General features: G+C 37.1%; 60 protein-coding genes and 3 pseudogenes (2 of these 63 cut by a window edge). 12 read left to right on the top strand and 51 right to left on the bottom strand.

Translation table 11 applies throughout. From position 1 onward, the window contains the following. From K6959_RS01445 to K6959_RS01430, 4 genes are all read right to left on the bottom strand, one after another. Positions 1-265, bottom strand: partial view of a ribonuclease H1 domain-containing protein gene (locus K6959_RS01445; protein WP_223087432.1) — the 5' end (the start) only. The gene continues 275 nt to the left of window position 1, outside the view; only the first 265 of its 540 coding nucleotides appear in the window; its start codon is at positions 263-265; the stop codon falls past the left edge of the window. 254 nt (positions 266-519) lie between these two features. Further along, positions 520-2,106 (bottom strand): terminase large subunit, encoded by a 1,587-nt coding sequence (locus tag K6959_RS01440; protein WP_374058377.1) that lies wholly within the window; start codon positions 2,104-2,106, stop codon positions 520-522. Further along, complete coding sequence (locus K6959_RS01435) at positions 2,057-2,539, bottom strand: phage terminase small subunit P27 family (protein WP_163243229.1); 483 nt, start codon at positions 2,537-2,539, stop codon at positions 2,057-2,059. Before K6959_RS01435 ends, K6959_RS01440 begins: the two co-directional genes overlap by 50 nt. A gap of 39 nt (positions 2,540-2,578) precedes the next feature. Further along, positions 2,579-2,854 (bottom strand): hypothetical protein, encoded by a 276-nt coding sequence (locus tag K6959_RS01430; RefSeq protein ID WP_163243228.1) that lies wholly within the window; start codon positions 2,852-2,854, stop codon positions 2,579-2,581. 42 nt (positions 2,855-2,896) lie between these two features. Here K6959_RS01430 and K6959_RS01425 point away from each other — a divergent pair, with 42 nt between their 5' ends. Then, the gene (locus K6959_RS01425) at positions 2,897-3,853 is read left to right on the top strand and encodes an Abi family protein (protein ID WP_163243227.1); all 957 of its coding nucleotides are present in this window, start codon (positions 2,897-2,899) and stop codon (positions 3,851-3,853) included. A gap of 816 nt (positions 3,854-4,669) precedes the next feature. Here K6959_RS01425 and K6959_RS01420 read toward each other — a convergent pair. From K6959_RS01420 to K6959_RS01410, 3 genes are all read right to left on the bottom strand, one after another. Next, positions 4,670-5,416 (bottom strand): virulence-related protein, encoded by a 747-nt coding sequence (locus K6959_RS01420; RefSeq protein WP_163243225.1) that lies wholly within the window; start codon positions 5,414-5,416, stop codon positions 4,670-4,672. Between the two features lie 123 nt (positions 5,417-5,539). Further along, positions 5,540-6,796, bottom strand: coding sequence for a site-specific DNA-methyltransferase (locus tag K6959_RS01415; RefSeq protein WP_223088272.1), 1,257 nt, complete (start codon positions 6,794-6,796; stop codon positions 5,540-5,542). 776 nt (positions 6,797-7,572) lie between these two features. After that, positions 7,573-7,926 (bottom strand): HNH endonuclease, encoded by a 354-nt coding sequence (locus tag K6959_RS01410; protein WP_163243224.1) that lies wholly within the window; start codon positions 7,924-7,926, stop codon positions 7,573-7,575. Positions 7,927-8,380: 454 nt separating this feature from the next. On the opposite strand from K6959_RS01410, the gene K6959_RS01405 reads away from it, so the two are divergent. Continuing rightward, positions 8,381-9,799, top strand: a complete 1,419-nt coding sequence (locus tag K6959_RS01405; RefSeq protein ID WP_163243223.1) for an ApeA N-terminal domain 1-containing protein — start codon at positions 8,381-8,383, stop codon at positions 9,797-9,799. Between the two features lie 150 nt (positions 9,800-9,949). Here K6959_RS01405 and K6959_RS01400 read toward each other — a convergent pair whose 3' ends face one another. From K6959_RS01400 to K6959_RS01360, 9 genes and pseudogenes are all read right to left on the bottom strand, one after another. Continuing rightward, positions 9,950-10,381 carry a DUF1492 domain-containing protein gene (locus tag K6959_RS01400; RefSeq protein ID WP_223087430.1) on the bottom strand — a complete coding sequence of 144 codons (432 nt, stop codon included), beginning with the start codon at positions 10,379-10,381 and terminating at the stop codon, positions 9,950-9,952. Positions 10,382-10,399: 18 nt separating this feature from the next. Next, a complete protein-coding gene (locus tag K6959_RS01395) occupies positions 10,400-11,782 on the bottom strand; it encodes a DEAD/DEAH box helicase (protein ID WP_163243221.1) in 1,383 nt (460 codons plus the stop codon). Next, positions 11,779-12,057, bottom strand: coding sequence for a VRR-NUC domain-containing protein (locus K6959_RS01390; RefSeq protein WP_163243220.1), 279 nt, complete (start codon positions 12,055-12,057; stop codon positions 11,779-11,781). The genes K6959_RS01395 and K6959_RS01390 overlap by 4 nt, the downstream gene beginning before the upstream one ends. 110 nt (positions 12,058-12,167) lie before the next feature. Continuing rightward, positions 12,168-13,577: pseudogene (locus K6959_RS01385) on the bottom strand (DNA polymerase); the annotation flags it as partial. Between the two features lie 5 nt (positions 13,578-13,582). Then, on the bottom strand, positions 13,583-14,128 hold the full coding sequence (locus tag K6959_RS01380) for a DUF2815 family protein (RefSeq protein ID WP_163243219.1): 546 nt from the start codon (positions 14,126-14,128) through the stop codon (positions 13,583-13,585). Positions 14,129-14,144: 16 nt separating this feature from the next. Next, a complete protein-coding gene (locus tag K6959_RS01375) occupies positions 14,145-16,343 on the bottom strand; it encodes a DUF2800 domain-containing protein (RefSeq protein WP_262421852.1) in 2,199 nt (732 codons plus the stop codon). 44 nt (positions 16,344-16,387) lie between these two features. Further along, on the bottom strand, positions 16,388-16,693 hold the full coding sequence (locus K6959_RS01370; RefSeq protein WP_179959051.1) for a hypothetical protein: 306 nt from the start codon (positions 16,691-16,693) through the stop codon (positions 16,388-16,390). A 206-nt stretch (positions 16,694-16,899) separates the two neighbouring features. Further along, the gene (locus K6959_RS01365) at positions 16,900-18,516 is read right to left on the bottom strand and encodes a type I restriction-modification system subunit M (protein WP_163243218.1); all 1,617 of its coding nucleotides are present in this window, start codon (positions 18,514-18,516) and stop codon (positions 16,900-16,902) included. A gap of 18 nt (positions 18,517-18,534) precedes the next feature. Further along, positions 18,535-18,879, bottom strand: coding sequence for a restriction endonuclease subunit S (locus K6959_RS01360; protein WP_246234882.1), 345 nt, complete (start codon positions 18,877-18,879; stop codon positions 18,535-18,537). 164 nt (positions 18,880-19,043) lie between these two features. Between K6959_RS01360 and K6959_RS01355 the strand changes: the two are divergent. Further along, positions 19,044-20,165 (top strand): annotated as a pseudogene (locus K6959_RS01355) (IS3 family transposase); the annotation flags it as partial. A 145-nt stretch (positions 20,166-20,310) separates the two neighbouring features. Here the strand turns inward: K6959_RS01355 and K6959_RS01350 are convergent. The 10 genes from K6959_RS01350 to K6959_RS01310 form a co-directional block, all read right to left on the bottom strand. Further along, on the bottom strand, positions 20,311-21,108 hold the full coding sequence (locus tag K6959_RS01350; RefSeq protein ID WP_163243099.1) for a restriction endonuclease subunit S: 798 nt from the start codon (positions 21,106-21,108) through the stop codon (positions 20,311-20,313). A 42-nt stretch (positions 21,109-21,150) separates the two neighbouring features. After that, positions 21,151-23,637 carry a type I restriction endonuclease subunit R, EcoR124 family gene (locus K6959_RS01345; protein WP_262421851.1) on the bottom strand — a complete coding sequence of 829 codons (2,487 nt, stop codon included), beginning with the start codon at positions 23,635-23,637 and terminating at the stop codon, positions 21,151-21,153. 21 nt (positions 23,638-23,658) lie between these two features. Further along, a complete protein-coding gene (locus K6959_RS18620; RefSeq protein WP_262421850.1) occupies positions 23,659-24,207 on the bottom strand; it encodes a type I restriction endonuclease in 549 nt (182 codons plus the stop codon). A 4-nt stretch (positions 24,208-24,211) separates the two neighbouring features. Continuing rightward, positions 24,212-24,799 carry a restriction endonuclease subunit S gene (locus K6959_RS01340; RefSeq protein ID WP_262421951.1) on the bottom strand — a complete coding sequence of 196 codons (588 nt, stop codon included), beginning with the start codon at positions 24,797-24,799 and terminating at the stop codon, positions 24,212-24,214. Positions 24,800-25,135: 336 nt separating this feature from the next. Continuing rightward, complete coding sequence (rlmD, locus tag K6959_RS01335; RefSeq protein WP_163243096.1) at positions 25,136-26,506, bottom strand: 23S rRNA (uracil(1939)-C(5))-methyltransferase RlmD; 1,371 nt, start codon at positions 26,504-26,506, stop codon at positions 25,136-25,138. Between the two features lie 152 nt (positions 26,507-26,658). Continuing rightward, positions 26,659-27,576: a diacylglycerol kinase gene (locus K6959_RS01330; RefSeq protein WP_163243095.1), complete on the bottom strand. Its 918-nt coding sequence runs from the start codon at positions 27,574-27,576 to the stop codon at positions 26,659-26,661. 312 nt (positions 27,577-27,888) lie between these two features. Continuing rightward, the gene (locus K6959_RS01325; protein ID WP_223087428.1) at positions 27,889-28,830 is read right to left on the bottom strand and encodes a hypothetical protein; all 942 of its coding nucleotides are present in this window, start codon (positions 28,828-28,830) and stop codon (positions 27,889-27,891) included. 51 nt (positions 28,831-28,881) lie between these two features. Then, positions 28,882-29,985 (bottom strand): hypothetical protein, encoded by a 1,104-nt coding sequence (locus K6959_RS01320; protein WP_223087427.1) that lies wholly within the window; start codon positions 29,983-29,985, stop codon positions 28,882-28,884. Further along, complete coding sequence (locus K6959_RS01315; protein ID WP_223087425.1) at positions 29,982-30,512, bottom strand: hypothetical protein; 531 nt, start codon at positions 30,510-30,512, stop codon at positions 29,982-29,984. Before K6959_RS01315 ends, K6959_RS01320 begins: the two co-directional genes overlap by 4 nt. Beyond that, positions 30,509-31,042, bottom strand: a complete 534-nt coding sequence (locus K6959_RS01310) for a sigma-70 family RNA polymerase sigma factor (protein ID WP_163243107.1) — start codon at positions 31,040-31,042, stop codon at positions 30,509-30,511. The genes K6959_RS01315 and K6959_RS01310 overlap by 4 nt, the downstream gene beginning before the upstream one ends. A gap of 958 nt (positions 31,043-32,000) precedes the next feature. On the opposite strand from K6959_RS01310, the gene K6959_RS01305 reads away from it, so the two are divergent. Then, positions 32,001-33,236, top strand: a complete 1,236-nt coding sequence (locus tag K6959_RS01305; RefSeq protein ID WP_262421849.1) for a S8 family peptidase — start codon at positions 32,001-32,003, stop codon at positions 33,234-33,236. Between the two features lie 190 nt (positions 33,237-33,426). On the opposite strand, the gene K6959_RS01300 is transcribed toward K6959_RS01305, so the two are convergent. Then, on the bottom strand, positions 33,427-33,792 hold the full coding sequence (locus tag K6959_RS01300; protein WP_223087424.1) for a hypothetical protein: 366 nt from the start codon (positions 33,790-33,792) through the stop codon (positions 33,427-33,429). A gap of 310 nt (positions 33,793-34,102) precedes the next feature. Here K6959_RS01300 and K6959_RS01295 point away from each other — a divergent pair, with 310 nt between their 5' ends. Next, on the top strand, positions 34,103-34,861 hold the full coding sequence (locus K6959_RS01295; protein ID WP_163243090.1) for a type II toxin-antitoxin system SpoIISA family toxin: 759 nt from the start codon (positions 34,103-34,105) through the stop codon (positions 34,859-34,861). A gap of 17 nt (positions 34,862-34,878) precedes the next feature. After that, positions 34,879-35,010, top strand: coding sequence for a type II toxin-antitoxin system SpoIISB family antitoxin (locus K6959_RS01290; protein WP_223088267.1), 132 nt, complete (start codon positions 34,879-34,881; stop codon positions 35,008-35,010). A 294-nt stretch (positions 35,011-35,304) separates the two neighbouring features. On the opposite strand, the gene nagE is transcribed toward K6959_RS01290, so the two are convergent. The 6 genes from nagE to K6959_RS01255 all read right to left on the bottom strand — a co-directional run bounded on the left by nagE (position 35,305) and on the right by K6959_RS01255 (position 41,110). Beyond that, positions 35,305-36,681: an N-acetylglucosamine-specific PTS transporter subunit IIBC gene (gene nagE / locus K6959_RS01285; RefSeq protein WP_223087422.1), complete on the bottom strand. Its 1,377-nt coding sequence runs from the start codon at positions 36,679-36,681 to the stop codon at positions 35,305-35,307. 64 nt (positions 36,682-36,745) lie between these two features. After that, on the bottom strand, positions 36,746-37,573 hold the full coding sequence (locus K6959_RS01280) for a PRD domain-containing protein (RefSeq protein WP_163243088.1): 828 nt from the start codon (positions 37,571-37,573) through the stop codon (positions 36,746-36,748). A gap of 38 nt (positions 37,574-37,611) precedes the next feature. Further along, the gene (locus K6959_RS01275) at positions 37,612-38,115 is read right to left on the bottom strand and encodes a PTS sugar transporter subunit IIA (protein WP_163243087.1); all 504 of its coding nucleotides are present in this window, start codon (positions 38,113-38,115) and stop codon (positions 37,612-37,614) included. 219 nt (positions 38,116-38,334) lie between these two features. Next, positions 38,335-38,892 (bottom strand): thioredoxin family protein, encoded by a 558-nt coding sequence (locus K6959_RS01270; RefSeq protein ID WP_163243086.1) that lies wholly within the window; start codon positions 38,890-38,892, stop codon positions 38,335-38,337. A gap of 827 nt (positions 38,893-39,719) precedes the next feature. Continuing rightward, positions 39,720-40,565: an MBL fold metallo-hydrolase gene (locus K6959_RS01260; protein ID WP_223087421.1), complete on the bottom strand. Its 846-nt coding sequence runs from the start codon at positions 40,563-40,565 to the stop codon at positions 39,720-39,722. A 380-nt stretch (positions 40,566-40,945) separates the two neighbouring features. Further along, positions 40,946-41,110 (bottom strand): hypothetical protein, encoded by a 165-nt coding sequence (locus K6959_RS01255; RefSeq protein ID WP_223087419.1) that lies wholly within the window; start codon positions 41,108-41,110, stop codon positions 40,946-40,948. A gap of 71 nt (positions 41,111-41,181) precedes the next feature. Here K6959_RS01255 and K6959_RS18615 point away from each other — a divergent pair, with 71 nt between their 5' ends. Further along, positions 41,182-41,313 carry a hypothetical protein gene (locus K6959_RS18615; RefSeq protein ID WP_258561196.1) on the top strand — a complete coding sequence of 44 codons (132 nt, stop codon included), beginning with the start codon at positions 41,182-41,184 and terminating at the stop codon, positions 41,311-41,313. Between the two features lie 1,029 nt (positions 41,314-42,342). On the opposite strand, the gene K6959_RS01250 is transcribed toward K6959_RS18615, so the two are convergent. The 5 genes from K6959_RS01250 to K6959_RS01230 all read right to left on the bottom strand — a co-directional run bounded on the left by K6959_RS01250 (position 42,343) and on the right by K6959_RS01230 (position 46,716). Next, positions 42,343-42,573, bottom strand: a complete 231-nt coding sequence (locus tag K6959_RS01250; RefSeq protein WP_262421950.1) for an immunity protein Imm33 domain-containing protein — start codon at positions 42,571-42,573, stop codon at positions 42,343-42,345. Positions 42,574-42,670: 97 nt separating this feature from the next. Then, entirely contained in the window at positions 42,671-43,195 is a 525-nt protein-coding gene (locus K6959_RS01245) for an ankyrin repeat domain-containing protein (protein WP_223087418.1), read from the bottom strand. 16 nt (positions 43,196-43,211) lie between these two features. Continuing rightward, complete coding sequence (locus tag K6959_RS01240; RefSeq protein WP_262421847.1) at positions 43,212-43,628, bottom strand: HNH/ENDO VII family nuclease; 417 nt, start codon at positions 43,626-43,628, stop codon at positions 43,212-43,214. Positions 43,629-44,222: 594 nt separating this feature from the next. Continuing rightward, on the bottom strand, positions 44,223-44,819 hold the full coding sequence (locus tag K6959_RS01235) for a pentapeptide repeat-containing protein (protein WP_163243082.1): 597 nt from the start codon (positions 44,817-44,819) through the stop codon (positions 44,223-44,225). Between the two features lie 22 nt (positions 44,820-44,841). Next, positions 44,842-46,716, bottom strand: coding sequence for a ribonuclease YeeF family protein (locus K6959_RS01230; protein ID WP_223087417.1), 1,875 nt, complete (start codon positions 46,714-46,716; stop codon positions 44,842-44,844). A 139-nt stretch (positions 46,717-46,855) separates the two neighbouring features. Between K6959_RS01230 and K6959_RS01225 the strand changes: the two genes are divergently transcribed. Continuing rightward, complete coding sequence (locus tag K6959_RS01225; protein WP_163243515.1) at positions 46,856-47,005, top strand: hypothetical protein; 150 nt, start codon at positions 46,856-46,858, stop codon at positions 47,003-47,005. Between the two features lie 65 nt (positions 47,006-47,070). Here K6959_RS01225 and K6959_RS01220 read toward each other — a convergent pair whose 3' ends face one another. The 6 genes and pseudogenes from K6959_RS01220 to K6959_RS01195 all read right to left on the bottom strand — a co-directional run bounded on the left by K6959_RS01220 (position 47,071) and on the right by K6959_RS01195 (position 49,654). After that, positions 47,071-47,391 (bottom strand): ImmA/IrrE family metallo-endopeptidase, encoded by a 321-nt coding sequence (locus K6959_RS01220; RefSeq protein WP_316252512.1) that lies wholly within the window; start codon positions 47,389-47,391, stop codon positions 47,071-47,073. A 111-nt stretch (positions 47,392-47,502) separates the two neighbouring features. Continuing rightward, positions 47,503-47,904, bottom strand: coding sequence for a hypothetical protein (locus K6959_RS01215; protein ID WP_163243517.1), 402 nt, complete (start codon positions 47,902-47,904; stop codon positions 47,503-47,505). A 12-nt stretch (positions 47,905-47,916) separates the two neighbouring features. Then, a complete protein-coding gene (locus tag K6959_RS19750; protein WP_163243518.1) occupies positions 47,917-48,093 on the bottom strand; it encodes a deaminase domain-containing protein in 177 nt (58 codons plus the stop codon). A gap of 144 nt (positions 48,094-48,237) precedes the next feature. Beyond that, a pseudogene (locus tag K6959_RS01205) lies at positions 48,238-48,615 on the bottom strand (immunity 70 family protein). Positions 48,616-48,714: 99 nt separating this feature from the next. Further along, positions 48,715-49,281 (bottom strand): imm11 family protein, encoded by a 567-nt coding sequence (locus tag K6959_RS01200; RefSeq protein WP_223087413.1) that lies wholly within the window; start codon positions 49,279-49,281, stop codon positions 48,715-48,717. Between the two features lie 10 nt (positions 49,282-49,291). Further along, on the bottom strand, positions 49,292-49,654 hold the full coding sequence (locus K6959_RS01195; RefSeq protein ID WP_223087412.1) for an AHH domain-containing protein: 363 nt from the start codon (positions 49,652-49,654) through the stop codon (positions 49,292-49,294). Positions 49,655-49,712: 58 nt separating this feature from the next. On the opposite strand from K6959_RS01195, the gene K6959_RS01190 reads away from it, so the two are divergent. After that, positions 49,713-49,871, top strand: a complete 159-nt coding sequence (locus K6959_RS01190) for a hypothetical protein (RefSeq protein ID WP_163243520.1) — start codon at positions 49,713-49,715, stop codon at positions 49,869-49,871. Positions 49,872-50,007: 136 nt separating this feature from the next. Here K6959_RS01190 and K6959_RS01185 read toward each other — a convergent pair whose 3' ends face one another. The 6 genes from K6959_RS01185 to gatC form a co-directional block, all read right to left on the bottom strand. Beyond that, positions 50,008-50,487, bottom strand: a complete 480-nt coding sequence (locus K6959_RS01185) for a hypothetical protein (RefSeq protein WP_163243521.1) — start codon at positions 50,485-50,487, stop codon at positions 50,008-50,010. A 191-nt stretch (positions 50,488-50,678) separates the two neighbouring features. Next, positions 50,679-52,052: an LXG domain-containing protein gene (locus K6959_RS01180; RefSeq protein WP_262421949.1), complete on the bottom strand. Its 1,374-nt coding sequence runs from the start codon at positions 52,050-52,052 to the stop codon at positions 50,679-50,681. Next, positions 52,028-52,261, bottom strand: a complete 234-nt coding sequence (locus K6959_RS01175; RefSeq protein ID WP_223087410.1) for a T7SS effector LXG polymorphic toxin — start codon at positions 52,259-52,261, stop codon at positions 52,028-52,030. The genes K6959_RS01180 and K6959_RS01175 overlap by 25 nt, the downstream gene beginning before the upstream one ends. Before the next feature lie 194 nt (positions 52,262-52,455). Next, entirely contained in the window at positions 52,456-53,883 is a 1,428-nt protein-coding gene (gene gatB / locus K6959_RS01170; RefSeq protein ID WP_223087408.1) for an Asp-tRNA(Asn)/Glu-tRNA(Gln) amidotransferase subunit GatB, read from the bottom strand. Positions 53,884-53,896: 13 nt separating this feature from the next. Then, the gene (gatA, locus tag K6959_RS01165) at positions 53,897-55,354 is read right to left on the bottom strand and encodes an Asp-tRNA(Asn)/Glu-tRNA(Gln) amidotransferase subunit GatA (protein WP_223087406.1); all 1,458 of its coding nucleotides are present in this window, start codon (positions 55,352-55,354) and stop codon (positions 53,897-53,899) included. A gap of 16 nt (positions 55,355-55,370) precedes the next feature. Then, positions 55,371-55,661, bottom strand: a complete 291-nt coding sequence (gene gatC / locus K6959_RS01160; RefSeq protein WP_223087405.1) for an Asp-tRNA(Asn)/Glu-tRNA(Gln) amidotransferase subunit GatC — start codon at positions 55,659-55,661, stop codon at positions 55,371-55,373. Between the two features lie 260 nt (positions 55,662-55,921). Between gatC and K6959_RS01155 the strand changes: the two genes are divergently transcribed. The 3 genes from K6959_RS01155 to K6959_RS01145 are packed head-to-tail and all read left to right on the top strand — an operon-like array spanning position 55,922 to position 57,492. Continuing rightward, positions 55,922-56,260 carry a PadR family transcriptional regulator gene (locus K6959_RS01155; protein ID WP_223087403.1) on the top strand — a complete coding sequence of 113 codons (339 nt, stop codon included), beginning with the start codon at positions 55,922-55,924 and terminating at the stop codon, positions 56,258-56,260. Between the two features lie 10 nt (positions 56,261-56,270). Beyond that, positions 56,271-56,942, top strand: coding sequence for a permease prefix domain 1-containing protein (locus K6959_RS01150; RefSeq protein WP_163242979.1), 672 nt, complete (start codon positions 56,271-56,273; stop codon positions 56,940-56,942). After that, a complete protein-coding gene (locus K6959_RS01145; RefSeq protein ID WP_163242978.1) occupies positions 56,935-57,492 on the top strand; it encodes a DUF4825 domain-containing protein in 558 nt (185 codons plus the stop codon). Before K6959_RS01150 ends, K6959_RS01145 begins: the two co-directional genes overlap by 8 nt. A gap of 55 nt (positions 57,493-57,547) precedes the next feature. Here the strand turns inward: K6959_RS01145 and K6959_RS19495 are convergent, their stop codons facing one another. Beyond that, on the bottom strand, positions 57,548-57,671 hold the final stretch of the coding sequence (locus tag K6959_RS19495) for a DUF1694 domain-containing protein (protein WP_316252511.1). It continues 155 nt past the right edge of the window; only the last 124 of its 279 coding nucleotides appear in the window; the start codon falls outside the window, past its right edge; its stop codon occupies positions 57,548-57,550.

The raw sequence follows: 57,671 nt of genomic DNA, 5'->3' as shown, positions 1-57,671 counted from the left end.
CCGCACCGTAAGAAAACTCAGAGCTTTCTTCGTTGAAGCTACCATCAACATAAGCCACAACTTCAACTTCATGATCGGACGCTCTATCTTTTTTGGATTCTTCAATTTCTTTTGAACCCGTCAAATAATTTTCTGCTTCAGCTTTGCTCGTGAAGCTCTTATATTCTGCACCTGGGTATCCATGTACATTCTGTTTACATTCATCCCATGTAGTAAATATTCCTGTTTTTTTACCTTGTTTTACTGCATAATATTTTTTTGCCATATATATCACCGCTCCTGTAAGTACTATTATCTTTGTGTGTTTAATAATGAAACATTACGAAGATGTGCCTTACAGATTGGTGATCTATCAAAATCTATCATTAACCAAATAAACAACCAGTTTCTATTAGAAAAAACTAGTTGCTCAGGCACGAATGAAAAAAATAATATTTCTTGTCTTTTAGCTTAAACTTCTATTATTATACGTGAGTTTCTAGTAGGTTGCAATGAAAACAAATCAATGCTCTTTCGAACTCAGAGTATTAATATCCCCCGTCCATCGTAAACACTCTCCCTGTTTTCATTACGAATTGCACGATCCAATGCCATAATCAAGGCTACCGCCCCATCAATCCGTTCTGTACTTTTTTCTTTATCCGGTTTAATATTGCCTGCCGGATCGGTCTTGACAAAGATGTTATCCATCATCCATCTTAAAACTGGGTTTCCGCCATGAACGATTCTTTTCTCAAGGGTTATCTTCATTAATTCTTTTGAAGCCGGTGACATATCCTTATATCCTTGGCCAAACGGAACAACGGTGAAGCCCATTCCTTCCAGGTTTTGAACCATTTGTACAGCACCCCATCTATCAAAAGCAATTTCTTTAATATTGTACTTTGTGCCAAGTTCCTCGATGAAAGCCTCAATGAACCCGTAATGCACGACATTCCCTTCTGTCGTTTTGATATATCCTTGCTGCTCCCATATATCGTACGGAACATGATCTCTTCTAACCCTTTGCTTCAAGTTTTCATCGGGTATCCAGAAGTAAGGAAGAACAATGAATTTCTCATCTTCTGTCCTTGGTGGGAAAACCAATACAAAAGCAGTAATGTCAGTTGTACTTGAAAGGTCTAACCCAGCAAAACATTCTCTACCACGAAGGCTGTCAATATCGATTTCTTCATCGCAAGCATCCCATTTCTCCATCTGCATCCATCGGGTCGATTGTTTCACCCATTGGTTGAGCCTCAGCTGCCTAAATAGGTTTTCTTCTGCCGGGTTTTCCTTCGCACTAATAAATGCATTTCGAACTTTCTCTATGTCAATGGTATGGTTCAATGATGGATTAGCCTCATACCAATTCTTTTCATCCATCCAATCATCGTCATCATCAATTCCATAAATCGCAGGGTAGAATGTCGGGTCAAGTTTCCTTCCCTCGATAACGTCTACTGCTTTTTGATGGACCTCATAACAAATCGAATTCCGGTCAGTTCCCGCAGTTGTGATTAAAAAGAACAACGGCTGCAGTCGAGCATCGCCAGAACCTTTTGTCATAACATCAAACAACTCTCGGTTTGGTTGAGCATGTAATTCGTCAAATACAACTGAGTGTACATTCAGACCATGTTTAGTATAGGCTTCAGCCGATAAAACCTGATAGAAACTATTGGTAGGTTTATAGACCAAACGCTTCATTGACATAACAGGTTTGAATCTTTTTCGAAGGACTGGCGACTGATCCACCATTTCAACTGCAACATCAAAAACAATGGATGCTTGCTGCCGGTCGGAGGCACAGCCATAAACCTCTGCTCCCCACTCACCATCCGCACACGTCATTAATAAAGCGACAGCAGCAGCCAATTCACTTTTCCCATTCTTCTTTGGAATTTCAATATAGGCGGTGTTGTATTGGCGATAGCCATTTTCCTTTACTGTACCGAATAGATCCCGAATAATTTGGTCCTGCCAAGGTAAGAGATCGAAAGGTACACCACGCCACTGACCTTTCGTGTGCTTCAGACAATTAATAAAGTTTACGGCATGCTGGGCCTTTTTTTCGTCATACACCTTTACCACCACCTTGAAAGAGCATAAATTCCATCGGGTCATTTGCATCAATTGGTTTATCAGTGACAATTCTACTTCTCGATGAAGGGGTTAATCCAAACTGCTCACAGAACCGATTCATGATTTTTAAATAACTCTGAGCAATTGAAACCTGTGGCACCTGCTGCCAATATCCTGAAGGGGTTTTGACAATGGTCCCGTGTTTGGAAATGAATTCCTCCGCCTCTTTCCATCTTGCATAGGCTTGGCAATATCCTGCAAATGCAGCCATATCTACTTCTGTCAAAATTCCAAGCTGTTCTAGTCGCTTGACCATCCTCCGCCACTCTTTTTTAGCTTCAGGTTCTAACCAAGTTGGGCATCTTGGTGCTTTCTTTTCAGGCTGGGGCTCGCTATGATTAAGCTGACGTTTGCCCGGGTTGCCTTCTAACGCCTTGATGGCTGTAGGCTTGGGCTTTCTTCCACGTTGGGTCACAGGCGCCACCTCCTTTCAAATTTGGCGTAGGAAAAGAGCCTATCCTTGGACAGACTCTTCTTGAACCGCTTGTTCGATTTTCGCATTCCTATTACTTCCATATTTCCATTTTGAATTCGCCTTTGAATACCATCCAGCTGAATCCAAGTTCTGGGCTTCTAGTTTAATAGTGAATATTTCATTTTCAAAATCAATCGCTATGCCTGGTATCTCATTCCAATATAAACAATGCACATTTTTGAAAAATGTTTTAAATTCATGTTTATTGACAGCCATGTATGCATATAATATAATGATCTTAGTGATCAGGCCCATGTTCCTTCCGAGGACTGGGCTATTTTTATGGGGTGATAAGTAATGAAGCCATTCCAAACGCACCGTCAACAAATAACGATTTTACGGGGTAGAGGTTTGACCATTGATAATGGTTCCACTGCTATGCGTATTTTTGAAAGAGAAAATTACTATAATGTGATAAATGGATATAAAGATTTATTTCTACTTAAAGATCAAAATGGACAAGCAGCATCTCCTGAAAAATATATACCAAATACTACCATCGAGGAAATATATAGCCTTTTCACATTTGATAGGGAGCTAAGAAACTTATTTTTAAAATATCTATTAATCTTTGAAAACAGTATGAAATCTAAAATCTCATATCGATTCAGTGAAAAGTTTAAGGAACCCCACGCTTACCTTCTATTTAAAAATTACTCAAGTTCAAACTTGAACCAGGTACTGAACCTTATTGCTATAATATCAAATAAAATAAAGCAAAAGTCATCGGAGAAAAATAACAACTCGATTAAGCATTATTTAACCGTTCACGGCAATGTGCCTTTATGGGTATTAGTAAACGATTTAACACTTGGAAACATTTCTAATTTTTATCAGGCTATAGACGCTTCCCTAAAGGACAAGATTGCTAAAGACTTCTCTTTACAATTTAAGAGGGATTACGGCGCAACATTCCAAATTCCTAAGGAATCAATTGTTGATGTTATTAAAATTGCTAATTTGATTAGAAATTTGTGTGCCCACGAAGAAAGGCTTTATAACTTCAAGTTGCACCATCAAACTAGAACTAGACACAATTCCCAATTATTGTCTATTCCCGGGAACTTGCTCGATGGTAGATTATTTACGATGTTCGCCTTATTAAAATTAGTACTCCCTAAAAAAGAACACAGAGAACTAAAAAGCTCCCTAGACAAACTGTTCAATAGTTATCAAAATAAACTAACAACTGTTCCATTTGCCGATATATTAACAATTATGGGCTTTGACGTTAATTGGAAAACCTATTTTTAAACAAGAAATAAACTCACCAAGTAGCCCTACTAAACAATACGCTCACTCGGTGGGTTATTTTATTCCCTTTATTCACTTTCTTTACGTTTACATGGCTTGCCCTACTTCTTTTACCGCCATGCCATTTTAACATTTCCTGTGGAAGTGAATTACATCCCACACTTCTAGACATGGACAATTTCAAGGTCAAATGCATATAGTACCTTTTTGAAATCCCCAAAGGCGCTTGCTTACTTTTTATTAAAATCTTCAGGGAAAATACCGTTCATTAGTGGCTCATTTGTTTCGAAGGCTATCATGATTAGGCTCTATAAATCATGTTAACCGGAAGCTTATTTCTTCCAGATTTCCATCTTGAATTCGCCTTCGAATACCATCCAGCGCACTTCCCCGTCTTCAAGTTGAAGGACTAGTATTCCCGGCAAAAGATACATCTCATTTTCTTGGTATCCAGCTTCTTCTATATCGCACTTTTACTGAAGCAGCAGTTCCATTCCCCTAAACGCATCAACATTTCCCTGCAGCATTTGAATCATCTCCCTAGTCATTCAAACAACCTCCCTGTGTTTTTGGTATGTCTATACATCACTCTAAACACAGGGATTAGCAAGTTAATTCTCGCCCTTTATGCCTTTATAATTGTAATTGCCCTTCCTAATTTCCTCATGGTCAGCCTTGACCGCCTCACTATAGTCAGCCTGCTTCGACTCCTTGTCCTTGCAAGCCATGCAAATGCAATCGGTATTGTACATAGACATAATTCGACCGCCTTTTAAGCAACCACCACAGCGATCGCAATTTATTTGTGTGAAGAACTTATCCATTCGGTTCACTCACCTTTCGATACGCTGCACTGCCAGAAAGGTTTTTCAAGAGTACTTTTCGGGTTGTTTTATACTCAGGGCCATTCATTCCAAGTCGAATGAGCCATGTCCGGAAGGAGTATTTTGGGTTTTCATCCTGTGACCGTTTGAAAGATGCCCGCTTTTGCTTTTTGGCATTTCGGTCGATAAATCCGATGAGGTCTTGGAAGGCTGTAACTGTCTCTGAGTCAAAACTTTGGACCGCCAGTTTGATCGTGAAGGTTTCATTTTCAAAATCAAATGCTAAGTTCGGAAGCTTCCCAAGTCCAAGTTCATCCAATGCCTTTTTGAAATCCCCAAGAGTTCCCGTTTCCTTTTCACTTAAATCTTTCGGTAAAGTATCGTCCATCAGCGGCTCGTTTGATTCGAATGCCATCATGATGAGGTGCTGCTTACTATAAAGCATGTTTACTAGATTTCTTAATGTGTTTCCAGTGTGACCCGCTAGCGGAAGTGTTATCTCCAGGCCATCTAATTCAGGAAGCATTGCGGCTTCGCTATTTTTGTTTGGCTCTGCTAGGTTTACAATTTCGTCGTAGTGTTTTGCGTCCCCGTTTGAATTTCTAATTGTTCCCTGCCTATCGATTGTGTAGGTCTCCTCTTCTGTCACAATCGCGTAAGCAAAAGTGGGGGCGCTGAGATACTTTGGTTTCACTCCTAAAAACTCGCCAAGTCTTTTAACCATTTCTTTTCGATTCATTTACATTACCTCCTGTGTTTTGGTGTAGTACATATATCCCTCAAAACACGGGTGATAGCAAGTGAATCCTGGACAATATCATAGTTGTTTTGAATGAAAATAGAGCCCTCAAGGCGAGATAACTCACACTAGCAATTCTTCGTCCAATTCAACTTCAGGCTTTGGAACATCGTAAAATGCAATCGATTCTCCGTCACGGCATAACAACACGTTTTCATCACTCCCAACTTGTTCAATATATCTTTTCACAATCACATCTGCATATTTTTCATCAAGCTCACTTGTGTGGCAAATACGGTTCGTTTGTTCGCATGCAATGAGGGTGGAACCACTCCCTCCAAACGGGTCCAGTACAATACAATTGCTCATGCTGCTATTCTGAATAGGGTAAGCACATAGGCTGACCGGTTTCATTGTTGGATGGAGCCCGCTCTTTGAAGGTCTATCAAAATTCCAAATGGTACTTTGCTTACGATCAGAATACCAGTTATGCTTTCCACCTTTTAACCAACCAAATAGAATCGGCTCGTGCTTCCACTGGTAAGGGCTTCTTCCTAGGACTAGGCTTTGCTTAGCCCAGATACAAACACCAGATAAATAAAAGCCAGCATCTTTGAATGCTTTTCTGAAGTTGTAGCCTTCTGTGTCAGCATGGAAAACATAGATGGATGCATCCCTTTCAACATGAGCGGCCATATTGGTGAAAGCTTGAAATAAAAAGTTATAAAACTCTTGGTCTTTCATGTTATCGTTTTTAATGCTTCCAGCTTGTGAAGAATAATTTACATTGTAGGGCGGGTCCGTAACGATAAGATTCGCTTTCTGCCCATTCATTAAAACTTGATAAATCTCTGGGTCCGTACTATCCCCGCATATTAATCGGTGTCGTCCAAGTAGCCACAAATCGCCTTTTTGGGTAATCGAAGGCTCTGCCAACTCCTTATCAACATCAAAGTCATCTTCTTTGACATCTTTATCATGCATTTCGTTAAATAGCTCATCAATTTCCGGCGGATCAAAACCGGTAAAACCGATATCGTAATCTACCGACTGTAAATCGGCAATCAAGTCAGCCAATAGTTCGTTATTCCATTCACCGCTTATTTTATTCAAGGCAATATTAAGGGCTTTTTCTTTTGTCTTGTCTATCTCAATAATTACACAATCGATTTCGGTATAGCCTAATGCCTTTAAAACGGTAATCCGCTGATGCCCACCAATTACCGTCAAATCTCCATTGACGATAACGGGATCTACATAACCAAATTCACTAATGCTATTTTTTATTTTTTCAAATTCACTGTCTCCAGGCTTCAGTTTTTTCCTTGGGTTGTAACTGGCAGGAATTAAATCATCGATCGCTACCTTTTTATATTCCATCTTCATCACTCCAAAATCTAGATTTGATATAGCAATCATGGCTGCAGAACTTTCGCTTTTTGTTTCCGTAGCAACTAAAATCATTCTCACATTGCGGGCAAGTGTAATGGTAAATGGCTGCGTCATTTTTATTGCGCGCCTGTGGATTTTCCTTCCACCATTTACGCCGGCATTCATCGGTGCAAAATTTCCGGGTTCTTCCACGACTTTTTTGATTGATTGGGCTACCGCAGCAAGTGCAGAGTAGATGATTGTTCATTTGCTCTTTCACGTTTAAAGCGACAACTCTGGAATCACCCGCAAGTCCATTCCTTTTACAAAACCCTCGGATGCTATCCCGAGACTTCCCAAGAATTGCTGCAATAGCTTTATATCCAACTCCTTTAAGCCGGAGATCATAAATCGTCTGTTTTTCTACCTCATTCATCCCTCACACCCCTTTCTGCGTTAACCGTTTTAAAATCGGCAATAAAAAAACGCCTTAATCAGCCGATTTCCAGGTGACTATTGGCGTTTAGTGTACATTTATTAATTCTCCATAAAAGTGGCGCAAACCTTATGCTGACAATGAATAAGCTGATTTATATTCATATCCCTATTTAACCTCACCGCAAATTCGTAAACGGTCGAAGCCCTTGCGCCTATTGGCTTTTCCCACTTCTTCCTGCTATCTATTGATATCCCCCTTGTTTAATTCCGCGAAAATTCACGTGATGGGGGGCGTCGGTCGTTAGGGAATTGGCTGTAGGGATTCAATCCCCCCTAGGGGGTCGGCATCAAAAGGTGTAGACGGGATACCGATCTTCTGTTATTGTCTTTCGGTCATGGCATCTTTTACACAAAGGTTGCCAATTGCTTTGATCCCAAAATAAACTCTGGTCCCCTCGGTGCGGTTTGATGTGGTCTACCACAGTAGCTTGGGTAAGCGTTCCTTTCTGCTGACATTGTTTGCAAAGGGGATTTAAATTCAAGAATCTTTTTCTTGCCTTCCTCCAACGGTTATCATAACCACGCTCGCTTGCATTAGGCCTATCATTTACATGAAGCTTTGCATGAAACTCGCAGTACTTATCATCGGTCAACAAAGGGCAGCCGTTGTGTTTGCATGGCTTCCTTGGTTCCTTCGGCATTGTTTTCAACTCCATTACTCTATTAAAAAAGCCCCGAAGGATTATCCTTCAAGGGCCGTATCTATGCTATTTATACACCTTACACTCTATCACAGGGATAGGGTGGCTTAACATGGCTTTTCATGGCGTGTTTTATTAAAAAATATTGAAATTGCCATTAGTCATTCACCAGCCACCACCTCAATAAGCGATGGCTGGGTTGAAAGAATTTATAGGCATGCCGTATATGTAAAATCTAGAACAGTTGAAGAAAAAAAGAATTAAACCAATCATCAGGGATGCAACAGTTTTTTTCATATTTATTTTACGGAACTGTTTAAATTGATGTGTGTTACAATCTTTTTAAGAAGAAAATTCATTATGCGTTATTTCTACACAGGAGCCAACTCTTATATACAAGCATGCTGAAATAGCTTTATTAAGGTAATCAACGCTAATTGTGGTGGTGAAAAAAATGAAAGTAAATTTATCGGCTACGGGCTTTTGGAAAGTCAATAATAAGGGTGCAAAATATACAGGTGACTTATATTTAAATGAGGATGAAGGCGGAATAATATTATATATTCGTATACCCAATAAGGGTCCTATCATGAGCTACTTAGAAATTCCACTTGAAATTTCCTTTATTGTTGGTACTACGATAAACGGCGCTGAGATTACTCTTGTTAATTGTTCGAGAATAAGTACTAATAGCAGAGTAGGATCTGAGGAAGTATTTGGCTACAAAGCTCAATTTATGTTTAATGGTGTAAACTTTGAAAAAGAAGAGGACATAAAGTTTTCCAAAATGATAATAGGCATTCCAGGAATAATTCAATGGGGTGATGTCTCAAATTATATAAGACCTGAATTGCATCAAACAGAAGGTTCTCTTATAGGTTTGGATATTATAGATCCAGTGAAAATATACTCAAATGAATCTTACAATATTTCCTATTATTTAACTTTTAGTGACCCATTTTATCTTATGAGTGAAGAAATCACACTAAAGCAAAAGCCGCACCTTATAATTGAAGCTCAATCCTCAAAAACAATTGAATGGTTTATGAATATAGCTAACCAGATGAAAAGACTTATAGAGATAGCGATAGGCAGTACTTTAAGCTATGGATCGATGACTGTTGAGACTCCCGACGTATATTATGAGCTCGAAAACGGCGAGAAACATATTCGGCCTCTAGAAGTTTTTCATGCCCATAAACATGCTGTAAATATCGAAAGTAGTTCTAGGCGATTAATAAAACATGACTACCTTTTTAGTCTTACCGAATTAAAAGAAGCAAACTTCTCAAAATGGCAACATATAGCGAATATAATGGAGCCTATAATAGAACTTTATATTGACAGTCTATACAATCAGAATTTGTCAGTTAGTAGGCATTTCTTAAATATGGTACAGGCTTTAGAAACTTACCATTCACGAAAAATTGCTTATTCTTTAGATGACTTTAAAAAAAGAGTTGATAAATTATTAGAAGCGAGACCTAGAGCCTTCTGGAAAACTGATAAAGAATTATTGTTAGGTGGTTGCAGAAATTTTGTTATACTAAAAAGTCGCCTAGCCGACCTACTAATAGCAGATTACAAATTCATTTTTCACACAGGAAACTTCAAATTGTTGGAATTCCCCAATTCAATTGCTCAAACTAGGAATTATTATACACACTATGATCAAGAACGAGAGAATAAAGCCCTAAAAGGGGAAGAATTAATAACCGCCTTCCATATTCTACGCAATATACTTGAATTCTATTTACTTAGAGAATTAGGATTTAAAGAAGACTTTATTCACGAAAGAATAAGGGAAAGAATAAAACCAATTATTACTAGTAACGATATTAGAAGAGCTGATAAGAGAAGAAATAGCCAATAATTCAAAACAATATTTCAACCTTGTCTTCAATTGATATTTCTTTCACGATCGGGTACTGTTTGTTGCACAAAAAAGGACACCACATTAAACAGCTTAGTGCCCTTTTTTTGTGCCTTTTAAAAATAATCTTCAAACTCAAATTCCATGGGTTCATATACATCCTACCGTATTGTTTTTCAATAATTCATTTATTTCCTTCAATGCTTTCCGATGCAATCGATAAACCCATCGCACATCATAGCCCATGATAGCAGCGACTTCATCCCATGTACTCCCGCCTAGATACCGAAGCTCAAGCAATATGCGATGGGAGGGATTGGCTATTTCTGCTATGAAGGTTGTCAATTCACGCTTCAAATCAACTAACTGGTCAATGTCATCGTTGATTTCTTCTTCAAGGCTCAACAAATTAACAAGGGCATTTTCCATCGGCGATTGTTGCTTAGTACTTTGAACTTTATCATCCTGAAGGACGGAGGTTGTTCTTAAGGCAAGTTCCCGTAACATCGAAACCTGTTCTAGTTTACTGTTTATTCTTTGGTCAAGCTGAAAAGCCTGGGATAAATATTCTTTTGCGTTCACCGGCAACTCCTCCCATCATTACATACCATCTGGAAAACGCGCTTTGTATTGTTTCATTTTGGCTTTGACCGCTTCAATCAATGCTGCCTGGCTCACATCTTTAGTTTCCAGGGCTTTCATCACCCGTTCATCAATCGTGTCTTTTGCAATGATATGATGGACAATGACCGTTTGCTTTTGTCCTTGGCGATACAGTCTTGCATTTGCTTGTTGGTAGAGTTCAAGACTCCAAGTCAACCCAAACCAGACGATAATGTTTCCACCTGTTTGAAGGTTCAGCCCGTGCCCCGCTGATGCAGGATGGACTAACAAGACGTGAACCTTTCCCTGATTCCAGTCCTTGATATCTTGATCCGATTGAAGAAGTCGTGGCTTTAGTTTCTTCAAATGTTCTAGAATCCTGTCCTTATCATGTTGATAGCCGTAAAAAACAAGAACCGGCTTCCCGCTTGCTGCCTCCATCAATTCATCCAATGATTTCAACTTCTCATCGTGAATATGTTTCACTTTTCCATCTTCGCCATAAACCGCACCATTAGCCATTTGCAATAGCTTGTTGGCTAGCACTGCCGCAGACCCAGCTAAAATATCCGTCTCTTCTAGGGATAAAATCAATTCCCTTTCTAACTGGTAGTACTGTTCCTTTGCCCTCTTTGGCAGTTCTACTGAAATCACATTATCGATCCGTTCGGGTAACTCGAGATAATCCTTAGCTTTCATGCTTACACAGATATCGGAGAGGTTTTCATAAATGGCAGCTTCCGCATCTTCTTTTGGCTTCCATGTGTAGACCATCATTTGGTTTCGTTTATCCGGAAGGAAGTACTTTTCTCGATATCCGGTGACCGTCTTCCCCAATCGTTCTCCACCATCTAGTAAATAAATCTGTGGCCACAAATCGATCAGACCGTTCGGTGCAGGGGTTCCAGTTAGCCCGACGATTCTTTTGATAAACGGTCGTACCTTTTTTAAGGACTTAAACCGCTGAGCCTTGGAGGATTTAAAACTGGATAACTCATCAATCACCACCATATCGAAGGGCCAGTTTGAATGTAGTCGTTCAACTAGCCAAGTGACATTTTCGCGGTTGATAATGTAAATATCCGCTTTTTTGTACAAAGCCGCCACACGTTGCTTTTCACTACCAAGCACCTTTGAAATTCGAAGTTCCTGGAGATGATCCCACTTTTCAATCTCATCTTCCCATGTAGTACTTGCTACTCGAAGCGGAGCAATCACAAGAACTTTCGCAACTTCAAAGTAGTCATACATCAGTTCTAAAATCGCCGTTAATGTAGAGACTGATTTGCCCATCCCCATTTCAAGAAACAGGGCGGATTTCTTTTTATCGATGATCCATTGAGTGGCAAAGTCCTGATAATGATACGGTTGGTAATTCATCGAATCATCTCCTCTAGCATTCGATCGACCGCCTCATAGCTATCAATCTTAAAAACTTTAAAACCTAAGGCTTCTAGCTGCTTTTTCCGTTTCTGTTGTAAGGCCTGCAGCTTTTTGGACGGTGCTTTTAATTCCACAAAGGCGATTTTCGAACCATTAAAAAGCACCAACCTGTCGGGCACTCCTGCAAAACCAGGAGAAATAAGCTTCAAAGCCAACCCACCATGTTCGTTCACTTTCATCTTTAGCCTTTTTTCAATGGCAGCTTCCTTCATTTTTTATCACTCCAATACGAAGGTATACATCACAAACCCAGTATTCATGCGGTTTCCAGCCATTTGTATTCTCCGTATACCTTTTTTCCGTGGACCTATACATATAAGCGCTCATCTTCTGTTAAACCCATTTCTAATGCGCCCATCTGAGTCAATGCCCCTTTCGAGCCACCGTATCCAAGAGCCAACTCCGCAATCTTTCCTTTCTGTCGGAGCGGACTACCTTTATCAATGGATTTAATCGGAACTTTGAACATTTGAGCTGCAGAGGCTTCATAAATTTTCCCATGCGATTGAAACACATCCATCCGCCAACGTTCCCCTGCAAGCCATGCAATGATCCTCGCTTCAATCGCTGAAAAGTCCGCAACGATAAATCGGCTCCCTTTTGATGGAATGAAAGCAGTTCGAATGAGTTGGGACAGTACGTCGGGAACATTATCGAAAAGAAGGGCTAGGGCTTCATGATTTCCTGACTTCAAAAGATCCCTTGCAATCTGTAAATCTTTCATATTGTTTCTTGGCAGGTTATGAATTTGAACGAGTCTACCTGCCCAACGGCCTGTTCGATTCGCACCATAAAATTGCAGCAACCCTTTAATTCTTTGGTCGGAACAGATGGAGCGTTCCATTGCTTCATACTTTTTCACTGATGTTTTGGACATTCCCTGTCTTAGTGCCAACAGCCGCTTCGCTTCTGGGTCTTCCACTTTCTTCATCAGTAACTCGACATTTTTCTTTGCAAGGCTGTCCACCTCTATTCCTTGTTTCAACAACCATCCTTTTAACTGAGCTGGGCTATTCGGATTGTCGAGCCCCGTTAATTGGACAGCTTCATTAAAGAGAGTGTCTTGAAATGATTTATCTGCTAGAATAGCGTTAATAACTAAGACTTTATCGATGAGCACACCGTTATCATTTATCTTCTGATCTAACTCCCAAAGCTTCTGCTCTACTTTGGGAATTGGGAATGACTCTAACTTCTTTCGGATTTGCCTTTCGACCTCAACATCCTGTTTGCAGTAGTCTTTAAAGACGCCCCACTTTTCCGGGTCATGGTCAGGTAGATTACGAGTTCTCCCCTCATTCACTTTGGTGGGTTTACAAGGAACAGAAAAGTAACGAATCAGTGATTTTCCTTCCTTCATTTTCTGTTCATTTAACCTCAGACACTTAGCTACTCCGTCCAGGTGGCCAGGTAAACCAAGCATTAGGGCGTGAACAGAAGAGCAGCTCCACTGTTCCTGCGGCATCGGTGTATGAAAATGCTTTGCTAAACATGTCCGTTCAAAATTGGCATTGTATGCTGTTTTTATGACATTTGGGTTTGTCATAGCTTCGATGATGTAATCGGGTATTTTTTCACCGGAAGCTAAATCAACAATTTGTACATCTTCATCATCAACCGCATAGGCAAAGAGGAGAATTTCAAAATCAGCTGATTCACTGTAGGCATAGACCCCCGATTTAAGGAGGTCTATATTACTGTAAGTTTCGATATCGATAGCTAATAGCTTCATAGCTATCAACCTAAGATATCGTCATCATCGTCGCTGTCGTCAGCAAAATCAGCTTCGGCACTGCTACGTCCGCCAAGTGGGTCCCCATCATCTGTTTTCATTATATTTTGGAGTCCTGCAGCGATTCCTTTATTTCCATTTACGTTGTAAGCGTAGAAAGTCAAACTAACTCGTCCATAACAGCCTGAATAAAATTCACTTTGGTCCATGATTGGATTTAAGTCCGCATCCACAATGCCTGGTTTGATTTTGCTGTTGGCATTAATAAAGAAAGAATCTGCATAAGCTTCATCATCTTCACGATCCGTATCACCATTGCGCAATGGGTTCTTCAAGTTCGATGGTACCTTACCGCCGAATTTGTCCTTGTTTTCCTGAGTGGCTTTTTGAATGGCATCTTTGATCTTTTTAATCACTTTCTTGTCCGATTTTGGGATAATAATGCTTACTGAATACTTCAGGTCGCTCCCATTAACACTCACCGGTTGGTGTACATTCGCATAACTGAACCGTACTGGGTTTTCCTTTGTTCCAACTGTAATTTTAATCATTTTGTTTTCCTCCTCATTATTGAAAATCTGCTTCCGGAGAAGCTTTTATTTCTGGACGCTTGTCCTCTTCTCGAACGAGCTTAATTTTCCCCGGGGCCTTTGTGATATGGGACCCAAGCAACTCCTGGAATGCCTTTTTGCCCAATTGTTTTTCAAGCGCCGTAATCGTGTTGAGCGATTTTTTGTAAATCACATCGCTATCAAATCCGGAAGCAGTCAGCGCTTCAATAACTGCATTTTCATCCATATATTTACGGCTCCCCCTGCCTTCAACCAGTTTCATGCCGGGCCAGTGCTTGTTTTCATTTATCGCCTGTGAAAGAGCAAATTCCTGGATATCTTTTGCATAGCTGACTAATTTATCGATGGAGCCAAGTACCTCCACCACTTCTTCATCTGTTAGGAGTGGCGGCTGTTGAAAATCCAAATAGGCCAGCTTCATATTTTCTTCTGCTCTTGCCCTACAGGTCGCCTTTGCCTTACAGAAACGGCAATGGTCGCCTACGCAATAGGTGCCCTTACCGGCAAAGGCCAATTCCGCCTTCGGGATGACTTCTTTCTCAGCCCACTCGAGTAGATCATCCACCGTCATTTCAAAAGATGAGATGCTATCAAGTCGCGGCTGACTAATTGTCATAACAATTGTTTCAAGATCATATAGGAAACCAAATTGGTTAATGGCTCCGAGTGCATATAGTTTCATTTGGGGATTTTCAATCGCACTAACCGCAATCCCTTTCCCGTATTTCAGGTCAATGATTTCCAAAGTCTTATCGGTAATAATCGTTGTGTCAGAAGTACCAAATCCATCGGGCACCCATGGACTAAAATCCAGCCGCTGTTCTAGCATCATGACAGCATCCTTTGTTTCGGCTCTTGCTTCATTAAAACGTTCCATGCAGAAATCTTTATGCACTTCGGTGGCTTGTTCCATTTCTTCATTAAAGAGCGGATCCTGGCAAAGCCTTTTTATCCTGCTGGTATATTTCTGCTTTGAAATGAACCCTGCTTCTTTTGCGATTTTCAATTCTGCAAGTTCATGGGCAAGGGTTCCTTCCTCAGCGTAAAATGAAGTTTCCTCTTCCATCGATTCTTCCAGCCTAGGAGACTTGGTGCACACCATCCATCTATGCGCACCGGATGCGGCATCCCGAAAAAGTACAGCCTCTCTATAGTATTCAATACCATATCGGGCGTTCGGCTTAGCCTTAACATCAAAAATCAAACAACATTCATCAATATGATTTCTTGCATATTCCGTAAGCGTTGCGTAACCAGCACTATTTCTCTGGACATATTTCGGATCATTGATACAGACATGGGCGTTTACATAAAGATAATCCCCTGAATCTAATATCTTTTTGAATGCTGGTTTCGTAGCATATTCATAGAGAACATCTTCGGCGCTAATAGAAAATGTCTGGTTGTTTTTTAAAGCCACTACATCGAATGAATGGCCTGGTACATATTGTTCATCTATATAGTTATATACACCAATTGCCTGCTTATATCCAAGGTCAATCATTCGAATTTTCGCAGCTACTTTAGACACTTCGAAAAAAACAGATAATTCTTCAACGACTGCTTCAAAAATGGTATATGAATTGCCTTTCCCATTACACTTTTGATATTTCGCAATCAACTCTTCGATTTTTACTCTTGTTTGTTTTTTAGGCATTAAAATTCTTGGCGCAAGGGCGTTCGCCTGCCATTCCATCCAATCAAGAGGTGTTCTATTCTTTTCAGGCCTGGCTCCTTCTCGCACTTGACAACTAATAGCGCGAGCTTCTCGGTTATACAGTTTTTCAAGTTCAAAGAATTTTTTATGTAAATCCCAATGAACGCATTCGTGAATAATGGTATTATTCACGGAACCAATATTACGCATAAAAAATACATCTGGGTCGATGAGGATGGTTCCTCTTTTAACTTTTGCTCTCTTATAAGTGCCAGTTTCAATATCATAGAATTTGATGCGTGAATCAGAGAAATATATTTGGCCAAAGATTGTACCCAATTGAGTAATATGAACCTGGGCAACCTTTAACCCCATAATCTTTGCTATTCTACGAGCGGGAACTTTCATTGGCTTTTCAAGAGCTACAGGATAATATTTTTTTAGAAACCTCTCAGCTACACAATCCAGCTCGTCCTTGCTAATAATAGGTACCAAATACTCGGAAAGTCGGTTCTCCTTGCTTTCTTTCTGTTTCATGTAGATAGAAACATCAGTCACACCAAAAACCTGTAGCCCATCCTCTAATTGCAGGAAATCCTAAACCACTGAATTAAACCATCCGTTTCTCTGTTTCTCTTAACGATTTCGGCAATTTGGATTTCCGCGGAAACAATGACATCAAAATACAAGTGATTATCTGGGGAACTGGTAATAGTCACCCACTTTACCTCAAAGTCTACTAAACTAGCCTCATCGGGCTCCAGAACAAAATTCGATCGTGATTCAAGTTGGGAAGGATTTTCTTCAATAAAATCCGCCAATCCCTTGAATATTTCATCATAATAGTGTTCTTGAACAACGTCTGTAAATGAACGTATTTTCCCCATAGACAAGTCTCCTTGCTCTTCTGTTAAATATTAGTCTAGTACACTCTTCTCCTAGATTTCTGGATATCTCCGAAAACTGATCCTCAATAGAATCTTTACCATCTCATTTTTTTAGTATTTGCTCCCCGTCCCCAACCTACGTTGTTCCTACGCGTTTGTGAAAAGAGCCAAGGTTTAAATCCCCCTAAGCTCTTTTCTAAACGCTATTATTTTCCTAAAAGGCTGATAAGCTTACTTAGTTCTTCTTTCGCTTCATCGGTTGTCCCGTTCAACTCGTTCAAAAGCCCAAACAAGTTATCATATGAATTCGCGATTTCTGCTTGAACTTCTGTCAACTCTTGAGCCACTTGTGAAAGTGGAATAACTTCTTCTTCTTCAAACGTGTCGACATAACGTGGAATGTTCAAATTGTAATCATTTTCTTTGATTTCATCCAAAGATGCCACATGAGCATATTTCTCAACATCTTCACGGTTACGGTAAGTTTCGATAATTTTGTTGATGTTTTCAGGAGAGAGTTTGTTTTGATTCTTTCCTTTTTCAAACTCATTTGAAGCATCGATAAATAAAATATCTTTATTTTTGCGCGCTTCACGACCTTTAAATACGAGCACACATGTTGGGATGCTTGTACCATAGAACAAGTTAGCTGGCAATCCAATCACAGCATCTAACAGATTATTGTCGATGATATTCTTACGGATTTTACCTTCAGACGCACCGCGGAAAAGTACCCCATGTGGTAAAACGATAGCCATTGTTCCAGCTTTATCTAAATGGTACAGTCCATGAAGAACAAAGGCATAATCTGCCTTAGATGCAGGTGCTACACCAAAACCCTTGAAACGCGTATCTTTTTCACGATCAACGTCTTTTGTATTCCATTTCTGAGAATATGGAGGGTTAGCTACGACCGCGTCGAACTTCAAAGGAATTTGTGTGCCATCTTTTTCAGCAAATGGCCAGTCAGCATCAAGTGTGTCTGCGCGCCTGAGCTCCATATTGCGATAGTTAACACCATGCATCATCAAGTTCATGCGAGCTAAGTTATAAGTTGTCGTATTCAACTCTTGGCCATAAAACTCAACGCTTCCTTCTTCATTACCATTTGGCAATTCTTTTTGAACTGTCAAAAGAAGTGAACCTGATCCCATTGTAGGGTCATATACGCGGAATTGGTCGCCAGTACCTTCTGCATTAATCGTGACAATTTTTGCGAGGATTTGACTAACTTCATGAGGTGTATAAAATTCTCCACCTTTTTTACCAGCATTGGCAGCAAACTGTCCAATCAAATACTCGTACACGTCACCCAAAATGTCATGTCCTGAATCGTCTTTGAAAGTGAATTCGTTAATCATCAACACGATATCATTCAAAGCCTTTGCACGTTCGTTTGTACTTGAGCCGAGACGGGTGTCCCCAAGATTAACATCTGAGAATACGTTAGCAAAGTCAGCTTCTGCGACTGCGTTACGTTTGGCATTTGTATTGAATGAGTCAAACATGTCTTGGAAGTCACTAGCTTTGATTTTGTGATTTTCAATTTTTGAGACGATTTTGTCCCAGGTGTAGGCTGGGTCAATCGCATATCCGATACCTTTACTTATTTCTTCAAGGTAATCTTCTTTTTCAGTGTCATCTGTCACTTCGTAGAACTCTTCCAGATCATTGATTTTCAAGTATTCATCTTGATTTTCTGATAAGTAGCGATAGAACATGAATGGTAAAATATAGTTCTTATACTCACTTGCATCCATTGTCCCACGCAGTTTATTTGCCATTTCCCATAGCTTTGATGTAATATCTTTTGCATTACTCATTTGTGTAATCTCCTTTTCTTATACAAACATTTGTTGAAGCAGTGATTTCTTCAAATTTTTAAGCGAATTTAACTCACGCTGATGAAGGGTGATAAGGTTGTCGAAACTCTTGAAGAACTCTCCTATTTTCACTTGTTCATCCGCACTTGGTAACATAATCTCCTGATTTTTTACTAAATCAGAATTCAAGTTGACTTGACTACCGGGCTGTCCGTATTTTTGCCAATTCGGGCGAAACGACTCTAACCATTGGAACATGAACTCACGGTCAAATTTTGATTTTTGAAAAATTAAAAACCCATCGTGTACACCAGTTTTAACATAGTTCACAACAGGTTTTCCAACCGTTGCAGCAATACTCAATAACAAATGCGGTTCAGTTAATACACGAGTTTTTTGTTGTCCAGCTTTTGATATACGTTGTTCAAGATAATGAATACGACCATCTTGTTCAGTTACATCTTGATGTTAGACTCAAAAGTAGACACAGTTTATTATTAAAATAAATAATAATATGAGGTGTCCAAATGAGCAGACAAACATTTGATGAAGATTTTAAAAGAAGTACAGTCCAAATGATGATTGAACAAAACAAGTCGGTTGCCCAGACGGCTAGGGATCTGGGTATTAGTCCAAATACCATTCACAATTGGAAAAAGAAATATGGTGAAGAGTTTATTGAAGCTTCTTTTCCAAACATGACAGAAGCTCAACAATTAAAAGCAATGCAAAAACGGCTACGTGATCTTGAGGAGGAGAATGCAATCTTAAAAAAGGCTATGCACTTCTTCGTGAAAGACCATCGGTAATTTTCTCATTCATCTATGAGAATCGCTTCATTTTCCGTGTGGAGAAGATGTGCAAGGTCATGAAGGTTTCCCGAAGCGGCTATCACAAATGGGTGGATCGCCCTGAAAGTGAAAAAGCAAAACGCCATAAAACTTTAGTTAAGCACGTTCATAAATCATATTTAGAATCCAGGGGACTTTATGGAAGTCCAAAGATTGCAAAAGACCTTGAAAGAAAAGGAGTGCCTGTCTGCCAAAAAACAGTAGCTCGTATCATGAAAGAAGAGAATCTCCGGTCAAAGACAGTTAAAAAATATAAAGCGACTACCAATTCAAAGCATTCTCTTCCAGTCTACGAGAATAAGCTTTAATCAAGAATTTAAAGTAGATGCACCGAATAAAGTATGGGTCGCTGATATCACTTATATTCCAACTTCAGAAGGCTGGCTCTATTTAGCAAGCGTAATGGATTTATTTTCTCGCAAAATTGTTGGCTGGTCCGTGGATAAGACAATGACAAAAGAGTTGGTGATTAACGCTCTGGATCGGGCATATAACCGCCAGAAGCCACCCCTTGGCTCTGTTCTTCATCATTCAGATCGCGGCAGCCAATATTGTTCAAAAGATTATCAAAAGAAATTGACTAAGTATGAGATGGATATAAGCATGAGCAGAAAGGGAAACTGTTATGATAATGCCTGCATTGAATCCTTTCATAGTGTGCTAAAGAAAGAACTTATCTATCTAACTAAATATAAGACGAGAGAACAGGCCAAAAAAGAAATCTATGAATATATCGAAATATTCTATAATTCAAAAAGAATTCATTCGGCCAATGGATACCTTTCGCCGTCCGAATATACGAACGTATGTACCTTAGTAAAGCTGCAAGTTAACACAAGATACACTTTTCCTCTTCATTCAAGAACAGAAGTCATTCTGTTCTTGAATGAAGAGGCCACCAAGCGAAAGCGCGGTAGAGGATAAAAATCTAAAAAATTTGTGTCTACTTTATTGACCTAATACCATCTGCAATTCGTAACCATCCAATATCTGATTTATCATCAAACCATTTCGGATCTTGAATAGGTCGAGGGCTTGCACCACGTACAATATCAGCCAATTCCCCCAACTTACGCTGTTCCCAAGCATCAGTAAATCCTGCAAATCGAATTTCAGGAACATTGGCTCCATCTTTCGGAAACATTTTTTGAAGCAGACTCTTTTTCGTCTCCTTCAGCAGTTCCAACTTACGCTGATTAAGGGTGATGCTGTCGTCAAGAAGTTTAAAGAATGAACCGATTTTGGTTTGTTCTTCTTTATTTTTTGGTAGATCAATCATTAAATTTTTTACTATGCTACCTGATAGATTACCTTGTCCGCCTTGTAAGTAGGTGCTTATAATAGTTTGTTTTTGTTTTTTTAACCACTGAGTAATAAAATACGAATCATCACCAAATTTAGGTTTTATGGCTAAAATTGCTTGATTAATAGCACCATTTATTTGAGAAATTCCAACTTCTCCACTGGTTGCACCATACAAAGCATACAAAATATCCCCTTCAGTAACTAACTTAGCAGACGAATTATTTAAAGCTTCTTCAGTTATAAAAAGTTCAGTTGTATTAGAATTAATTTCACCAGATCGAATAAAAGGAATACTGCCATTATAGTAATCCCTATTATTTGCACTTGGAGTCCCTCCAGAAAAACTATCTGTAATTTCTCCTACCTTTCGCTGTTCCCAAGCATCAGTAAATCCTGCGAATCTAATTTGAGGTGATTTTGTTATTTTATCGCTCATTTCCGTTCTCCTTTTTGTAGTCTACATAATTTTATCACTTGACTATTCTCCCTTCTTAATTTCGTCGGCCATTTCGTAAAATGCTTTACGGAATTCAATGCGATATCGAACCCAGGTTAATGCTGCAATCTTTTCAGCTGCAATTTCTTTATAATCAGCTCTTGCGTCATTCATGATTGCAGTTAACTCACCTTGTTTATCCATATCCTCTTGACCTAATTGGTGTTTCTTTATCAAGCTTTCAAGTTCCTTCGGTTTGATGCTGTTATCCAGTCCCCAAGTACGGATGAAGTTCGTTATAAGTTGGATATTCGTTTCCCTTTGTGCTTTATCCATTGCTTGGTTCATTTTTTCAACATTTCGAGGTGCTGGATAACTATCAAACTCAAACTCTTTTGAAAAAATCTTAGATACAAAGTTACGCACCTTAGATTTTTCTTTTTCATTGTCAGACTTGGCAATTTCAAGATGGATTTCATCACGTGTACTTTCCGCTTTCGACATTTCATTCGCGTGAACTTCGTCAGCCATTCGGGCGATCAAATCAATCAAATAATCATAATTGATGGTAACTTCTTGAATATGAACCATAGAAAGATTGACTTGCGAAATATCAATGTCTTCTCGCTTCGCACGTCGTTCCTTCAACTCACCAGCGATTACCGTTGTTAAAATGACTTCCTGCTCTTCAGTAATACCTAATCGTTCATAGAACTCTTCAGGATGTTCATAGGCAGAAATAGGATTTTTATCATCATCTTCAGTATATTGTTTCAACTGACTAAGCAAGCGATTATACTCTTTCAGATTCTCAAAGACTTCATCTTGTGCTTTTTCACTCGGTGGTAATTGCACGAAATTATCTGTGAGCGCCCCAAGCTTCTTGATAACTTCTTTCATCTCAGCTTGAACCTTGCTAAACGGTTTAGAAATGATACCAGCCTCTTCATTACCTTCTTTCAAATCTTCAAGTGATAGTTGTTCGTCAGCAGATGCACGATTTGAGTAGATAGCAAAAGCCTTATTCATTTCATACTCGTTTTGCTCAGGCCAACGATAATTCACGACATTTCCCCAAGGCTTATCGACAAAGTTATGCATTCGGTTTGTACGTGAGTACGCCTGAATCAAGTTCCCACCCTTAAGCGTTCGATCAATATAGAGCGTATTCATCCCAGGGGCATCAAAACCGGTCAAAAGCTGATCAACCACGATTACCAAATCTAGATAGTTACCATCATCAGACGTCTTATTCAAACGCCGTGCTAAGTCTTCTGTGTAGGCTTTAACGGTCGTCATATCAAAAGCTGTGCCAAACATCGCGTTATAGGCTTTGATGGCTCTGTGCAAGTTTTCATTCGTTTTTAGTTGATGAATACTATTGGATGTATCTGCCGAGAAACTCACCGCAACTTTTAATCGTTGATCTGCAGGACGATTCGCATTCTCTTCCGCAAACTTATCGAAGTATTCCATCGCTCTTGGTGTACTTGCTTTATTACCGCCCACGTGGACTGTAAACAAGGCATTATACTTACGGTCATTTGAACGTTTCTTCCAGTTATCGAATATGTCCTTCACTACCAAGTTCACATGTTCAGGGCTATCATCGTAAACACTTCCACGAATATTATCATCGATATCATCTTCGGTGGGATCCTCGGGAGCCTCGATCGTTTCCTTGAATTCAACGTTAAACCCTAAGACGTTTTTATCCGCAATGGCTTCCTTAATGGTATATGCATGTAATAGTTCACCAAAGATTTCCCGTGTTTCAGGGAATTTCGGTGTACCCGTATAACCAACCCAAGCAGAATTAGGAATCGCTTTTCGTATCGTTTCAAGCATACCTTCATTTTCAGTACCGTCACCGGTTGAACGGTGGGCTTCATCCACGATAAAAAGTATATTTTCATTGAGTGGCTTGAAGCTATCTCGCGCTACATAACGCGACATCTTTTGAATACTTGTTACAATGATGTTCTTATCGCTTTTCTTCGTTAGTTTGCGATGAAGCTCTGAGATATTGGCTGTGTCACCCACTACACCCGTTTTGCCTTCAAATCCCGCAACAGGATCATAGGCTTTATAGGCATCAGCTGTTTGGTTGGTAAGCGCTATTCGGTCAACCAAGAAGACAACTTTATCTACATTAGATAGGCGGCTTGCAAGCCACGCTGTCTTAAAACTTGTGATTGTTTTACCTGAGCCTGTCGTGTGCCAAATGTATCCTAATTTACCATCGTCATATTTGAAGTCAAACTTTCTAACTTTATCAAGCACACGCTTTGTGGCATAGACTTGATAAGGACGCATGACTTTGATACTTTCTTTGTTTTTTGTACCATCAAGTACCATGTAGCGTGTTGCCAAATCATGAGCCATTGGAATGGACAACACTTTATCCGCAAACGTCTTCCATGAACGAATAGGGCGAGCATCATCTTCGTTTTGCCAGTTGAAAGCAAAAGCTCGGTTAAAGCTTTTGAGTAGTGTATTTGCCATGTAACGAATATCAAACGGTGTCATCGCGATTAGAATCTGCAAGGTTTAAAAGATACCGCTGTATTGTTTTTCAGCAATGTACTGTTCCATCTGGTTCAAGGATTCTGTAGTACTGTGAAGTGCTTTCTTTAATTCGATTTGAATAATCGGTAAACCATTAATAAGCAATGTCACATCAAATCGACGGTCGGACTTACCATCAATAACTTTTGGCCGTTTAATTTGATTTACCACTTGATAAACAGTGTTTCCACCGCCAACTTGTGCTTGGTCGAATACTGTCAAAAACACATGCTTACCATTGTCAAGATCCACTTCAATCTCAGAAACACCATTCACTCCATACAAAAATTGTCCAGCTTGGTAAGGTGATTCAATACTAGTGATGATTTTCTTCACCTGATTAAACTCAGTGACAGACAATGGTTCATCTAAACGAGCGCGATTGTTTTGTTCTAGAATCGTTTTAAAGTTATCCCAGAGTTGTTCGGTTGTTTTGATTTCTTTTTTGTATTCCCATTGTTTGACTCCGCCGATTTTGGTCAAATAATCGATGACTTCATTTTCAAATGCTAATTCCGATTGACTTTTCATTTGATCATTCCCCCTTTAATGTTTCTTCTATAATTGAGCTTGTTAATTGCCCTATCAAGTCTGCGTATTGCTTTAACTTGCTCTGCAGCTTCAATGTTTCTGAGTAAATAGCACCTATTTTCTTCTGTTCCTCAAGAGGGATAACAGGGACGGTAATTTCTCCGAGTGAACGAAGTGGAATTCTTAAAACAGGGCCAACCCCCTGTAACTCCCTTTCTTTTTGTCGTCTCACCTCTTTGTAAGCATTAAACAAAAAAAGAAAATATCTCTTATCCAGTTCTTCGCTATCAAACTCTATTTTCGTGAAGTTGAGAGACAACACTTTACCAACATTATCTTTTCCGACCATTGTTGCAAGTTGTAAGGAGTTGCTGATAACAACATCACATTCATTTAGCGATGGGGTATTTAGGGATAAAGATTTCACCCCGTCTTCAGCTACTATTTCTTCATGATTATAATCAGCTTCAAAAGACGCCTGGTCATAATAATTTATTATTTCATTTCCAAACTGTCTTTGCGCCCTCGTGGGATTTATACCTGGAACGAAAGTTACTAACTCTTTTAATGCTCTTTTCTCCAAATAAATCACCTCCAATTTACAGCCTCTTTTTTGAAATATATCTATATTACATATTAAATCACCTCAAACTTGTTTTATCAAACGATAAAATGAAATATTTTTATATTTCCTGTTCCCGATTAAAAAAACCAACAGAAACTATTCTGCAAGCCATGTTTTTAATTCATTCTTCCGGAAAAATATTCTTCTTCACCCATATAGCAAAACCAGCTCTGTAAAACCCCACCACTCTTTCTGCGTAAAAGTAGACCCCCGGGGGTCGCAAAAATCCCCCAAACATTAGTCTGGGGGAACATAAAACACACTTCAATTTTAATCTAAAATCATTAAACCATTGCCACCAAGCTATTTCAACTCTATCAACGCCACGCACTCCACATGCCCCGTCTGCGGGAACATATCAACCGGTTGAATTTCACTTGTTTTATATCCGCCATCTTCTAAAATGCGCAAGTCTCTTGCTAAGGTGGCTGGGTTACAGGATACGTAGACGACGCGCTTCGGTTTCATGTTAACAATCGTTTCGAGTAATGCTTCGTCACAGCCTTTTCGCGGTGGATCGACGACGAGTACATCTGCTTGGACTCCTTGTTTGTACCATTTCGGGATGACAGTTTCTGCCGCTCCAACTGCAAATTCGACGTTCGTTATTTGATTTAATTTTGCATTTCGGTTGGCGTCTTCGATTGCTTCGGGGACGATTTCTACTCCGTACACTTTCTTTGCTTTTTCGGCTAAAAATAAGGAAATTGTGCCAATTCCGCAGTAAGCGTCAATGACGGTTTCCTCTCCTGACAACTGGGCGTATTGCAATGCTTTTTCGTAAAGCACCTTTGTTTGTTCAGGGTTCACTTGGTAAAAAGAACGGGCGGAGATGACGAATTTTACGTTTCCGATGTAGTCGTAGATAACTTCCCGCCCCCATAATACCTTTGTTTCCTTGCCTAAAATTACGTTCGTCCTTTTTCCATTTATATTTTGAATGATCGATTTTACACCGTAGATCCTTGTGATGATGTCGTTGATTAGTTCTTTCTTATAGGGAAGGTTCTCAGTTCGAGTGATGAAAACAATCATCACTTCTCCAGTTTTGAAACCGTGGCGTACAATAATATGACGTAAAATACCTTTATTCTTGTCTTCATCGTAAGCTGAAATACCGTAACGTTGACAAATTTGTTTCACTGTTTGCACAGTGTTGTCATTTTTTTGCTGTTGAATGAAGCACTCGTCCATTTCAATGATTTCATGGCTGCGCTTTTGGTAAAAGCCAGCGATTAGTCCGCCTTCCCTTTCTCCAATTGGAACTTGTGCTTTGTTTCGGTAACGCCACGGATCTGACATGCCGAGCGTTGGATGGATTTTTACGTCTTTTAACTTACCGATGCGCTCGATTACGTCTCGGACATGCTTTTCTTTCCATTTCAACTGCTCTCCGTATTGTAAATGCTGAAGCTGACAGCCGCCGCATTGTTTATAAATAGGACAAGCCGCTTCGACTCTGGCTGGACTTTGTTCATATATTTCGATTAGTCTGCCGATGGCATATCCTTTATTTACTTTGATCACTTTCACTTTTGCTCTTTCTCCCGGCAATCCACTTGGGACAAATATTGGGTAGCCGTCAATTTTGGCAACTCCCGCGCCATCGTGTGTTAAATCTTCAAAAACGGCATCGACATATTGATTTTTTTCAACTGGTAATGTTCGGCTCATGTTTGTCTTCCTTTACTTTCGCTCATTTTATCAAAATGATTGTATCATAATGAAATGATGATTGCGATGTATGCTCATTTATGCAAACCTAATGAAAATAAAAAACTGATCCTCTATTGTAGCACGATTGGAATCAGTTTTTTCGATATTCCTCAATAATCAGGTCTGTCTTCGGGGCGGATTTTATCAATTGGAGCAAATACTTCTACATGACGATAAAGGTTTTCAAATTCGGCTGGCAAAAGACCGCCAAATTCACCATCAAGATTCAATTGGACTTTGTGTTTTGAATGTACTTTGATTCGATTTGCTTTCGTATAAATAACGTGTGAATCATTAATGTGCTCTCCTCGTATTGCAAGACTCGCGATGCGAATAAATTCTGCAAGATTTGTCTTTTTCAAAATTAATAGTGTGAACATCCCATCATTGAGCGACGCATCTGGAGCAAGCTTTTCAAATCCGCCGACAGAATTAGTTAAGCCGACGAGAAATAGCATGACTTCTCCTTCAAAAAGCTTTCCATCATATTCAATACTTACTTCTGTTGCTCGAATAGACGGGAGCATTTCAATCCCTTTCAAATAATAAGCCAATTGACCCAACATTGTTTTTAACTTAATCGGCACTTCATACGTTAATTCAGTCAAGCGGCCGCCACCGGCAATATTAATGAAATAACGTTCATTCATCCGACCGATATCAACTGGAATCGTATCCCCGTTTGCAATAATATCTGTTGCTGCTTCAATATCACGGGGTATTTGCAAAGCACGGGCAAAATCGTTTGTCGTTCCAACTGGAATGACACCAAGCTTTGGACGATATTCTTGTCCTGCAATTCCATTTACGACTTCATTAATTGTCCCGTCCCCTCCAGCAGAAATAACGATATCAAAACGGCGTTCAACCGCTTGGATAGCCGCTTTTGTCGCATCTCCGGCACCAGTTGTCGCATGGCATGATGTTTCATAACCTGCTTGTTCAAGTTTTTTTAATACTTCAGCGAGATGTTTTTTAAACACTTCTCGGCCTGATGTTGGGTTATAAATTATTCTAGCTCGTTTCATCTATCATCATCCTATTATTAAATTGATTCACAGATAAAAAATCCCACCATTTAACATGATAACCTAAATAAAAGAGACTCGCAATTTTAAGAGAATGATTCAAAAAAAAGGAAAAATCCTTTACGATTGTAAAGGATAGAGCTTAAGGCAAGAAGGATAGCACTTATACTAGTTGAAAACGCTAGTCAGGCAAAGCACATAGTACAGAGACGAAAGCGAAATTGTAAGTTTACAAAGCGCAAGCATCAGTAGTGATCCTCAACATAAGAATGATAAACAAAAGGCTTATTGGACACCTTTTGTTTATCAAAGTTATTTTACCATTGTGACACTCACGTTATCCGAATGAATAATTTGCAGGCTGCTCGTTCCTTCACCAACTGTATATGTCCCGTTTTTCCTTCCATTTGTCACTTCCTCAGCTTCAGGTTGATCAGCTTCCGCATTTTCATTTTCACCTAATTGCCACTTATTCAAATCTCCTTCCATATGTTGAACGTCAACTGCTGATAAAAGGACATTGCTCTTTTCTTGTAATTGAACAGAGACATGTGAAGCTTGAGCAACGCTCCATTCACTTACAAGCAGACGTGGTTTAATCGTCACTTGATTAAATTCACTATTTACTTCAAGCTTGATATCATTTGGGACAAGCAGCGTTCCCGACAATGAACTGTGATAACTAAAAATACCGTGATCTGTTGGGAGCCCTTTTACATTCACATAAAGAGTATCTCCCTTTTGCTGCACTGAAACATAATCTTCTGACCGTTTCACTAACGCTTCTTTACTTCCCGTATAAGCTTCATACGTTCCGAACATTGATATTTCTTTCCCTGACGTTCCTTCGATCGTAATCGGATGATTGTTCGTATTTACGACGACACGAGAAATCGTTTCATTTAAAGATTGGTCTAGTACAGGAAGATCAAATGTTTTGTATTCTCTTTCCAAAGCCGCCTCAGCCTTGTCAATCAGCCCAGTAGAGCTTAAAAGTGCAAACCCAATTCCAACCGTTCCTAACACGCCGACAAAAATAATACTAAGGAAATCATATTTTAAAAAAGGGTTTTCTTCTTTTGCTTTTAATAGATACAGTAGAATTTCAACGCCGAGAACAACGAGAATAAGCGGCCACCACGAAACCATCACATGGAGAAGTTTAAAGCCAAACCATTGTGAAATAAACAACATGACCCCTAGCATAATAAGTGAAAGGCCCATAGAAAATGTACCAACACGCCATGTTCTCATTTTAAACGCCCTCCAATAACGATCAGATGACAACTAGTAATCATATTATTATTAATAGTTATCTGTCTTTTTTTCATCATGATCACCCTCTTCTTTGTTTTTACTGCCTGCAAGCAGCTTGATTCCACCAGCAATTAATAAAATACAAACGATCGCTGTTTGGAAATACCGCTCAAACCAATATTGAAAATCAATATTTAGGGCTTCTAATAGAACTGGCGCAAATATTGGGATGAAAATGTTAGTGAACAAATAATATAAACCTAGAAACAACAGTCCAACTCCGACCCATTTTTGATGATTCATGAAATAAGAAAAAATTGGTGTATCTTCAAGTGGCTCGTCTTTGTATTTTGATGCCTTTTGTAAACCATCGAAAAAACTATAAAACCATAAAATTGGGATTAAGAATAAAAATATTCCTAATCGCAATACGTCTAAAATATAAATCGAGAACAGGAATGCAGCCATTAATTGAATTCCTCTGCGCTGCAACCCAAGATATAAATGACCTGCTCCAGGGAAAATAGAAAGGAAAGTTGCAACGGCTTTGCTTTTTTTCCCTTCTTCCCGTCTCACTTCAAAGTCTTCTAAAATCGTGCGATCGACTAGTTCTTTCCCTTGTTGCTTACGGTTTAATTGTTGGATCGCATCGAAAAACCCATACACCCATATAACAGGTAATATCGCTAAAAACACTAAAAATTCTGCTCGATGAGTGAGGACTGCAATAAAGAATACCATCACACCTAAGCCGATGAACGCTGTCAGTAACGTTACACCTCGATTCATTAACCCGAGCTGAAAATGCCCTAAACCCGGAATGAACGATAATATAATTGTAAAAAAGCGTTCCGACTCCTCACTTTTCTGCGCTTCCTGTCCCCCTAATAGAGAATCCGCCTTCTCTTCCTGGAATAACTTAGATGCCGTTATTCCTGTATCAATGAAATTAATGATATATACGATTAAAGCAACGATAGCAAGGAAAGCTACTAAAAAAGATCCTCCAATAACGTATATTAATAAAATCCCGCCAAGCGGCAAACCAAAAACAGTCAATGTATAAAATAATCCACGCATTGGCTTATTTAAATAAAACAGCCCGCCGCCAGGAAAAAACGCTAATAAAAACGCAATAATCGGATTTTTCATTTTTTATCTCCCTCCTTCATTTTTTCGTCAATTGAATCCATCCATGAAAAAGTTTTATCCATTAAATCTTCCGTTACGGAGGTTTTTTCCTTTTGAAATTGAGAGCTTTGAACAGTTTCTGCTATTTCAATAACCGAATGAAATGCCCCTGACACCATTAAAATGACTGTCATTCCAGCTGCTAACAAGTAGTGAAAAGCAGATGATTGATCATACCGCTTTTTCTTCTTTTTGCTTACTTGATATTGATCTTTAGTTGTATCCTCGGCAATAAGTGAATGGGGTTTATCCTCCAATTGATCGTATTGTTCTGCCGTTGATTTCATGATTTCATCCATCACAGCATTCGTAAATGTTTTCTCATGAAGTAAATCCGGGAGTGCTTCTTCATGTTCAGTTACAATTTGAACATACAAATCCATGCATTGGTCACAAGTATAAAGATGACTCTCATATAAATCCCGTTCATGTTCATTCAAATCATTTAAAAAGTATTTCTTCCATTCTTCTTTAGAATAATGTTTCATGAAAAATCATCCTCCTTCCAATGCTTTTTCATCCACTGACGTGCTCGATACAGCTTCGTTTCAATTGTTTTCACTTGAACATGTTGTTCCTCCGACAATTGTTGATAACTTTTTTCTTCTATATAAAAACCATATACGACATCACGATAGTTTTTCGGAAGCTCGTGTAATTTTTGACGAACAAGCTTTCTCCGCTCTTTTCTAATAAGCTCTGACTCAATGCTCATCCTTTCAGTAGGAAATATGTCATCATTAATTGAACCGACGACATCTTCCCGTCGTCTGGCACGTTTTCGTCTCACATCAATTGCATAATTTACGGCAATTCTCGTTATCCAAGTTTTAAAACCTTGATTCTCATATTGGGGGAGTGAATGGTATATTTTCAAGAACACTTCTTGAGCCGCATCTTCTGCCTCTTTTTGATCTCGTAATACCGCAAAAATAGTCCGGAACACATAATTGCGGTACGTTTCTACGAGAATCCTAAAAGCGTGCTGATTGCCGCTTTTTACTTTTTCGACTAAAATCTCGTCGTCGATTTCTCTCCCCCCCTTTCAAGAACCGCTTTCACCCTAATAGACGAAAGTCGTTTTATATTCCCCTACACTTTTTTATAAAAACTTCATTTTATAATTTAACATAAAAATAAAAGATATATTTTTCTTCTTTCATCCTTATATTTAATTGGGAAAGTCACTTGTAAATAATAACAGTAATTTTACTAGAAATAAAAATATTTCTAATGTTGAAGGAATTATTAATTAGAAGATCCAGCGGCATGGGGTTCGTTCATCACTTGATCCATTTTAGAAGGAACTAGACTAGCAAAGATAGAGCATAAAATATAGAAAAAACTTATTATCTAGAATTTATATTTAATCACCCCTTTTCTACAGACAAAGACAATTTTTTGAACAGTGACTGAGTTAATCTAAAAACAATTTAGGGGTGCTGTCAAAATTTAGTGATCACCATCTAGAGGTTTCAATGGGGGGAATTAAAAATATGCTAAATAGATTATAGGGATTTGACTAAGTAATTGCTGTGGTGTAGGAATAAAAAAATCAGTTCCTTATTGTTTTTATCCAATGATCACCATGTTTAAGCAAAATTTAAAAGAGGAATAGTTTAAGAACATAGCCTAACCTCTCTTTCGTGAAGTTTATTTTTTTACAAATCAGTTCAAACGATCATTTAAATAGAACATTTTACTTTAATGTTACTTATTCTTATCCTTTTCTATTCTCTCAACCTTTCAGTGTTAAAAGTGACATAAAATATCCTTTTTCTGAAACAATACCATATATTACGTATATTCTAGTTAAAACTTACTTCATTTTTTTTTTTTTATGATAAGTTAGACTAATATCCTTTAGAGTAAAATAATAAGATTTACATATTGTTAATATCAGAACATTTAGAATATACTTATATTTGTAGGTGATTTCCACTTTCTTTCAAAAAAATAATAAGAGGTGATGTGGAGTGAAGAAAGGAAAATGGCTTGGTGCCGCACTATTAAGTTTAGGTTTAAGTCTATCAATGTTTTCTACTGAAGCTTTTGGACAAGCAGTGGATGCAAAGAAAACGTATCGGGTATGGATTCAAGGGCCATCGGCAAAAAAAGCTCAATTACAAAGTGAAAATGACGTTCGTTGGGATTTTAAAGAGGACGGATTTACAACAACTGTAAACGAAAAGCAATATCAAGCTTTACAAAAAAACAAGAATATTAAAATGGAACTCGTTCCGGAAGCTAAAGTGAGTGCAAAGCCGCAAGCTAAAGCAAGTGCTTCGCCATCAGATCAAACACCTTGGGGAATTGAGGCAATTTACAACGATCCATATATTAGAAGTACTTCAGGAGGAAGCGGGATCAGAGTAGCTGTACTAGATACAGGAGTAAATATTAATCACTCTGACTTATCAGCTAATGCGGAACAATGTAAAGACTTTACCTATAATACTATTAGATCATCATGTGCTGATAGAAATGGTCATGGAACCCATGTAGCCGGTACTGTACTTGCTAACGGCGGGTGGACAGGAACAGGAATCTATGGTGTGGCACCACAATCAAAGTTATGGGCTTATAAAGTATTATCAGACAGCGGTTCAGGCTATTTAGATGATATTGCGGCAGCAATCAGACATGCGGCAGACGAAGGTGTCCGCACTAACACAAAAGTCATCATCTCTATGTCTTTAGGAAGTTCAAGCGACAGCACGCTTATTAGAAATGCAGTAGATTATGCGTACAATAAAGGTGCGTTAGTCGTTGCAGCAGCTGGAAATAGCGGACCAGGTAACAATACAATTGACTACCCTGGCGCATACAGTAAAGCAATTGCTGTAGCAGCTCTTGAAAATAGACAAGAAAATGGAACTTATCGCGTCGCAAACTTCTCTTCACGTGGAAATCAAGCAACGGCCGGTGACTATATTATTCAAGATAGAGATGTTGAAGTATCAGCACCTGGGGCGGCAATTGAATCAACTTGGTCTAACGGAGGATATAACACAATTAGCGGAACCTCGATGGCAACACCGCACGTTTCTGGCTTAGCGGCAAAAATTTGGGCTTCTAATCCAACTTGGTCTAATACTCGTCTTCGGACAGAACTTCAAAACAAAGCAAAACAATACGATATTAAAGGCGGTTATGGAGCGACGACTGGAGATGACCATGCGTCAGGATTTGGATTCCCTCGTGTTAGATAATTGTAAACAAAATTGCAGACGATCAATTTCTAGTTAGACAAATGCTTGGCAGTTGCGGCAATCCCTTAACAAAGTTTAAGCAACGTGCATGCGAGCTATTAACAGTTTAAGATCACTAGATTAGTAACGTCATTGTTTGTTCATTTTCCCCCGCATTAAAAAATAAAGCGGGGGTTTTTTAATTTGAATACTATTCCCAATTTTCATAGACAACTTTCCCGCCAGTTAAGTCAATTGTATTTCTTTCTCCTTTGTAATAAAGCTTACCATTCTCTTCAATAATTAAATTTTTATACGTAAAAACGGTACTGCCGTTAGGTAAATGAATGACAACCTTTTTTCCTAAATCTGGATTTGGTTCTTTTATTTTAGCTGTACTTTTTTTATAAATATAGAACGAACAGACGAGCATCAGACAAGCTGATAAGATCATGAGCCGTACCTTTTTAAATTGACGTTTTTGCTTTTCTTTATGCTTATGATGACGGTCAAACCGATTCATCGCCACTTGTGTACAATCGTTACCCAAAATAGCATGCCTTTCAGAACTAGTCATAATATCACCCTATTATTTAAAGTAAGGAATCTATTAAAGTTCAATTCCTTTTCTTTAACATATGCACAAATGATTGAAAAGATGACATATAATAATGATTTTAGGCTTAGACTTAACGGATATGATCGTTTTTTAATAGACTCAAACGATAGAGACTGTAACATTTCTGACACTAATGTGATGATTAGATTAAAATTCACATATTCTCATAACTTATCGGCATATTTTCTTTCTAGATTGAAATACACTTTATTAACCAGACTGTTTTCGCTCTTTTCATTTTGTCTTTCGCATTCTTTAGGAGGAGGCTATGATTTTATTTTTTAAACTGTTTGTTTGGGCCTGCGTCGGCGGAATTGTTATTTATGTGTTTTCTTTTTGGAAATGGGAAAAAAGTATGCGAAAAAAAATTTATGCGATTCGAAAAACATGGTATGTTATTTATCTTTTTGGAGCTGTAATTTTTTGGACTTATGAGCCGACCTCAATTTTTACTCATTGGCAAAACTATTTAATTGTTGCAGTAATTGTAGTGTTAGTAGATGCGTTTGTATTTTTAAGCACTTATATTAAAAAGTTAGGCCATCACGAATTAGCCACAGATACGAAGGAGCTTCTTGAAGAAAACAGGGACATGATGAAGTCGCAACAGAATAAGCTTAAAACATTTCACTATTTATTGAAAAATGAACCGATTAACATTTATTACGGAGACATCGAAGATTATATAACTGGCATACAAGAACTGTTAAATGCTTTCGGCGAAAAAATCGACATGATTGCAACGATTCATTCATACGCTACGCCTAAAGAAAAGTCATTTGTAATGAGAGAAATCACGAACCGCTCAGCAGCACAATCAGTGCTAGAGAGACAAGAAGTATTTTACAGCGATCAAGAAAAGCTCGCCTTAATCCCGATGATTTTACAAGAACACTCTTATGTTTTAAAACTCAAATCAGCAGATTTTGTCACAGAATTTGATTACCTTCTATTTACCTCGCTAATCTCCATGTATGACTTAATATATGCACCGTTTGAATATGAAGAGGATGGTGATGAAGTGTGAAATCAACTGTAAAACATATGATTAAAACAAAACGTGCGAACGTAAGCTTGCCGAAATATAGAACAAGTCCTCATACAGATCAATTATTAAAAGAAAATGAACGATTAATTGATGAATATAAAAAGAAAAAGAAAAAACTCCGCATATAACTAATTTTAACTGGATTAATGCCGTTTTAAAAGCAATCAGCATACGCTACATATATAAAAATTAATAAGAAATTGTTTGTAAAGTGGTGACATGATGAAAAAGAAGGTAAAAAAGGTAAAAAATGTGACATTCGCTAAATATAGCGAGTCTCCGCAAACAAAAAAAATAAAAGATAAATACAACAAAATGATTAATTCATTAGAAAAAAAGAGATATAACGTTTAAAATGACAACTACGTGACACGTTTCTCCCGCCTCTATTAAACACTTGAAGCGGGAGCGTATGCACGTTTTTATAACTTCCTCATTTCATTCGCAATAAACTCTACATCAGTACCGATAATGACTTGTAAATCTGTACTGCTTAGCTTCATGACTCCTCTAGCACCTAATTTTTTTAATTGTGCTTCATTAATATTTTCCATATTTTTTTCCTTCATTCGCAATCTCGTTACACAGTTATCAATATTCACTATGTTCTCTTTGCCGCCAAGTGCTTCAAGGTACCCAACTGCTAAGCGATTATACTTATTCTCCTTTTCGAGTGAAGTTGCAACCTCTTGATCTATTACGGCTTCCTCTTCATCATCTTCTCGGCCAGGCGTTTTTAAATCGAGCTTTTTAATTAAAAAGTAAAATAATAAGAAATAGATAACGCCATAAGCAACACCGATTGGGATCAGCAATAACGGCTTTGTAGCAATCCCTAAGTTTAATGCATAGTCTATCGCACTTCCAGAAAAGCCAAATCCGTCGCGAATTCCTAATACATAAGTTAAAGCCATAGAAGAACCCATTAACAATGCGTGAATGACATACAGGAGCGGAGATAGAAATAGAAAAGTAAACTCAATCGGTTCTGTTACTCCAGTTAAGAAAGATGTCAGTCCTAAACCGATTAACATCCCTGAAACAACTTTTCTTTTCTCCTTTTTAGCCGCTGCAATCATCGCTAAAGCAGCCGCTGGAAGTCCAAACATCATGATTGGGAAAAACCCAGTCATAAAAATACCCGCACTCGGGTCGCCGGCAAAAAACCGATTTAAATCCCCTGTCACACCATTAAACTCTCCGAAAACAAACCATACTAAAGTATTTAAGACGTGATGTAAACCTACAGGAATCAGCAAGCGATTTAAGAACCCATATACTCCTACTCCTGCGGCTCCAGCATTAACAATCCATTCTCCTATTGAATGGATAAAATCTTGAATCGGCGGCCAAATAACTCCGAAAATAAGTGCTAATATTAACATTGTAAATGAAGTAATAATCGGTACAAACCGCTTTCCGCCAAAAAATCCGAGCCAATCAGGTAATTTCACATTATGAAAACGATTATAAAGAAGACCAACAATAATACCAGTAATAATTCCACCTAATACGTTCATATTAATATCTTGATCAATTGCAGCTAAAGCATAGGTTAATACTAAATAGCCGACAGCACCAGAAAGAGCGGCTGCCCCGCTTCCGTCTTTTGAAAGACCAATGGCAATTCCGATCGCAAACAACAAGGCAAGATTTTCAAAAAGTGCATTTCCCGCCTCTGCCATCACTGGAATATTCAGCAAATCTTCTTGCCCTAAACGAAGTAATAGAGCAGCTGCAGGAAGAACTGCGATTGGCAACATAAGTGACTTTCCGATTCGTTGTAAAAAGCCTAACATTTGACTCCCCTCCTAAAATACTTTTTTATTTATTGAAAAAGCAAATTGCTTTTTTCAATCAGTTTTATGACATGCGCTGTCTTAATCTTTCGATGTGAAGCGAAATATAACCGAGCTCCTCGTTAGGAAGAATCAGTTCATAATGAAGTTTAAGGAGCTTTGCCACTTCTTGTGAACATTTAAACGCAAGCGGAAATTTTTTCTTAATCATTTCAAGCATTTCTTGATCCATCGTATGCAGTTCATAATGATGAACTCTCGTAATTACAAAGCGAAGATGAGTGATAAGCCGTTGATAAGAAATATCATCATCTTCGATCGTAATGTTTAAAAACTCCTTCATCGTTTGCACCATATCACTAATAATCGTTGTTTGGCGGACGGTCTCATGGAGATCGCCGCCTTGTATTTTTGCTGTATGAATGTGCAGCGCAATATATGCCGCTTCATCAATGGGCATAATGACATTAAGTCTTTCTTGAATAAGACGTATTGCCCACACGCCAATGTCATATTCTCTTTTATACAATGCTTTTATTTCTTGAAATAATTTATTTTGCAGTCGAACACCTTCTTTAACCCGTTCAATGGCAAACGATAAGTGGTCTGTCAATGCAACATAGACGTGCTCATTAAGCTTACTTCCAAGGTATTCCTCTGCATATGAAATAATGGCTTCTGAGATAGCAAAATGTTCTTCTGGGACTTGAAGAAGCAGTTTTTGAAATCTTTCATTCTCCTCCTTCATAACAAAAAGTTTTTCAATTTTTGAGACGTTTATTACATCATTTTTTCGTTTGTTGAAAGCGATTCCAGAACCGATTGCAATTTTCTCTTCCCCGTTGTCCATAAGGACGACAGCATTATTATTCAAGATTTTTTTAATTTTCACTTGAACTTCCACCTCGTTTTTTCCACCGCTTGTAACATTTAAGCTCCATTTTCTGTGACGGTCATAATGATCGTTTCTGTCGCTTTCGCTTCTGTTTCTTCAGTAAATTGATATTGCTTTTTTAAAGTATGGCTGTTTGTAATAATAATTGGCGTCATTATGCTTTTTGCATTTTCCTGAATATAATGTAAATCAAACGATATTAACGGTTGACCTACAACAACGTTATCACCTGGAGAAACGGTAACGGTAAAGCCTTCTCCTTTTAAAGCGACTGTTTCAAGACCAATATGAATTAAAATCTCTAAGCCATTTTTATCTAAAATACCGACTGCATGCTTCGTTGGAGCAACTTGAATAATTTCCCCCTCGACTGGAGAGAGAACATGGCCATCTGACGGGAGGATTGCAATTCCTTCTCCCATCATTTTTTCACTAAATACTGGGTCAGGGACTTTTTCTAACGGAATAATTTCTCCATTTAATGGTGCCATTATTTCCTGGACTTTATTTATACTTTTCCGAAATAATTTCCTAATCATTTTCGAACACTCCTTTTTCTTTGTAAACGAAAAAAAGCATGGGGGTACGTTCAAAGGGGTGATCAGTCCTTTGTTCTGCACCACCATGCCTGATCGAATCAGTAACATGTGATCAATATGAGATTTCCCCTTTATTTTAACATTATGCTGAAGAGTTAGGCAATATGTAAGCGCTAACAAAAAGTGAAAGCTTTTCAACAATTCAGCTCAGGGACACTGCTATTTCTTTTTCACTGTTTCTATAATACTAGTGCTTATTTCCCGCCAAAGATGGGATTCTTTTTGATAGGAGGAGACTAGATGTTTAATCATTTCCTGTTGCTTTTCTTTAAAATTTAATGCGTCCTTATTTGGCAATTTTGCTTGCTCTTCTGACACGAGTTTTTGGATAGAAGCTGCTCTTGGACCCCATACAGCCCATTCATTTCCTTGTTCATCAATAAATATAAAAATTGGAATTGAACGCGACGTTCCATTCGTTAAATATTGATCCATCAGTTCTAAATGGTCATCACGCAATAAAAAGCGCACATCAATATGAGCAGTCGCAGCGATGTTTAGCAAGATCGGGATATTCAACATTGCATCTCCACACCAATCCATCGTCAGCACGATGGCTTTAAGCTTATGCTGTTGCAGCATTTCAGCCTGTTGCTGTTCTTCCTCCGTCAATTCAAACTCATTTAAAATATAGAGCGTTTCTTCCTTATACACGTTCATACTATGTAAATATTCATCAAATGTCAGTCCTTTTTGAAACCAATGTAATAATTCCATCATCATCACCTCATAGTTTAATAGATATCTATTATAAATTATAGCTATAAAGAAGTGATAGGAAAATAAACTTTACAGGTTTCATGAGCGTTTAAATTAGCTTCCCGATTTATTTCGCTGCGAAGCTCATGCAATGCCTTGATCAATCATCTTTTCATATATTTTTTCAAAAATAATTTGAATAATAGTTATACGAACTCTCCTTATTTAAGCAGAAAAGCTGGTCCTAAAAGGTCGAAACCATTGTTCTTTTATCCTTCCCCTTAGAATCTAGCCAAAATAAAGGTATTAATCATTAATTTTTCATAGCTTTTTTAGTATCATCAATATCCAAATCTACATCTGGAAACTTTTCTTTTCATTCTTCTAAAACATTAATTAATTACTTACTTTGAAGATTTTCTGAAATACCTTCAAATACTTCACTCATCCAATACAAACTATCTGCATCACAATTTCTAAATAACTTATAGTCTTTTCTTCACCTTAAGATAATAGTTGTATTATTTTATTCCAATATTTTCCGATTCCATAATCATCATTCATATTTAATGTTTTTCTTTCATTTAAAACAGTCTCCATTTTTTCCTTTAAACCCATTAAAATATTTCGCCTTATATATTTATTTTGGATTGCATACTAGCATGAAGAGATAGTTCTTATTTTTTCATTGGATTTGATTACTCTACTACTTATTTCTTCAATCGTAACTTTTTTATGTCAAACATTATTAACAAAAAAACCCCCAACTATAGAAGGGAGGATTTCGATTAATGAACCAAGTTTGGTTTCCTTCTTAAACTGTTACTTTTTTGATGGATAATACATTAGTTTACATACCTTCCGTAATCAGGCTTGGCTATTTCATCAAAATGTTTAACCAATTTTTCTAAACTCTCTGTTAGTAATTCACCAGACATTGGTAATCCATGTCCAGTAAGAGCAACAGTTGGTTTTTGTGCCTCTAACTTCATAACAGATTCCTTCGCAGCCTTCCAATCTGTAGTCAAATATCTTGGAGGACCACTGATTTCTTGTTTTTGTGTTAAAACTTTATATAGATACTCTTGCTTTACAGTTACAAAAGCATCTCCTACTATTAACGCCCTGTCATTTTCCCTAAACAAGGAAACATGACCTGGGGTATGTCCGGGAGTATGAATCCATTTGAATCCTGTCATATGTGGTACAGATCCGTCAGAAGGTAATGGTATAACGCTCTTTCCTAAATTAATTGGTTCATTAGGAAACATTGGCGACATTTTTGCAACCATGCCTCCCTCAACAGTTGGATCTGGTTCTGGATAGCTTTTTTGCCCTACTAAGAAAGGCATTTCTAACTCATGTGCGTAAACAGGAACTTCCCAATGTTTCACTAACTCAATTACAGCTCCAACATGATCAAAATGTCCGTGAGTTAAAATAATTGCCTTAGGACGACTGTTTGTGCCAAATCGACTTTCAATAACCGAGATAATTTGCTCTGCTGAATTAGGCATTCCTGCATCAACCAAAACAAATTCTTTTGTTTTTAGATTGCCAATCAAGTGAATATTTACTATCTGTACTGTATAGCTGAAAAGGTCTGGTAATACCTCTACCCCCGTACCACTCCCAATAGAAGTTGCGGGGATGTACTTATAATCACTTCCGTAATTCATTTGTTCGTCCACACATATGTCCTCCTTAAAAATTAAATTCGTATTTAGAGTTCCCCATAATTTCTTTATTTAATGACTAATAAAAAGCTTGATCAGCACATTCTATTAAAACAAAAAGATGATTATAAAAAATAAAGAAAAAAAACCTAAAAATCAGGGTGAATAGTAAAATGAAAGAAAATCATATCAATTGTAGGAAATTTATAAAAAATCGACCTTTTGATAAAACAATCAAGACTTTCCAACCTACAGTTAACATAATAAAAAAAGCCAACCGAAAACGTTAGAGGAGAACAAAGTGGCTGTTTGCTATTTTTAATTCTTCATGAGTGTTTGTGGTTTCACTTGTTTTTCGTTCACTTTAAAATATTCATAAATGTCACACCAGAATTCTAATCATTTAAGAATTTATCATGTTGGTTTTCCCATTTGTTTTTTCTTTTGTCATCATTGTTCTTCCCTTTCCTTTTTAAAATATTAAAAAAAAAGTACAAACCTTGTGTGTTACAAAGTTGGTACTGTTCTATATTTAGCCCCGCTGGCTTTCTTACTAACATCCCCAACACCCCCAGACACTTTCCCACCACGACTATCTCCAAACGCTTCCTTACTCGCTTGGTGGATTCGATTGTACAAGTTATCCATGACGTTGTATGGAATGTTGTTTACCGTGCCTGTAGCTATAGCGGAAGTTAATCCTTTATTAATCGGTATTGGTGGGGGGATCTTATTTACAACATTTCCTACTTTTCCAACATGACCGAGTTTTGCTGCATTTCCAAGCTGACCTGCTCTACTTAATCCTTTATCTCCGATTACGCCAATTCCGCTTGTTGTTAAACCATAGGAGAAGAATTCAGCGCGGCTGTGGGCCTCATAAAGAGAAGGTGGAGTTTCGGGATTTTGGCAATGATCTAAAATTCTTTTGAAAGTAGCTAGTATCCGCCAGTCACTTTAAAGAAAACGATCAAAATATAAAAGCAGGTGGAGAAAAATGATGTTTTGTTTTTCTCCACCTGCTTTATTTTAGGGGCTTATTGGTCAAGTCCCTCTCTCGAATAGACATTTTTTACTTTAACTAGTTAATTTATCCATTAAATTAAGTATCTTTTTAATTCTTTTTTACCGGCTGGAAAAATTTTACAGATCTGTCCTTCATATTTACTACCATCTATATTTTCTGTCCATCCGCAAGTATCACATTCTAATAGTAGTCTCTTCGATTCATCTAAATATTTAATAAAAATATACCTATTCAACTAAAGATTGTTTCACCAAACGGAGAGATTTTATTAGATGATTATTGTCCATATATAAAAAAGCGAAAAGCACTACCATGGCTTTCTATTATTAAAACATAGATTCAAAAGCCTTAAGTTGTAGAATTCGCATTTTAACAAGTATTTACCGGATAGAACCAAAGAGTTTCTGTTAGTAGAGAATTTAATCACATTCGGCGTAAAACGTTTGGATAAGTCTCGAATTTTGGTTAAAAAGCTCACTACAGATTGTCGATAAAGCAGTTCTGAGTGAGCTATTTTTAACCACTTTATAATTTATACAGAAGGAAGCAATTTGAGATAATAACAAGCCTTGTCAAAGTTATTTTTAGGCGATTTTTGGACTTTACCAAATCCAATTAGGCATTTTCTTTAAATATATAGCAACAAAAGTAAGTATCGCCTGCATCGTTTAGTATTTAATTAAATACAAAACGATGCAGCCTTTTCTGAAAATGTCATTAGTATTATCCTTATTTTGAATCATTTCTATACTTAAAGTCACGTATTTATAGTTTATAAACAGGATCAATCTTATTTCCAGAAATATTATCAAAAAAAACAATTTTGCCATTTTCAGCTACTATTTGCAAATCACTTCCTACTGGTAAAAGGTATATTCCAAGAATTGCCGGTTCGATATTTGCAACTGTATTAAAATTACACACTGTGAGATTATCTGGGTTATTAATAAAATCGTCATCATCAATATCAGAAAAAAACCTCCAGCCGTTATCTATATCATCTATGGGTTTTTTCCTTAATAACCATTTTAGCTTACCCTTTCCATTTAAAATGTTTTTTTAAACAATGCATCCTCCTGAGTTTTTAATAAACTCAACTTGTTCTTTTTTTTTCATATTTCTCCATCCTTTTAAGTAAATCTTTTCTATAAGGGAACTTCTCTGCATAGTCAAAAGGTGAACAATCAGAATCATCTTTGCTTATTATATCTAGATTTGGTTGTGAAAACCATAAATCATATAATTTGCTCAACTCTTCATCTGATTTATTCATTCTTATTATATAATCTAATGTTACTTGTCCTTTGCTGTCCTTTTCATTAATATTAACACCTTTTTGAATGAATCTATAACATAATTTGTACGTTTCCTCTATATTATTTTTAATTTGTCCTAATAAAACATGCATAACTGTCTCGTTTTCTTTATTTTTACATAAAACATTTACATCTTTATCAAGTAAAAAATTACTGATTTTGTATCGAGAATCTAAATCTATATTTGATAATGAATAAAAAATCAAACTTTTCCCATCATATAATTTTTTTTCATCACCGTCTTGAAAAGAATCCATAAAATCTTCCGTATTTTTTAATTTTGCAATTAAGTCAATTTTCATAATTTTACTCCTTAAATTATTCTATTTTATGACTTCTATTAGTACTAGGTAATTCTGGACGATAGTTTTCTGAGTCATTATACCAATCTCGAAATTCTTTTGGTGTTAAGTCTCCATCTAAGTATCTTTTATGCATATTAGAATATTTATGCTCTGGAAGATGTCCCATATCCCAGACATTCTTTCTTGGTTGACCTGGTTCCCACTCAATTATTTTTTCTTGGAAAAGCGGATCCCTTACTAATCCATCAGGACCTTTTGCATTATCAAAAGTAGTTTCGGGTACGCCTTTTCTAAATGAAGGTCTGCTTTTAGGATTTAAATAAGGTCTATTGTCAATTACCTCTGTAATTGCCCCTTTACCTGATACCTTTACACTTCCATCTTTATTTATGGTCTTTTTAGCACCCTTACCAGCTTCATTCACACTCACTGACACTTTCCCATCACGACTGTCTCCAACGCTTCCTTACTCGCTTGGTGGATTCGATTTACGTTTTATGGAATCGTATTAACTTTGCCTGTAGCTAAAGCGGGAGTGTATAAGATCAATATGATAGACGTAATTTTGTGAGATGTTTCCTCTCTATCGTGTTTTCGCTTGGTGACATCTTCATTCAAATGTAGAGTTAGATCTTTTCTTTACTTGAATGATGAGAAAATAAATACCTAGTTTTTTACTTACAATCTTGTGAAAATGCACACGTCGTTTTTAGAGGGCGATAAATATTGGCTATTACCTAAAACAAAAATACCTCAAGAGGACTTTAGCCTATCAAGGTATTTATTCAATCTAATTGTACAGTAATATTATTGTTCATTATACAAATTGATTAACTCACATTTAAAATCTTCATAACTTCGATAAACTAGTATTTTACTCTTTCCCTTGAATCTATAAATAATCTTGAATAAACACCCCAAGGACTACCAGTTAGAATAAAATGTATGAAATAATGAGCTAGTTTACAGGTAACTATGTTCATTTTCTCTATAATACTTTTAAAAAATGGAAACGATAAATAATCTAGTAGCTTTGTGTCCTCTCCAACAACCACTCTTTTGCTTCCTTATCAAACAACATAACGGGCTTTATAGAGGTACCTATATTAATTGACTTAAATATTGCATTTTCTAGATTTTTTATTTTTGAAAAAGTTACATCATAGAAAATTGTTTCATTAAAATAAGCTTGATAAAAATCTACATCAAAAAAGAGTGTACCATTAAAAACCGTCTTATATAAATTCGAAGCTACAAAGCTACTTTCCTCAAGCCTACTATAAGAAAAGTCGCTCTCCTTTAATTCTGTTTTGGAAAAATTAACATTAGAAATATTACATGCTGAAAAATTTGTATAGTCAGCCTCTGCTTTAACAAAAGAACTACTTATAATTTTAGAATTAGAAAAGTTAGAGGAAAAAAGCTTAGCTCCATAAAAATCTATTTCCAAAATATCACTTTTAGAAATATCACATTCTGTCAAAACAGACTCAGAAAGATTTAATTTATTAAATTTTACATTCGATAAATCTTTCTCATCTAGAACAAGTCGCTTTCCTTTCAAACCTTTACTGTCAACAAATTTATGGTGATTATTAATTTCAATTTCATAATTACTCATAAACATATTCATCCTCTCAGTCTTATGGGTAAAATATGATTCTATTAATCCAGCCCTTTTCTTTAAGTGCGTTAATTAGTTCACTAGTGTGCTCGGGGGTCAAATTAGTTGTATTTATAATTACATCATGTTCTCTATCAAGTTCTTTTTGAATATTCTTTAATGCACTATTTACAGTAAAAGCACCCTTTTTTGGTGAAGTATGACCATTTGGATATGATTCAAAACTTTTAACATCATATTTTTTACCTGTTACTTTATCTATAAATTCAGCACCACCTTGAGGTGTTTTTTCTCGAATAATATGTCCTAAATTGCCTCTCTTTTCTAATGCCAATCCAATATCTCTTTCTAATTCTGATCCTTTAGTTATGTTTCCTCCATGTGCAGGATCTCTTGCTAAATCATCAAGTTCCTTCTGTGTTCTTTTGATAACTCCAGTGACTTTATTACTGGTTTCACCCACACCCCTAGACACTTTCCCATCACGACTATCTCCAAACGCTTCCTTACTCGCTTGGTGGATTCGATTGTACAAGTCATCCATGACGTTGTATGGAATCGTATTAACTTTGCCTGTTGCAAAAGCGGGAGTTAAGCCTTTATTAATCGGTATCGGTGGCGGAATCTTATTTACAACATTTCCCACTTTTCCAACATGACCGAGTTTTGCTGCATTTCCAAGCTGACCTGCTCTACTTAATCCTTTATCTCCGATTACGCCAATCCCAATTGTTGTTAAACCATAGGAGAAGAATTCAGCGCGGCTGTGGGCATCTCCGTTGATGACATCTCGATTCCAGGCGTTTTTCATCCCTTCCCACATATATTTTGGGAAATTGATTACTTTATCCTTCATTTCCCCTAGCTTTTTCTTCGGGTCATGGATGAGTTGATAAGCGAAGATTGCTTTTTCGATATAATTGATATGACCTGGTTGTAAATTTTTCTCGGCAAATTTGTATAGAGATACGAGACCGTCTATCGTGTCACCAAGCGCTTTTCCCGCTCCATCGATGACACCTTCAAATGCACGATCAACGGGTGAAGTAATGGCACCATCCCTTATTTCTTCGGGGATTGCTGGAACAACTTCATAATGAACTTTACCAGATCTGTCGGCTTCCATCACAATCAAGCCGTCTGCATATACGTGATATTTGATACTGTTGTCGTTTCCATATGGATCTCTTTCGACCGTATTGATTGGCTCAAGTCCGACCTTTTTCACCAAGCTACCTAAAAGCTTGCTGTAAGCCTCGCTTGTCATCATTTTTGATACGCTGTCATGAGAAATTGGTAATTGACTGCTTTGAGTCATCGTTTCTATTTCTTTCATAAAGCTGGCCATCATTAGTAAGTCATCTAAAATCCGGTCAAGTAAACGAGTTGCTTGCTCATCAAAGGAATGGAGGTTTTCGATCGTCATTCGATTATGTTGTCGTGCTTGACTGATATGGGAGATTGTTTCATCAGCTTGGATAGGTGGCAAGCTGACGATATCTTGTACACTATGTATTGCATTGTTGATTTCACTCGTTATTGATGTAACTCGTCTCTCAAGACGATCTAATCCATTTGCGACATCATTTTCTAAAAAACTTTCGTGAATAAAGCCATCTTCTGCCGGCTCAAACGATTGAAGCAAATATTTAATTTCTTCTAAAATTGTATCATAATCAGTAATGAATGCTTGATGGAATAAGAGAAATGGCTTATGTACGTTTTGAAAAAAAGCACGAATCGCTTCGCCGCCTTTCCCTTTAAGTGAATCTTCTAGTTGGATAATTCCTTCAACAGCACGTTCAATTTCACTCACTTGTTCATAGGTGGTTTTCAATGTTTGTTGAAGGGCTTCAATGCCGGTATAAATCTCATGGGCATGTAAGATTTTCATAATTCTTCTCCCTTTTAATAATAATCAATATTTGTAAATGAAATCAGTCAGAATCCCCAATGCTTCTGACTGTTATTTTTACTAAATTAGGGTCGTCTAGGTGTCCCAGTCGCATATGGTTTCACGAGGTGATTTTACAATGAGCAAGAAAAAAAAAAAGTATCCATTGTACATCGGTGAAGAGTATTACGGCAGTATTCCTATCGAGGAAGCTTTTCATAAAGCTTTAGCACCGTATTTCAACACCGAAAAATCAACAGAAGATCCTAAAGAAAAAATGAATTCTTGATCTTATGGCTTTTTTTTGAAGGACAAGCTTGATCGAAATATTTCATTCCTTATTAATGCTTTAACTTACATATTAATAAGCTTAAGATGTGACACTTCCTTAGGAACACCGTATATCTCAGCAACTTCGTTAATGGTAACACTAGTATCTTTGTATTCATAAACTACTTCATCAGGGGTTAGCAACTCTACAGCAAAAGCATTAGCTTCTGCTTCAATTTTCTCAGTTGAATAAAATGTGTTTTTCTTTAAAAATGGAGTATTTGCATCGTGGTGTAATATCGCATGGCCAAGTTCGTGAGCGCAAACAAATTTCTGCAATGAATCGCTAATTGAATTGTTGATATGAATAAAGTGAATCCTTTTGTAACTGTTGTAGTATCCCAAAACATCTCCCAAAACTTCATAAAACTTTCTAGCTTAGCAACCAAAAGTTGTTTTAAAAAAAAACATACCATGTTGTTTTTAAGACCTTCCTTCTTTGCCCTTAAAATATAACTATATCTTTACATCATACTTTAATTCAATTCTCTTCAATAAAGTATCTTTATTGCCATTGCCGAAACTATTATTAATTCTTTCTGTTAATTCTTGACCATATTCTTCTCTAATATTGTTATCCCACTGTAACATACATTTATTTACACAATCTTGTTGTTTTTCAGAACATCGTACAACCAGTGGATATATCCAGTCTTTATTATCACAATCAACACATATAAAATACTCTGGATTATTTGCATCACGAGCTACAAATAGGTTATCTATATTACCAATATTTTCCGATTCATATGATTTTAATAATTTTTCTCTATCATAATCAATCTTCATTATTGTCGAAATATCATCCATAATTTCTAATAAATACTCATTTGTAAAATACATTTCATATTGTCTCATGTATGTTCCATCCTACTTAGTATATTTAACTACTACATTAACATTTGGGAACATTTGCTCAAATTGTTTGATAACATCAGAACAACTTGCACAAGGTGCTCTTTCTGTAATTAAGTAAACATTTCCTGTAATGCTTGTATCAACCGTTTTTGCATTATATCCTAATTGAGGTGCTATATCCTCAAGCATTTTAGCTTCTGTATGAATTAATTTTGAAGCATTATTAACAGAATTATTGTTTATTCACATAAATTTCCCTAAATGAACATACGCTTCTACTTTCATCTTATTTATTATTTATGGATATACTTACATTTTACAATTTACGAATAATTACATCACATTTATCTTCTTTAGAGACTTGTAATACAATATTTCAATGAAGGTTTTTCCATCACCTGTAGCAAAGTAATTTGCAAGACTTGTAACTTTAGAACTAATATTATCTCCCCATGGTGGTTTTTGTGAAACATCTTCAATATCCCATACCACCATTTCAGGCTCTATTTTCTCTAATTTACTTTCTATGTCTTGAACTTCTTCTCATGCTTTGTCTACATCATGCCAACTAAGCTTGTCATTGTATAAATTTTTGAGCAAATAGGGATATTCCGTTCCCCATCCTTTCGGCTCTAAATGATACGAAATTGTTGAGAAAAAAGAATGTACAAAGTCTCCGCTACCTAATTCATAAAAGAAACAATCAACCATCAATCCAACTGTCATACCTTTCACCTCTTACTGTTTAAAAATAATTTCTGCAATTCCGTTTGTCTTAGAATCTATAATTAACAGTACTTTATTTAGGAATTAAACAGTCTTAACTTGTAAAAAATCCATCCCAGTTAAACCATTGTTTTCAACAGCCTTTTTAAATTCATCTGAAACAAACAATGGAATATTATAATTAGGAGGTAACTTAAAAATATTTACCCCTTGAAGTTTCTTTTCTAGCAAGGTATGCCTATTAATAATATGTATAGATCCTTTTTTTTTTGTATTTACAGTAAAATAATCAGAGTCTTCAAGAGATAAGGCATCGACTACATTCAATATATTAACAACATGATAATTTATGAGTTCTTCCTTAGTTGTTTTTTCAAAAATTTTAACCTTATATAATTCAAGCTTATTAGTAAATTTTAAAATAACGTTTTTTAATCTTTCTGAAACAACTAACCAACCTTTGTCATTTGCTAACATATCTGTAGGCTCATTTCCCTCATGACTATCATAAAAAAAATCAAATCTAGAATCCCAAGAATTGAATGGTTCTCCGATAATTAACTTATTTTGTTCTATACCATAGTCATTTTCATAGTGGCAAATTATATCATTTTCTTTAGAAGTATTTGTCATCACCTTGTAATAGTTCATTACTGTTCCCTCACTTTGGATTATTCCAATATTCTTTATAAAGCATTTCTGGATTATTTCTAATTTCAGTTTTAATTCCTTCATATAACTCTAAAAAGAGTTCCTTATTCCCTTGGGCAATCTCATCGAATTGTTTCATATTATCCAAGATGTATTCATGATATGCATTAGGATGACGACCTTGATGTGGCAACAATTCTTTGTTCCACTCATAATCCAAATCGAGACCATATTTTGAGGCTATTTCCTCCATTTGAGGAGTGTATGTTTTTTTTTTATTAGTTGCATAATGATGAACCTGATTAGGTTTTGTTTTTACAGAGGGTACATTATTACCCCTGCTAGCTCCCTGGGAAACTTCTCCCACACCCACAGACACTTTCCCACCACGACTGTCTCCAAACGCTTCCTTACTCGCTTGGTGGATTCGATTGTACAAGTCATCCATCACGTTGTATGGAATCGTATTAACTTTGCCTGTAACAAAAGCGGGAGTTAATCCTTTAGTAATCGGTATCGGTGGCGGGATCTTATTTGCAACATTTCCTACTTTTCCAACATTACCGAGTTTTGCCGCATTTCCAAACTGACCTGCTCTACTTAATCCTTTATCTCCAATTACACCAATTCCGATTGTTGTTAAACCATAGGAGAAGAATTCAGCGCGGCTGTGGGCATCTTCATAAATTATAGGGGAAAAATTAAAAAAATCTACAATATAGGAATTCAGAATCTAACAATAGAACAATTTCTAGATAATATCTTATCTAAATAGCTTATTTCTACATTATCTTTAGTCAATATAGTAATTAAATCCCCTTCAATTATTCGAAACTCCAACAAAGTTGAACTATTATCAAATTCACTAAAATTATTCTCTAAAGATGGTTTGTATTCATCATTTTTCATATTCGTAATTCCAAAACTCATATCCCATACAGTTCTACACTTCTTTAGGACATGCATAAGCTTTTCAAAAGTGATTTCTATTCCATGATTATTTTGAACCATTTTATTTAAATTTAATACTTCCTCACTAAACATCCCTTTTTCTTCTGCAAATTGTTCTTGATCATTTGGTATAGCATCAATTACGCTTAAATAACAATAAGAATTAGGATTATTTTTTTCTATTTCTTTAAGAACTTGAACTAAAAATTCTGCATTATTATTACCGTCTTTATACTCTAATTCAATCCTTTTCAAAACATCAACTCCTATTTTTTAAATGGTGGATTTGTATCATTCCTGTGATTAATTTTCTTTCCTAATGGAAATTCTTCACTAAAGATATATTCATGCCAATGTGGAGCACTATGTGAATCTGGCCTTCCATGATCGGTATAATCTATCCATCCTTTTTGTCTACCGTATTCATCATAAAATTTTGTTTGTTTTTAATTTCCCAATGGGTCATATTTATCTAAAGAAGTGGTTCCTGGAGAAACCCTATCAGGTAATCTATAGTTATTGTAATAGTTATCAGGTATAAATGTTTCGGTTTCAACAGGAATATCTTTATTAGCTTCACTAGTTTTCTTAGTGTTTCCACCCACAGACACTTTCCCACCACGACTGTCTCCAAACGCTTCCTTACTCGCTTGGTGGATTCGATTGTACAAGTCATCCATCACGTTGTATGGAATCGTATTAACTTTGCCTGTAACAAAAGCGGGAGTTAATCCTTTAGTAATCGGTATCGGTGGCGGGATCTTATTTGCAACATTTCCTACTTTTCCAACATGACCGAGTTTTGCCGCATTTCCAAACTGACCTGCTCTACTTAATCCTTTATCTCCAATTACACCAATTCCGATTGTTGTTAAACCATAGGAGAAGAATTCAGCGCGGCTATGGGCATCACCGTTGATGACATCTCGATTCCAGGCGTTTTTCATCCCTTCCCACATATATTTTGGGAAATTGATTACTTTATCCTTCATTTCCCCTAGCTTTTTCTTTGGGTCATGGATGAGTTGATAAGCGAAGATTGCTTTTTCAATATAATTGATATGACCCGGTTGTAAATTTCCCTCGGCAAACTTGTATAGAGATACGAGACCGTCTATCGTGTCACCAAGAGCTTTTCCTGCTCCATCGATGACACCTTCAAATGCACGATCAACGGGTGAAGTAATGGCACCATCCCTTATTTCTTCGGGGATTGCTGGAACAACTTCATAATGAATTTTGCCAGATCGATCGGCTTCCATTACAATCAAGCCGTCTGCATATACATGATATTTGATACTGTTATCGTTTCCATATGCATCTCTTTCGACCGTATTGATTGGCTCAAGTCCGACCTTTTTCACCAAGCTACCTAAAAGCTTGCGGTAAGCCTCGCTTGTCATCATTTTTGATACGCTGTTATGAGAAATTGGCAATTGACCGCTTTGAGTCATCGCTTCTATTTCTTTCATAAAGCTGGTCATCATTAGTAAGTCATCTAAAATCTGGTCAAGTAAACGAGTTGCTTGCTCATCAAAGGAATGGAGGTTTTCGATCGTCATTCGATTATGTTGTCGTGCTTGATTGATATGGGAGATTGTTTCATCAGCATGGATAGGTGGCAAGCTGACGATATCTTGTACACTATGTATTGCATTGTTGATTTCACTCGTTATTGATGTAACTCGTCTCTCAAAACGATCTAATCCATTCGCGACATCATTTTCTAAAAAACTTTCGTGAATAAAGCCATCTTCTGCTGGTTCAAACGCTTGAAGCAAATATTTAATTTCTGCTAAAATTGTATCATAATCGGTAATGAATGCTTGAAGATATAAGAGGAGAGGCTTATGTACGTATTGAAAAAAGCACGAATCGCTTCGCCGCCTTTTCCTTTAAGTGAATCTTCTAGTTGAATAATTCCTTCAACAGCATGTTCAATTTCACTCACTTGTTCATAGGTGGTTTTCAATGTTTGTTGAATGACTTCAATGCCGGTATAAATCTCCCGGGCATGTAAAATTTTCATGGCTTCACCCACTTTTAATAGAAAATTTATCTATAGAATTATTTTTTATACATGTATATTAATAGTAAATGTATATCCTATTATTTTCAAGGGGTTTTTAGCCTTTTTAACTTTCACCATGACGATAATCCATTTTGTTTTATTTACCAAAATAACAAAACTGTTAGGAAGAAAATCCTAACAGCTTTGTTATTTTATCGTTTATTCATTTCTTGAATTAATAGCTTGTTAACCATTGGCGGGTTTGCTTGTCCTTTTGTCGCTTTCATAACTTGGCCGACAAGGAAACCGAGTGCTCGGTCTTTTCCGTTTTTGAAGTCTTCGATTGATTGTTCGTTTGCATCTAACACTTCCGTAACGTATTTCAGTAAGGCGCCTTCATCAGATATTTGCACAAGACCTTTTTCTTTTACGATCTTTTCTGGATCGCCGCCTTTTTCAATTAACTCTTTAAACACTTTTTTAGCGATTTTAGATGAAATTGTTCCTTTTTCAATGAGCTTAATCATGCCCGCTAATCCTTCTGGAGTTAAGGCAATTTCATTTAGTTCCTTTTGCTTTGCGTTTAAATAGGCAGATACTTCACCCATTAACCAGTTAGATGCTTGCTTCGCATCTGCTCCTGCTTCGACAGTTGCTTCAAAGAAATCGGACATTTCTTTCGTTAATGTTAACACCATTGCATCGTATGAAGGTAAACCGAGAACTTCGATGTAACGTTTTTTCCGCTCATCTGGAAGCTCTGGAATTTCTGCACGAATGCGCTCTTTCCACTCATCCTCAATATGAAGGGCAACGAGATCTGGTTCTGGGAAGTAGCGATAGTCATCCGACCCTTCCTTCACACGCATTAAAATTGTTGTATTCGTTGTTTCATCAAAAAGGCGTGTTTCCTGTTCAATTACACCGCCTGAAAGCAATACTTTTTCTTGACGCTTTTCTTCATACTCTAATCCTTTACGGACATAGTTAAATGAGTTTAAGTTTTTCAGCTCTGTCTTTGTTCCAAATTCCTCTTGACCGATTGGGCGAAGGGAAATGTTTGCATCGCAGCGAAGTGAACCTTCCTCCATTTTACAATCAGATACACCCGTATATTGAATAATTGACTTTAATTTTTCTAAATAAGCATATGCTTCTTCAGGTGTACGAATATCTGGTTCAGAGACAATTTCAATTAAAGGTGTTCCTTGGCGATTAAAGTCGACAAGTGAATAGCCGTCAGCATGGTTCAATTTCCCTGCATCTTCTTCAAGATGAACACGAGTTATGCCGATTTTTTTCTTTTTGCCATCTACTTCAATTTCAATCCAGCCATGCTCGCCAATCGGTTGATCAAATTGAGAAATTTGATAGGCTTTTGGATTATCAGGATAAAAATAATTTTTTCGATCAAATTTCGTATTCGTTGCAATATGGCAATTTAGTGCCATTGCTGCTTTCATTCCATATTCTACTGCTTTTTTATTTAAAACAGGCAATACTCCTGGATAACCGAGATCAATTACACTCGTATTGGTGTTCGGTTCAGCACCGAAGTGATTCGGGCTGGCGGAGAAAATTTTTGAATCTGTCTTTAATTCAACATGTACTTCAAGGCCAATGACCGTTTCAAAATTCATCTTATCTCACCCCTTACAGCTCTGGTTTTTGTTTATGGTAATCAGTTGCTTGTTCGAATGCATGTGCAACTCGATATACTGTGCTTTCATCAAAATGCTTTCCGATAATTTGTAACCCTAGCGGCAGTCCATTTGCAAATCCGCATGGAACGGAAATTCCCGGTACACCTGCAAGGTTAACAGGAATCGTTAAAATATCATTTTCATACATTTCAATCGGATCGTCCATGTTTTCACCGATTTTAAATGCGGTTGACGGTGTTGTCGGTCCAACAATGACATCGTAGTTTTCAAAAACTTTTTCAAAATCATTTTTAATAAGTGTACGCACTTGTTGTGACTTTTTATAATAAGCATCGTAGTAACCGGAACTTAATGCAAAAGTTCCGAGCATAATACGGCGTTTTACTTCTTCTCCAAATCCTTCAGCACGTGTGTTTTTATATAAATCAGATAAATTTTTAGCATTTGGTGTCCGATAGCCGTAACGTATACCATCGAAACGGGCTAAGTTTGCAGATGCCTCTGATGAAGCAAGTATATAATAAGAAGAAAGCGCATATTTTGAATGTGGCAAAGATACTTCTTCCCAAGTTGCCCCTAGCTTCTCTAATACTTTTAATGCGTCGAGGACAGATTGTCGCGCTTCTTCACTTACGCCTTCACCGAGGTATTCTTTCGGAACAGCGATTTTTAACCCTTTTACATCACCAGTTAATGCGTCAACGAAGTTAGGCACTTCTAAATTGGCTGAAGTTGAATCGTGCGGGTCTAGACCTGCAATCGCTTGTAATAAATAGGCATTATCTTCTACATTACGTGTAATCGGTCCGATTTGATCGAGTGATGAAGCGAATGCAACAAGACCGTTGCGGGAAACACGACCGTAAGTAGGCTTTAAACCAACAACCCCGCAAAATGCTGCTGGCTGGCGAATTGAACCGCCTGTGTCAGAACCAAGAGAAAACAAAACTTCACCAGAGGCTACCGCGGCAGCCGATCCCCCTGAAGATCCTCCTGGAACAGCAGTAGAGTCCCATGGATTCCGCGTAATTTTAAAATATGAATTCTCAGTTGAAGAACCCATTGCGAACTCATCCATGTTCATTTTCCCGATCGTTACTGTTTGAGCGTTATGTAGATGATTCATCACCGTTGCATCATAAATAGGTGAGAAATTTTCTAGCATTTTACTTCCGCAAGTAGTTCGTAAATCTTTCGTCACGATATTATCTTTAATACCAATAGGCATCCCAAACAATACGTTCGTTTGCTCGTCTTTCCCAAGGCTTTCATCAAGCTTCTTCGCCGTTTCACGAGCATTCTCTTCATCTAATGTGATAAAGGCTTGTACTTTTTCTTCCACTTCATGAATTCGCTTGTACGATTCGTTCACAAGGTCAGTAACAGTAATTTCTTTTTTATTTAAAAGTTCATGGAGATCTTTTACTTTATGATCAAATAAACTCATCTCTCCTAACCCCTCCTTACTCTAAAATGGACGGCACTCGAACTTGCCCGTCTTGATGGTCAGGTGCATTTTTCAATACTTCTTCTAGCGACAACCCTTTTTGCGGCACATCTTCACGCATAACATTTTTCATGTATAAAACGTGAGTCGTTGGCTCTACATTGTCTGTATTTATTTCATTCAGTTCTTCTGCAAAGGAAATAATGCCGTCTAATTGTTTCGTGAACTTTTCAGCTTCTTCGTCAGTTATCGCAAGCCTTGCCAAATGAGCAACATGCTTCACTTGATCAATTGTTATTCTTGACATATTTGTCACCTCCAAAATGTTCGAACAATCACACAATAATATTGATAATACCAAACTTTTGCGCATTAAAGCAATATCTCATTTATATCTAGTTCTCATTGATTATTTTATCACGAAACTGTCCCTTCCGCAGTTTTTTTCTTACATTACTTCAAAGCGCTTTCACTCACCTTACAGAATTTTTACATAGGATCAAAAATAAAAAATACTATGTTAAACATAGTAATATGTGTTAAGATGTAATTAAGGAGTGGATTGTGATGACAAGAGTGCCGATGATTAGCAGTGATCTTATTCGCGGACATATTGATACGATCATTCTTAAAGTTTTATTGGAGGGTGATAACTACGGATACGAAATTATTATAAAAATTGATGAAAAAAGTGGAGGGAAATTTGAATTAAAAGAGCCTTCGCTTTATACAAGTTTAAAAAGACTTGAGAAACAGAAACTGATTTCGGCTTATTGGGGAAGCGAGAGCCAAGGTGGCAGAAGAAAATATTATCAAATTACTCCAGCTGGGAAAAAAACATATGAAAAAGCGGTCGATGACTGGATAAAAGCAAAAGAAGTGATTGATCACTTAATCTTAAAATGAGGTGATTTTAATGGATGAGCTACAGCTTTATATAGAGTCTTTATTTAAAAAATATAAAAATGAGCCTAAAATTATTGAGTTAAAAGAAGAAATATTAGGTAATCTCGAGGATAAAGTAGAACATTTAAAAGCCCAAGGGCTCACTGAAAAAGCAGCAATTGAGGAGGCGAAGAAAAGTATTACAACAATTGACCCTTTCATTGACAGCCATGTGCCTATTAAAATGAGTGAATATCAATTTAAAGCTTTTCAACTTGCCTATTTAAACATCATTATCGTCTGGATTTTAACAATCCCATATACGATTTTGAGCGTAGGTGTCCTGCTCAATTACGCTCTTCTCGTTACTTGCTTTATTTTAGGCGCTCTGTATCTATACTTTGCCAAAAATAAAAACAAAGAAAAAATCGGACATATAAATATAAAGTCGATCCTGAAATTGAAAAAAACTGCATTATTATTATGCGGATTGTATATCGCAGTTCATTCTCTTTATTTATCAGCAATTTTATTCGGCAGCAACATTTGGTTTGCCAGAACAGTTCAGATTGATGGTCCATATCAACTTGCGGTCATTGTTGCCCAGTATACGCTTCCTTTGTTCTCAATAATCATTCCACTCACTTTACATGTCTGGATCAAATTAATACCAAATTACAAGGTGGAGAATGCTTATGAATAAAACAGGAAAATGGATCATTATTTTACTAGGATTGGGCGTTACGTTGTTTGTTTTTGTCCAATTTTACATGATTCCAAAACAAAATGCTGCAGATGAAAAATATATTTTACAACAACGCCGCCCGCTCACACATGATTTCGAATATATAATTGAATATAAACATCCGTATATGGGAGACGCATCAAATATTTCCAACTTGTTTAACCATTTACCACTAAACGAAGTGAAAAAAGACTTTGAATTGGATTCAGATCATTTTGCAATCATCGTCAATTATCATCAAAAAGTAACACAATTGGATTTACACATTTTCCAACAATCTATCCTTTATAATTCGATCGCCGCTTTTGCCTTAATTGGAAATCTCGAAAAGATTGAATATCGATTTGAAGATAAATCATTTGTTGTCCAAAAACAGAATGTAACAAAGCGATATGGAGATTTAAGCCAGCTCATTAAAAACAAAGAGGCTTGGAATGAAAAGGTTCGTAACCCGCTGAAGGATGAAAAGTACGTAACGGAAAGCTTCTTATTTATATTAGAAAAATAATATGAAACTTAATGATTGCTTAGTCAATAACACATTTTTTCAAAGATAACCTTTGTTATAAAAATTTTTTCTTTGTAAAAATCTTCTTTAACAATGAAGGTTTCTTTTTTTTCTCTGTTTGCTTTTCCTCTTGCTGCTCAAGATAAATATGTTCTTTATCAATGGCATAATCATAAGCA

This window comes from Bacillus aquiflavi, from assembly GCF_019915265.1.
GTDB classification, from domain to species: domain Bacteria; phylum Bacillota; class Bacilli; order Bacillales; family Cytobacillaceae; genus Bacillus_BT; species Bacillus_BT aquiflavi.
The sequence above is the reverse complement of the archived record's forward strand: the minus strand, read 5'-3'. Positions and strand labels throughout refer to the sequence as shown.

What these genes read in the sequence shown, in the direction of transcription:
- K6959_RS01440 (WP_374058377.1), bottom strand. Translation starts at nt 2,106, where the DNA reads ATGACCCGATGGAATTTATGCTCTTTCAAGGTGGTGGTAAAGGTGTAT.
- K6959_RS01430 (WP_163243228.1), bottom strand. Translation starts at nt 2,854, where the DNA reads ATGGGCCTGATCACTAAGATCATTATATTATATGCATACATGGCTGTC.
- K6959_RS01425 (WP_163243227.1), top strand. Translation starts at nt 2,897, where the DNA reads ATGAAGCCATTCCAAACGCACCGTCAACAAATAACGATTTTACGGGGT.
- K6959_RS01420 (WP_163243225.1), bottom strand. Translation starts at nt 5,416, where the DNA reads ATGAATCGAAAAGAAATGGTTAAAAGACTTGGCGAGTTTTTAGGAGTG.
- K6959_RS01415 (WP_223088272.1), bottom strand. Translation starts at nt 6,796, where the DNA reads ATGGAATATAAAAAGGTAGCGATCGATGATTTAATTCCTGCCAGTTAC.
- K6959_RS01410 (WP_163243224.1), bottom strand. Translation starts at nt 7,926, where the DNA reads ATGCCGAAGGAACCAAGGAAGCCATGCAAACACAACGGCTGCCCTTTG.
- K6959_RS01405 (WP_163243223.1), top strand. Translation starts at nt 8,381, where the DNA reads ATGAAAGTAAATTTATCGGCTACGGGCTTTTGGAAAGTCAATAATAAG.
- K6959_RS01395 (WP_163243221.1), bottom strand. Translation starts at nt 11,782, where the DNA reads ATGAATTACCAACCGTATCATTATCAGGACTTTGCCACTCAATGGATC.
- K6959_RS01390 (WP_163243220.1), bottom strand. Translation starts at nt 12,057, where the DNA reads ATGAAGGAAGCTGCCATTGAAAAAAGGCTAAAGATGAAAGTGAACGAA.
- K6959_RS01380 (WP_163243219.1), bottom strand. Translation starts at nt 14,128, where the DNA reads ATGATTAAAATTACAGTTGGAACAAAGGAAAACCCAGTACGGTTCAGT.
- K6959_RS01375 (WP_262421852.1), bottom strand. Translation starts at nt 16,343, where the DNA reads ATGAAACAGAAAGAAAGCAAGGAGAACCGACTTTCCGAGTATTTGGTA.
- K6959_RS01370 (WP_179959051.1), bottom strand. Translation starts at nt 16,693, where the DNA reads ATGGGGAAAATACGTTCATTTACAGACGTTGTTCAAGAACACTATTAT.
- K6959_RS01365 (WP_163243218.1), bottom strand. Translation starts at nt 18,516, where the DNA reads ATGAGTAATGCAAAAGATATTACATCAAAGCTATGGGAAATGGCAAAT.
- K6959_RS01350 (WP_163243099.1), bottom strand. Translation starts at nt 21,108, where the DNA reads ATGAGCGATAAAATAACAAAATCACCTCAAATTAGATTCGCAGGATTT.
- K6959_RS01345 (WP_262421851.1), bottom strand. Translation starts at nt 23,637, where the DNA reads ATGACACCGTTTGATATTCGTTACATGGCAAATACACTACTCAAAAGC.
- K6959_RS18620 (WP_262421850.1), bottom strand. Translation starts at nt 24,207, where the DNA reads ATGAAAAGTCAATCGGAATTAGCATTTGAAAATGAAGTCATCGATTAT.
- rlmD (WP_163243096.1), bottom strand. Translation starts at nt 26,506, where the DNA reads ATGAGCCGAACATTACCAGTTGAAAAAAATCAATATGTCGATGCCGTT.
- K6959_RS01330 (WP_163243095.1), bottom strand. Translation starts at nt 27,576, where the DNA reads ATGAAACGAGCTAGAATAATTTATAACCCAACATCAGGCCGAGAAGTG.
- K6959_RS01325 (WP_223087428.1), bottom strand. Translation starts at nt 28,830, where the DNA reads ATGAGAACATGGCGTGTTGGTACATTTTCTATGGGCCTTTCACTTATT.
- K6959_RS01320 (WP_223087427.1), bottom strand. Translation starts at nt 29,985, where the DNA reads ATGAAAAATCCGATTATTGCGTTTTTATTAGCGTTTTTTCCTGGCGGC.
- K6959_RS01315 (WP_223087425.1), bottom strand. Translation starts at nt 30,512, where the DNA reads ATGAAACATTATTCTAAAGAAGAATGGAAGAAATACTTTTTAAATGAT.
- K6959_RS01300 (WP_223087424.1), bottom strand. Translation starts at nt 33,792, where the DNA reads ATGACTAGTTCTGAAAGGCATGCTATTTTGGGTAACGATTGTACACAA.
- K6959_RS01295 (WP_163243090.1), top strand. Translation starts at nt 34,103, where the DNA reads ATGATTTTATTTTTTAAACTGTTTGTTTGGGCCTGCGTCGGCGGAATT.
- K6959_RS01290 (WP_223088267.1), top strand. Translation starts at nt 34,879, where the DNA reads ATGATTAAAACAAAACGTGCGAACGTAAGCTTGCCGAAATATAGAACA.
- nagE (WP_223087422.1), bottom strand. Translation starts at nt 36,681, where the DNA reads ATGTTAGGCTTTTTACAACGAATCGGAAAGTCACTTATGTTGCCAATC.
- K6959_RS01275 (WP_163243087.1), bottom strand. Translation starts at nt 38,115, where the DNA reads ATGATTAGGAAATTATTTCGGAAAAGTATAAATAAAGTCCAGGAAATA.
- K6959_RS01270 (WP_163243086.1), bottom strand. Translation starts at nt 38,892, where the DNA reads ATGGAATTATTACATTGGTTTCAAAAAGGACTGACATTTGATGAATAT.
- K6959_RS01255 (WP_223087419.1), bottom strand. Translation starts at nt 41,110, where the DNA reads ATGTTAGTAAGAAAGCCAGCGGGGCTAAATATAGAACAGTACCAACTT.
- K6959_RS01245 (WP_223087418.1), bottom strand. Translation starts at nt 43,195, where the DNA reads ATGAAAATTGACTTAATTGCAAAATTAAAAAATACGGAAGATTTTATG.
- K6959_RS01235 (WP_163243082.1), bottom strand. Translation starts at nt 44,819, where the DNA reads ATGAGTAATTATGAAATTGAAATTAATAATCACCATAAATTTGTTGAC.
- K6959_RS01230 (WP_223087417.1), bottom strand. Translation starts at nt 46,716, where the DNA reads ATGAAAATCTTACATGCCCATGAGATTTATACCGGCATTGAAGCCCTT.
- K6959_RS01225 (WP_163243515.1), top strand. Translation starts at nt 46,856, where the DNA reads ATGAGCAAGAAAAAAAAAAAGTATCCATTGTACATCGGTGAAGAGTAT.
- K6959_RS01215 (WP_163243517.1), bottom strand. Translation starts at nt 47,904, where the DNA reads ATGAGACAATATGAAATGTATTTTACAAATGAGTATTTATTAGAAATT.
- K6959_RS19750 (WP_163243518.1), bottom strand. Translation starts at nt 48,093, where the DNA reads ATGCTTGAGGATATAGCACCTCAATTAGGATATAATGCAAAAACGGTT.
- K6959_RS01200 (WP_223087413.1), bottom strand. Translation starts at nt 49,281, where the DNA reads ATGAACTATTACAAGGTGATGACAAATACTTCTAAAGAAAATGATATA.
- K6959_RS01175 (WP_223087410.1), bottom strand. Translation starts at nt 52,261, where the DNA reads ATGAAAATTTTACATGCCCGGGAGATTTATACCGGCATTGAAGTCATT.
- gatB (WP_223087408.1), bottom strand. Translation starts at nt 53,883, where the DNA reads ATGAATTTTGAAACGGTCATTGGCCTTGAAGTACATGTTGAATTAAAG.
- gatA (WP_223087406.1), bottom strand. Translation starts at nt 55,354, where the DNA reads ATGAGTTTATTTGATCATAAAGTAAAAGATCTCCATGAACTTTTAAAT.
- gatC (WP_223087405.1), bottom strand. Translation starts at nt 55,661, where the DNA reads ATGTCAAGAATAACAATTGATCAAGTGAAGCATGTTGCTCATTTGGCA.
- K6959_RS01155 (WP_223087403.1), top strand. Translation starts at nt 55,922, where the DNA reads ATGACAAGAGTGCCGATGATTAGCAGTGATCTTATTCGCGGACATATT.
- K6959_RS01150 (WP_163242979.1), top strand. Translation starts at nt 56,271, where the DNA reads ATGGATGAGCTACAGCTTTATATAGAGTCTTTATTTAAAAAATATAAA.
- K6959_RS01145 (WP_163242978.1), top strand. Translation starts at nt 56,935, where the DNA reads ATGAATAAAACAGGAAAATGGATCATTATTTTACTAGGATTGGGCGTT.